General features: G+C 68.7%; 53 protein-coding genes, 3 tRNA genes and 2 pseudogenes (1 of these 58 only partly in view). 35 read left to right on the forward strand and 23 right to left on the reverse strand.

Features of this window, described 5'->3' with window-relative positions; genetic code table 11:
- From gyrB to ACNPQM_RS05025, 4 genes are all read left to right on the forward strand, one after another.
- Window positions 1-865 carry the 3' portion of a DNA topoisomerase (ATP-hydrolyzing) subunit B gene (gene gyrB, locus ACNPQM_RS05010; protein WP_418082977.1) on the forward strand. The gene continues 1,205 nt to the left of window position 1, outside the view, so 865 of the gene's 2,070 nt are visible here — the last part of the coding sequence; the start codon falls outside the window, past its left edge; it ends in the stop codon at window positions 863-865.
- Between the two features lie 47 nt (window positions 866-912).
- Window positions 913-3,525 (forward strand): DNA gyrase subunit A, encoded by a 2,613-nt coding sequence (gene gyrA / locus ACNPQM_RS05015; protein WP_358856657.1) that lies wholly within the window; start codon window positions 913-915, stop codon window positions 3,523-3,525.
- Window positions 3,526-3,618: 93 nt separating this feature from the next.
- The gene (locus ACNPQM_RS05020) at window positions 3,619-4,203 is read left to right on the forward strand and encodes a DUF3566 domain-containing protein (RefSeq protein ID WP_418082978.1); all 585 of its coding nucleotides are present in this window, start codon (window positions 3,619-3,621) and stop codon (window positions 4,201-4,203) included.
- Between the two features lie 70 nt (window positions 4,204-4,273).
- Window positions 4,274-4,350 (forward strand) — tRNA-Ile (locus ACNPQM_RS05025).
- Window positions 4,351-4,850: 500 nt separating this feature from the next.
- Here ACNPQM_RS05025 and ACNPQM_RS05030 read toward each other — a convergent pair.
- A complete protein-coding gene (locus tag ACNPQM_RS05030) occupies window positions 4,851-5,216 on the reverse strand; it encodes a DUF6344 domain-containing protein (protein WP_418082979.1) in 366 nt (121 codons plus the stop codon).
- A 275-nt stretch (window positions 5,217-5,491) separates the two neighbouring features.
- Between ACNPQM_RS05030 and ACNPQM_RS05035 the strand changes: the two genes are divergently transcribed.
- A complete protein-coding gene (locus ACNPQM_RS05035; protein WP_003958712.1) occupies window positions 5,492-5,626 on the forward strand; it encodes a DLW-39 family protein in 135 nt (44 codons plus the stop codon).
- Window positions 5,627-5,922: 296 nt separating this feature from the next.
- Window positions 5,923-7,275: a hypothetical protein gene (locus tag ACNPQM_RS05040; RefSeq protein ID WP_418082980.1), complete on the forward strand. Its 1,353-nt coding sequence runs from the start codon at window positions 5,923-5,925 to the stop codon at window positions 7,273-7,275.
- A gap of 22 nt (window positions 7,276-7,297) precedes the next feature.
- On the opposite strand, the gene ACNPQM_RS05045 is transcribed toward ACNPQM_RS05040, so the two are convergent.
- Together ACNPQM_RS05045 and ACNPQM_RS05050 are read right to left on the reverse strand one after the other, a co-directional pair.
- A complete protein-coding gene (locus ACNPQM_RS05045) occupies window positions 7,298-8,683 on the reverse strand; it encodes a serine/threonine protein kinase (protein ID WP_418082981.1) in 1,386 nt (461 codons plus the stop codon).
- A gap of 273 nt (window positions 8,684-8,956) precedes the next feature.
- Window positions 8,957-9,505, reverse strand: coding sequence for a helix-turn-helix domain-containing protein (locus ACNPQM_RS05050; protein WP_418082982.1), 549 nt, complete (start codon window positions 9,503-9,505; stop codon window positions 8,957-8,959).
- A 171-nt stretch (window positions 9,506-9,676) separates the two neighbouring features.
- On the opposite strand from ACNPQM_RS05050, the gene ACNPQM_RS05055 reads away from it, so the two are divergent.
- Window positions 9,677-9,749 (forward strand) — tRNA-Ala (locus ACNPQM_RS05055).
- An 83-nt stretch (window positions 9,750-9,832) separates the two neighbouring features.
- Here the strand turns inward: ACNPQM_RS05055 and ACNPQM_RS05060 are convergent.
- The gene (locus ACNPQM_RS05060) at window positions 9,833-10,543 is read right to left on the reverse strand and encodes a DUF5324 family protein (RefSeq protein WP_358856718.1); all 711 of its coding nucleotides are present in this window, start codon (window positions 10,541-10,543) and stop codon (window positions 9,833-9,835) included.
- A 308-nt stretch (window positions 10,544-10,851) separates the two neighbouring features.
- Between ACNPQM_RS05060 and ACNPQM_RS05065 the strand changes: the two genes are divergently transcribed.
- Entirely contained in the window at window positions 10,852-11,379 is a 528-nt protein-coding gene (locus tag ACNPQM_RS05065; protein ID WP_358856663.1) for a peptidylprolyl isomerase, read from the forward strand.
- Window positions 11,380-11,536: 157 nt separating this feature from the next.
- On the forward strand, window positions 11,537-12,436 hold the full coding sequence (locus tag ACNPQM_RS05070; protein WP_366136044.1) for a rhomboid family intramembrane serine protease: 900 nt from the start codon (window positions 11,537-11,539) through the stop codon (window positions 12,434-12,436).
- Window positions 12,437-12,723: 287 nt separating this feature from the next.
- Here ACNPQM_RS05070 and crgA read toward each other — a convergent pair whose 3' ends face one another.
- Window positions 12,724-12,978 carry a cell division protein CrgA gene (gene crgA, locus ACNPQM_RS05075; protein WP_358856664.1) on the reverse strand — a complete coding sequence of 85 codons (255 nt, stop codon included), beginning with the start codon at window positions 12,976-12,978 and terminating at the stop codon, window positions 12,724-12,726.
- A 141-nt stretch (window positions 12,979-13,119) separates the two neighbouring features.
- Between crgA and ACNPQM_RS05080 the strand changes: the two genes are divergently transcribed.
- From ACNPQM_RS05080 to ACNPQM_RS05105, 6 genes are read left to right on the forward strand one after another with little or no spacing between them, the layout of a single operon-like run.
- The gene (locus tag ACNPQM_RS05080) at window positions 13,120-13,887 is read left to right on the forward strand and encodes a DUF881 domain-containing protein (RefSeq protein ID WP_418082983.1); all 768 of its coding nucleotides are present in this window, start codon (window positions 13,120-13,122) and stop codon (window positions 13,885-13,887) included.
- A 25-nt stretch (window positions 13,888-13,912) separates the two neighbouring features.
- A complete protein-coding gene (locus ACNPQM_RS05085; RefSeq protein WP_418082984.1) occupies window positions 13,913-14,623 on the forward strand; it encodes a class E sortase in 711 nt (236 codons plus the stop codon).
- Between the two features lie 56 nt (window positions 14,624-14,679).
- Entirely contained in the window at window positions 14,680-14,862 is a 183-nt protein-coding gene (locus ACNPQM_RS05090) for a hypothetical protein (protein WP_358856667.1), read from the forward strand.
- Window positions 14,859-15,497, forward strand: coding sequence for an aminodeoxychorismate/anthranilate synthase component II (locus ACNPQM_RS05095; protein ID WP_418082985.1), 639 nt, complete (start codon window positions 14,859-14,861; stop codon window positions 15,495-15,497). Before ACNPQM_RS05090 ends, ACNPQM_RS05095 begins: the two co-directional genes overlap by 4 nt.
- Complete coding sequence (locus tag ACNPQM_RS05100) at window positions 15,494-16,828, forward strand: class E sortase (protein WP_418082986.1); 1,335 nt, start codon at window positions 15,494-15,496, stop codon at window positions 16,826-16,828. Before ACNPQM_RS05095 ends, ACNPQM_RS05100 begins: the two co-directional genes overlap by 4 nt.
- A 26-nt stretch (window positions 16,829-16,854) precedes the next feature.
- Window positions 16,855-17,586 (forward strand): class E sortase, encoded by a 732-nt coding sequence (locus ACNPQM_RS05105; RefSeq protein WP_418082987.1) that lies wholly within the window; start codon window positions 16,855-16,857, stop codon window positions 17,584-17,586.
- 102 nt (window positions 17,587-17,688) lie between these two features.
- Here ACNPQM_RS05105 and ACNPQM_RS05110 read toward each other — a convergent pair whose 3' ends face one another.
- The 8 genes from ACNPQM_RS05110 to ACNPQM_RS05145 form a co-directional block, all read right to left on the reverse strand.
- The gene (locus tag ACNPQM_RS05110; protein ID WP_418082988.1) at window positions 17,689-18,069 is read right to left on the reverse strand and encodes a restriction endonuclease; all 381 of its coding nucleotides are present in this window, start codon (window positions 18,067-18,069) and stop codon (window positions 17,689-17,691) included.
- Window positions 18,048-18,755, reverse strand: coding sequence for a hypothetical protein (locus ACNPQM_RS05115; RefSeq protein WP_418082989.1), 708 nt, complete (start codon window positions 18,753-18,755; stop codon window positions 18,048-18,050). The genes ACNPQM_RS05110 and ACNPQM_RS05115 overlap by 22 nt, the downstream gene beginning before the upstream one ends.
- Before the next feature lie 201 nt (window positions 18,756-18,956).
- On the reverse strand, window positions 18,957-20,963 hold the full coding sequence (gene pknB, locus ACNPQM_RS05120; protein WP_418082990.1) for a Stk1 family PASTA domain-containing Ser/Thr kinase: 2,007 nt from the start codon (window positions 20,961-20,963) through the stop codon (window positions 18,957-18,959).
- Window positions 20,964-21,130: 167 nt separating this feature from the next.
- Window positions 21,131-22,585, reverse strand: a complete 1,455-nt coding sequence (locus ACNPQM_RS05125; protein WP_418082991.1) for a peptidoglycan D,D-transpeptidase FtsI family protein — start codon at window positions 22,583-22,585, stop codon at window positions 21,131-21,133.
- Window positions 22,582-24,000 carry an FtsW/RodA/SpoVE family cell cycle protein gene (locus ACNPQM_RS05130; protein ID WP_358856677.1) on the reverse strand — a complete coding sequence of 473 codons (1,419 nt, stop codon included), beginning with the start codon at window positions 23,998-24,000 and terminating at the stop codon, window positions 22,582-22,584. Before ACNPQM_RS05130 ends, ACNPQM_RS05125 begins: the two co-directional genes overlap by 4 nt.
- A 23-nt stretch (window positions 24,001-24,023) precedes the next feature.
- Window positions 24,024-25,541: a PP2C family protein-serine/threonine phosphatase gene (locus ACNPQM_RS05135; protein ID WP_418083021.1), complete on the reverse strand. Its 1,518-nt coding sequence runs from the start codon at window positions 25,539-25,541 to the stop codon at window positions 24,024-24,026.
- A gap of 129 nt (window positions 25,542-25,670) precedes the next feature.
- Window positions 25,671-26,186 (reverse strand): FHA domain-containing protein FhaB/FipA, encoded by a 516-nt coding sequence (locus tag ACNPQM_RS05140; protein ID WP_358856679.1) that lies wholly within the window; start codon window positions 26,184-26,186, stop codon window positions 25,671-25,673.
- A 10-nt stretch (window positions 26,187-26,196) separates the two neighbouring features.
- Window positions 26,197-27,054 (reverse strand): FhaA domain-containing protein, encoded by an 858-nt coding sequence (locus ACNPQM_RS05145; RefSeq protein WP_418082992.1) that lies wholly within the window; start codon window positions 27,052-27,054, stop codon window positions 26,197-26,199.
- 317 nt (window positions 27,055-27,371) lie between these two features.
- Between ACNPQM_RS05145 and ACNPQM_RS05150 the strand changes: the two genes are divergently transcribed.
- The 3 genes and pseudogenes from ACNPQM_RS05150 to ACNPQM_RS05160 all read left to right on the forward strand — a co-directional run.
- Window positions 27,372-27,454 (forward strand) — tRNA-Leu (locus tag ACNPQM_RS05150).
- Window positions 27,455-28,165: 711 nt separating this feature from the next.
- Window positions 28,166-28,351 (forward strand): annotated as a pseudogene (locus tag ACNPQM_RS05155) (histidine kinase dimerization/phosphoacceptor domain-containing protein); the annotation flags it as partial.
- A gap of 247 nt (window positions 28,352-28,598) precedes the next feature.
- Window positions 28,599-28,673: pseudogene (locus tag ACNPQM_RS05160) on the forward strand (DNA-binding response regulator); the annotation flags it as partial.
- Window positions 28,674-28,861: 188 nt separating this feature from the next.
- Here the strand turns inward: ACNPQM_RS05160 and ACNPQM_RS05165 are convergent.
- Window positions 28,862-29,473, reverse strand: a complete 612-nt coding sequence (locus tag ACNPQM_RS05165; protein WP_418082993.1) for an FMN-dependent NADH-azoreductase — start codon at window positions 29,471-29,473, stop codon at window positions 28,862-28,864.
- Between the two features lie 132 nt (window positions 29,474-29,605).
- Between ACNPQM_RS05165 and ACNPQM_RS05170 the strand changes: the two genes are divergently transcribed.
- Complete coding sequence (locus ACNPQM_RS05170) at window positions 29,606-29,953, forward strand: winged helix-turn-helix transcriptional regulator (RefSeq protein ID WP_358856682.1); 348 nt, start codon at window positions 29,606-29,608, stop codon at window positions 29,951-29,953.
- Between the two features lie 13 nt (window positions 29,954-29,966).
- On the opposite strand, the gene ACNPQM_RS05175 is transcribed toward ACNPQM_RS05170, so the two are convergent.
- Window positions 29,967-30,434, reverse strand: coding sequence for a MarR family winged helix-turn-helix transcriptional regulator (locus ACNPQM_RS05175; protein WP_358856683.1), 468 nt, complete (start codon window positions 30,432-30,434; stop codon window positions 29,967-29,969).
- 75 nt (window positions 30,435-30,509) lie between these two features.
- On the opposite strand from ACNPQM_RS05175, the gene ACNPQM_RS05180 reads away from it, so the two are divergent.
- The 4 genes from ACNPQM_RS05180 (at window position 30,510) to ACNPQM_RS05195 (ending at window position 34,591) form a co-directional block, all read left to right on the forward strand.
- The gene (locus tag ACNPQM_RS05180; RefSeq protein WP_418082994.1) at window positions 30,510-31,652 is read left to right on the forward strand and encodes a hypothetical protein; all 1,143 of its coding nucleotides are present in this window, start codon (window positions 30,510-30,512) and stop codon (window positions 31,650-31,652) included.
- Window positions 31,653-31,787: 135 nt separating this feature from the next.
- A complete protein-coding gene (locus ACNPQM_RS05185; protein ID WP_418082995.1) occupies window positions 31,788-33,239 on the forward strand; it encodes a DUF2252 domain-containing protein in 1,452 nt (483 codons plus the stop codon).
- A 58-nt stretch (window positions 33,240-33,297) separates the two neighbouring features.
- A complete protein-coding gene (locus ACNPQM_RS05190) occupies window positions 33,298-34,200 on the forward strand; it encodes a hypothetical protein (protein WP_358856686.1) in 903 nt (300 codons plus the stop codon).
- A gap of 46 nt (window positions 34,201-34,246) precedes the next feature.
- A complete protein-coding gene (locus ACNPQM_RS05195; RefSeq protein ID WP_358856687.1) occupies window positions 34,247-34,591 on the forward strand; it encodes a rhodanese-like domain-containing protein in 345 nt (114 codons plus the stop codon).
- A 52-nt stretch (window positions 34,592-34,643) separates the two neighbouring features.
- On the opposite strand, the gene ACNPQM_RS05200 is transcribed toward ACNPQM_RS05195, so the two are convergent.
- The 6 genes from ACNPQM_RS05200 to paaA all read right to left on the reverse strand — a co-directional run bounded on the left by ACNPQM_RS05200 (window position 34,644) and on the right by paaA (window position 39,678).
- Window positions 34,644-35,831, reverse strand: coding sequence for an acyl-CoA dehydrogenase family protein (locus ACNPQM_RS05200; protein WP_358856688.1), 1,188 nt, complete (start codon window positions 35,829-35,831; stop codon window positions 34,644-34,646).
- Between the two features lie 187 nt (window positions 35,832-36,018).
- The gene (locus ACNPQM_RS05205) at window positions 36,019-37,077 is read right to left on the reverse strand and encodes a 2Fe-2S iron-sulfur cluster-binding protein (RefSeq protein WP_418082996.1); all 1,059 of its coding nucleotides are present in this window, start codon (window positions 37,075-37,077) and stop codon (window positions 36,019-36,021) included.
- A complete protein-coding gene (gene paaD / locus ACNPQM_RS05210; protein WP_418082997.1) occupies window positions 37,078-37,584 on the reverse strand; it encodes a 1,2-phenylacetyl-CoA epoxidase subunit PaaD in 507 nt (168 codons plus the stop codon).
- Entirely contained in the window at window positions 37,578-38,279 is a 702-nt protein-coding gene (gene paaC, locus ACNPQM_RS05215; protein ID WP_418082998.1) for a 1,2-phenylacetyl-CoA epoxidase subunit PaaC, read from the reverse strand. Before paaC ends, paaD begins: the two co-directional genes overlap by 7 nt.
- A complete protein-coding gene (paaB, locus tag ACNPQM_RS05220; protein WP_358856692.1) occupies window positions 38,276-38,566 on the reverse strand; it encodes a 1,2-phenylacetyl-CoA epoxidase subunit PaaB in 291 nt (96 codons plus the stop codon). Before paaB ends, paaC begins: the two co-directional genes overlap by 4 nt.
- Window positions 38,563-39,678, reverse strand: a complete 1,116-nt coding sequence (gene paaA, locus ACNPQM_RS05225; RefSeq protein WP_418082999.1) for a 1,2-phenylacetyl-CoA epoxidase subunit PaaA — start codon at window positions 39,676-39,678, stop codon at window positions 38,563-38,565. Before paaA ends, paaB begins: the two co-directional genes overlap by 4 nt.
- A gap of 115 nt (window positions 39,679-39,793) precedes the next feature.
- On the opposite strand from paaA, the gene ACNPQM_RS05230 reads away from it, so the two are divergent.
- From ACNPQM_RS05230 to ACNPQM_RS05240, 3 genes are read left to right on the forward strand one after another with little or no spacing between them, the layout of a single operon-like run.
- Window positions 39,794-40,570, forward strand: coding sequence for a DUF5819 family protein (locus tag ACNPQM_RS05230; protein WP_418083000.1), 777 nt, complete (start codon window positions 39,794-39,796; stop codon window positions 40,568-40,570).
- Window positions 40,567-41,835 carry an HTTM domain-containing protein gene (locus ACNPQM_RS05235; protein ID WP_418083001.1) on the forward strand — a complete coding sequence of 423 codons (1,269 nt, stop codon included), beginning with the start codon at window positions 40,567-40,569 and terminating at the stop codon, window positions 41,833-41,835. Before ACNPQM_RS05230 ends, ACNPQM_RS05235 begins: the two co-directional genes overlap by 4 nt.
- Window positions 41,832-42,566, forward strand: coding sequence for a TrmH family RNA methyltransferase (locus ACNPQM_RS05240; protein WP_418083002.1), 735 nt, complete (start codon window positions 41,832-41,834; stop codon window positions 42,564-42,566). Before ACNPQM_RS05235 ends, ACNPQM_RS05240 begins: the two co-directional genes overlap by 4 nt.
- 186 nt (window positions 42,567-42,752) lie before the next feature.
- On the opposite strand, the gene paaN is transcribed toward ACNPQM_RS05240, so the two are convergent.
- Window positions 42,753-44,453 carry a phenylacetic acid degradation protein PaaN gene (gene paaN / locus ACNPQM_RS05245; RefSeq protein WP_418083003.1) on the reverse strand — a complete coding sequence of 567 codons (1,701 nt, stop codon included), beginning with the start codon at window positions 44,451-44,453 and terminating at the stop codon, window positions 42,753-42,755.
- 123 nt (window positions 44,454-44,576) lie between these two features.
- Between paaN and ACNPQM_RS05250 the strand changes: the two genes are divergently transcribed.
- Entirely contained in the window at window positions 44,577-45,170 is a 594-nt protein-coding gene (locus tag ACNPQM_RS05250) for a TetR/AcrR family transcriptional regulator (RefSeq protein ID WP_358856697.1), read from the forward strand.
- Between the two features lie 42 nt (window positions 45,171-45,212).
- Window positions 45,213-45,995, forward strand: a complete 783-nt coding sequence (locus tag ACNPQM_RS05255; RefSeq protein WP_418083004.1) for an alpha/beta hydrolase family protein — start codon at window positions 45,213-45,215, stop codon at window positions 45,993-45,995.
- Between the two features lie 239 nt (window positions 45,996-46,234).
- Here the strand turns inward: ACNPQM_RS05255 and ACNPQM_RS05260 are convergent, their stop codons facing one another.
- Window positions 46,235-46,741 (reverse strand): Lrp/AsnC family transcriptional regulator, encoded by a 507-nt coding sequence (locus tag ACNPQM_RS05260; protein WP_418083022.1) that lies wholly within the window; start codon window positions 46,739-46,741, stop codon window positions 46,235-46,237.
- A gap of 263 nt (window positions 46,742-47,004) precedes the next feature.
- Here ACNPQM_RS05260 and pdhA point away from each other — a divergent pair, with 263 nt between their 5' ends.
- The 7 genes from pdhA to ACNPQM_RS05295 all read left to right on the forward strand — a co-directional run bounded on the left by pdhA (window position 47,005) and on the right by ACNPQM_RS05295 (window position 55,679).
- Window positions 47,005-48,177 (forward strand): pyruvate dehydrogenase (acetyl-transferring) E1 component subunit alpha, encoded by a 1,173-nt coding sequence (pdhA, locus tag ACNPQM_RS05265; protein WP_418083005.1) that lies wholly within the window; start codon window positions 47,005-47,007, stop codon window positions 48,175-48,177.
- Window positions 48,174-49,205, forward strand: coding sequence for an alpha-ketoacid dehydrogenase subunit beta (locus tag ACNPQM_RS05270; protein WP_358856701.1), 1,032 nt, complete (start codon window positions 48,174-48,176; stop codon window positions 49,203-49,205). The genes pdhA and ACNPQM_RS05270 overlap by 4 nt, the downstream gene beginning before the upstream one ends.
- Window positions 49,205-50,599, forward strand: coding sequence for a dihydrolipoamide acetyltransferase family protein (locus ACNPQM_RS05275; protein ID WP_418083006.1), 1,395 nt, complete (start codon window positions 49,205-49,207; stop codon window positions 50,597-50,599). Before ACNPQM_RS05270 ends, ACNPQM_RS05275 begins: the two co-directional genes overlap by 1 nt.
- Window positions 50,600-50,683: 84 nt before the next feature.
- Window positions 50,684-51,529 (forward strand): NTP transferase domain-containing protein, encoded by an 846-nt coding sequence (locus tag ACNPQM_RS05280; protein ID WP_418083007.1) that lies wholly within the window; start codon window positions 50,684-50,686, stop codon window positions 51,527-51,529.
- Window positions 51,526-53,547: a molybdopterin molybdotransferase MoeA gene (locus tag ACNPQM_RS05285; RefSeq protein ID WP_418083008.1), complete on the forward strand. Its 2,022-nt coding sequence runs from the start codon at window positions 51,526-51,528 to the stop codon at window positions 53,545-53,547. Before ACNPQM_RS05280 ends, ACNPQM_RS05285 begins: the two co-directional genes overlap by 4 nt.
- A complete protein-coding gene (locus tag ACNPQM_RS05290; protein WP_358856705.1) occupies window positions 53,505-54,635 on the forward strand; it encodes a potassium channel family protein in 1,131 nt (376 codons plus the stop codon). Before ACNPQM_RS05285 ends, ACNPQM_RS05290 begins: the two co-directional genes overlap by 43 nt.
- Window positions 54,636-54,692: 57 nt before the next feature.
- Window positions 54,693-55,679 carry an NAD(P)H-quinone oxidoreductase gene (locus ACNPQM_RS05295; protein WP_418083009.1) on the forward strand — a complete coding sequence of 329 codons (987 nt, stop codon included), beginning with the start codon at window positions 54,693-54,695 and terminating at the stop codon, window positions 55,677-55,679.
- The last annotated feature ends 37 nt before the right edge of the window (window positions 55,680-55,716 follow it).

Consider the following 55,716-nt stretch of genomic DNA (forward strand, 5'->3'; position numbering starts at 1 on the left):
GGTCCACGAGCACCTCACGGACTGGTTCGACCGGAACCCGAACGAGGCCGCGGACATCATCCGCAAGGGCATTGCGGCGGCCACGGCCCGTGTCGCCGCCCGGAAGGCGCGCGACCTGACCCGTCGCAAGGGGCTCCTGGAGAGCGCCTCGCTGCCGGGCAAGCTGAGCGACTGCCAGTCGAACGACCCGACGAAGTGCGAGATCTTCATCGTCGAGGGTGACTCCGCCGGTGGTTCGGCGAAGTCCGGCCGTAACCCGATGTACCAGGCCATCCTGCCGATCCGAGGCAAGATCCTGAACGTCGAGAAGGCCCGGGTCGACAAGATTCTGCAGAACACCGAGGTCCAGGCACTGATCTCGGCCTTCGGTACCGGAGTCCACGAGGACTTCGACATCGAGAAGCTCCGCTATCACAAGATCATTCTGATGGCGGACGCCGACGTAGACGGTCAGCACATCAACACGCTGCTGCTGACGTTCCTCTTCCGATTCATGCGGCCGTTGGTCGAGGCCGGCCACGTCTACCTCTCCCGCCCGCCGCTCTACAAGATCAAGTGGGGCCGCGACGACTTCGAGTACGCGTACTCGGACCGCGAGCGCGACGCCCTGGTCGAGCTCGGCAAGCAGAACGGCAAGCGGATCAAGGAAGACTCGATCCAGCGCTTCAAGGGTCTCGGCGAGATGAACGCCGAGGAGCTGCGCATCACGACGATGGACGTCGACCACCGCGTGCTCGGCCAGGTCACGCTGGACGACGCGGCGCAGGCCGACGACCTCTTCTCGGTGCTGATGGGTGAGGACGTCGAGGCACGGCGCTCGTTCATCCAGCGCAACGCCAAGGACGTCCGCTTCCTCGACATCTGAGTCGGCCGTACCAAGCAAGCCGCAGCTCGAAAGGACTTTGACCAGCAATGGCCGACGAGAACACCCCTGTGACCCCTGAAGAGGAACCCGCAGGCGCGGGTGTGGGCATGCGTGTCGAGCCCGTGGGGCTCGAGACGGAGATGCAGCGCTCCTACCTCGACTACGCGATGTCCGTCATCGTGTCGCGTGCGCTGCCGGACGTACGGGACGGCCTCAAGCCCGTCCACCGCCGTGTGCTGTACGCCATGTACGACGGCGGGTACCGGCCCGAGAAGGGCTTCTACAAGTGCGCCCGTGTCGTCGGTGACGTCATGGGTACGTACCACCCGCACGGCGACTCCTCGATCTACGACGCGCTCGTGCGACTGGCGCAGCCCTGGTCGATGCGCATGCCGCTGGTCGACTCCAACGGCAACTTCGGTTCTCCGGGCAACGACCCGGCCGCAGCCATGCGGTACACCGAGTGCAAGATGATGCCGCAGTCCATGGAGATGGTCCGGGACATCGACGAGGAGACCGTCGACTTCCAGGACAACTACGACGGCCGCAACCAGGAACCGACGGTTCTGCCGGCGCGCTTCCCGAACCTGCTGGTCAACGGCTCCGCGGGCATCGCGGTCGGCATGGCGACCAACATCCCGCCGCACAACCTGCGCGAGGTCGCGGCCGGTGCCCAGTGGTACCTGGAGCACCCGGAGGCCTCGCACGAGGAGCTGCTGGACGCCCTGATCGAGCGGATCAAGGGCCCGGACTTCCCGACCGGAGCGCTCGTCGTCGGCCGCAAGGGCATCGAGGAGGCGTACCGCACGGGCCGTGGCTCCATCACGATGCGCGCGGTCGTAGCGGTCGAGGAGATCCAGAACCGGCAGTGCCTGGTCGTCACGGAGCTTCCGTACCAGACCAACCCCGACAACCTCGCGCAGAAGATCGCCGACCTGGTCAAGGACGGCAAGGTCGGCGGCATCGCGGACGTCCGCGACGAGACGTCCTCGCGCACCGGCCAGCGCCTCGTGGTCGTGCTGAAGCGGGACGCGGTCGCCAAGGTCGTACTCAACAACCTGTACAAGCACACCGATCTCCAGACGAACTTCGGCGCGAACATGCTGGCGCTCGTCGACGGGGTGCCGCGCACGCTGTCGATCGACGCGTTCATCCGCCACTGGGTGACGCACCAGATCGAGGTCATCGTCCGGCGTACGAGGTTCCGTCTGCGCAAGGCGGAGGAGCGGGCGCACATCCTGCGCGGTCTGCTCAAGGCACTCGACGCGATCGACGAGGTCATCGCCCTCATCCGGCGCAGCCAGACGGTCGAGATCGCGCGTGAGGGCCTGATGGGCCTGCTGGAGATCGACGAGATCCAGGCGAACGCGATTCTGGAGATGCAGCTGCGCCGGCTGGCCGCGCTGGAGCACCAGAAGATCACGGCCGAGCACGATGAGCTCCAGGCCAAGATCAACGAGTACAACGAGATTCTGGCGTCGCCGGTACGGCAGCGGCAGATCGTCAGCGAGGAGCTGGCGGCGATCGTCGAGAAGTTCGGCGACGACCGGCGTTCCAAGCTGGTGCCCTTCGACGGTGACATGTCCATCGAGGACCTGATCGCCGAGGAGGACATTGTCGTCACCATCACGCGCGGCGGCTATGTGAAGCGTACGAAGACCGACGACTACCGCTCGCAGAAGCGCGGCGGCAAGGGCGTCCGCGGCACGAAGCTCAAGGAAGACGACATCGTCGACCACTTCTTCGTGTCGACGACCCACCACTGGCTGCTGTTCTTCACCAACAAGGGCCGCGTCTACCGGGCCAAGGCATACGAGCTCCCGGACGCCGGCCGGGACGCACGCGGCCAGCACGTCGCCAACCTGCTGGCCTTCCAGCCGGACGAGCAGATCGCCGAGATCCTGGCGATCCGGGACTACGAGGCCGCGCCCTATCTGATCCTCGCCACCAAGGGCGGCCTGGTGAAGAAGACCGCGCTGAAGGACTACGACTCCCCGCGTTCCGGTGGTGTCATCGCGATCAACCTCCGCGAGACGGAGGACGGCAGCGACGACGAGCTGATCGGTGCGGAGCTGGTCTCGGCCGAGGATGATCTGCTGCTCATCAGCAAGAAGGCCCAGTCCATCAGGTTCACCGCGACGGACGAAGCGCTGCGCCCGATGGGCCGCGCCACCTCGGGCGTCAAGGGCATGAGTTTCCGCGAAGGCGACGAACTACTCTCGATGAATGTCGTCAGGCCCGGTACGTTCGTGTTCACTGCCACCGATGGTGGGTACGCGAAGCGGACCCCCGTCGACGAGTACCGCGTTCAGGGTCGTGGCGGCCTGGGTATCAAGGCCGCCAAGATCGTGGAGGACCGGGGCTCGCTGGTCGGCGCGCTGGTGGTCGAGGAGACGGACGAAATCCTCGCCATCACGCTCGGCGGCGGTGTGATTCGTACGCGAGTCAATGAAGTCAGGGAGACGGGCCGTGACACCATGGGCGTCCAACTGATCAATCTGGGCAAGCGTGACGCGGTCGTCGGCATCGCACGAAACGCCGAGGCCGGCCGCGAAGCCGAAGAGGTCGACGGAGATGCGGATGCCGAGGCGACTGCCGAGGCGACCGCCGAGGGCACTGTCGAAGGCACGTCGCCTTCGGCCGGGGAGCACGAGGAGTAGAGCGTGAGTGGAGCCACGGGCGCCGGTTCGGCCGCTTCCGGAGCTGGAGCGAACGGTGCCCGTGGCCCTGCCACGGACTCCCAAGGGGGCACTGTGACGGACACCCGGGGGCCTCAGCCCCAGTACGAGGGATACGCGACCGGGCCGCTGCCCGGTGAGCGTGAGCCCGCGGCGGGGCAGGCAGGCGGGCCTTACCACCCGCCGCAGGCGTACCTCTCGCCCGCGGGCGGGACGCAGGGCGCGCAGCAGGGCGCCGGTGCCGCTCAGGCGGCCCGTCGCCCACGGACGGGGGCGCGGACCACTCCGCGTACCCGCAAGGCGCGACTGCGGGTGGCGAAGGCCGATCCGTGGTCGGTGATGAAGGTCAGCTTCCTGCTCTCCATCGCGCTCGGCATCTGCACGGTCGTGGCGGCCGCGGTCCTGTGGATGGTGATGAACGCCATGGGCGTCTTCTCCACTGTGGGCGGCACCATCAGCGAGGCGACCGGCTCCAACGACAGCACCGGCTTCGATCTGCAGTCGTTCCTGTCGCTTCCGCACGTCCTCATCTTCACGTCGGTCATCGCGGTGATCGACGTCGTGCTGGCGACCGCGCTGGCGACGCTGGGCGCCTTCATCTACAACTTGTCGGCCGGTTTCGTGGGCGGTGTCGAGCTCACGCTGGCCGAGGACGAGTAGGGCTGCGGGTATCGATTTTGGGACTGGCCCCGACGTGCGCTAATCTTCAGAAGTCAGCGCGCAGCGCGGCGGGGCTATAGCTCAGTTGGTTAGAGCGCATCCCTGATAAGGATGAGGCCACAGGTTCAAATCCTGTTAGCCCCACCAGTACGAAGACCCCCGGTCCACTTGGGCCGGGGGTCTTCGTCATCTACTGCCGACATCAACGGCTGCGGTCAGCCGATGAGCGGGTCTTCCACCGCGTCGGCCACAATTCCTGGGAGCTACCGGGACGTCAGGCGACGGTGCCCGCCGACGGGCGCACCTGGGAGTACCGGGCCCGTACCCATGACGCGGCCGGGAACTGCTCGCCGTACAGCGAGATCCGCGCCGTGACCGTGCAGGGCGGCTGACGGTCACGGGGGACACACGACAGGGCGGTTGCATCGTGGTGGGCGGTCTCGGGGCATCGGAGTGCGGGGCACGGGAACTGCCCTGCCGGCGTAGGGGGTCGCACGATCGGGAACCGCGAGGCAAGGCTTCGCGGACTGCGGTCTGTCCGCCACGCCATGGTGGGCGCGAGGCCGCCCCCGGCTGCCCGGCGCACGGAAAGGCCCCCGGTCCGGTGCGAACCGGACCGGGGGCCCTGTGCGTCAGTGGCGCCGCTCTCACGGTGGCAGGAGGGATGCGTCCCCCGCCGGGGCCTCGTGGGCGGTGCGGGGGGCGCCGGTGGTGCCTGTGGTGCCCATGGCGTCCCACAGGTCTGTCAGCAGGTGTCTGGTGGCCGGTGCGGAGCCGTGTGCCTCGGCGTGGATGCGCTGCTTCATCGTGGGTGGCAGCGACCTGTCACGCGGAAGGGTCCATCGCACCGAAGGGGTCGTCGCGGTTGCCGCGGTCGCACCTGTGTGCTCCTGAGCCGTGGCCTTCGGCTGCGCGGCCGCGGCGGGGGTGCTGATGAGCCCCATCGACGCGAGAAGCGCGAAGAAGGCGGTGATGAAGGCGGTCCAGATGCTCTTGACCTTGAAGGTGCTCATGGCCCCTCGCTTTCAGGTGGTCCGGTTTGCTTACCTTTCTGATGATGTGGATGTGGCTCGCGATTTCGGGGACCGACGCCGTGGATCCGCCGATCTTCAGATGAACACCACTCGTCTGGTGTAACCGGGCTGGACGGATCGATGTGAGGCTGGGCGGCATGGCCGCTTTTGCCCGGGAACCAGCCGGGCCGCAGGTAGGTCACTGATCGGTATCGGTCGGTGTGTATAGTCGGGCGGCAGAAGTCCCCTACGTCAAGGAAAGACGAGGTCGCGCGGTGAAGAAGCTTCTCCTGGTCGCACTGGCCGCCATCGGCGGGCTCCTCGTGTACCGCCAGATCCAGGCGGATCGCGCCGAGCAGGATCTGTGGACGGAGGCGACTGACTCCGTGCCCGCAGGTTCGGGTGTCTGAGACAGAACAGCCTTGTGCGGGCCCCGGTCGCTGAGCGACCGGGGCTTCGTGCTGTTGCGGGACCGTGACACCTGTGCTCTCGAGTTCACCTGCGCGAATAAATAGGTTGCGATAGCAAAGGAGCCGAGGGGGCAGGGCGCTTCGGCTGCGGCCGGAGACAGCGGAGGTACGGGCGGGGCAGGATGGACCGGCGTTGCGGCCGCTGCCGGGGCGGGCGCCATGGTGGTGATCGCCGGGCTCGTGTTCGTACGCAGCCACCGCAGGTCGGCCACACAGACGACGAGGGGAAGCGCGTGATGAGGCAGCGCAACAGGGGCCGGGCGGCGCTGGCCGCGGCAGCGGCGATGTGCGCGGTGGCGGCGCTGCCGGGGCAGGTGTACGCGGCCGGTGAGCCTGCCACGTACACCTTCGCCCCCGGGGCGAAGGCGGTCCCGGGCGCGGAGGTCAGCACCGACGCGTCGCCCCTGAAGCCCGGATCCGTCTACAGGAGCTCGATCAAGCCGGGCGAGAAGCTCTACTACCGCCTCGTCCTCGACGCCGCCACGAACGCGTACGTCTCGGCGGTGGTCGTACCCAAGGCCGGTGGCAAGGTCGCGTACGGGGACGGCATCACGGTCAGCATCAGGGACAGCAGGGACCTGCAGTGCAGTTCCGAGAACGCCCGCTTCGCGGCGGCGGAGTTCCCGCATCCGATCGCCGCGTACGCCTACCGGGTCACGGACAAGGACAGCAGCCCCTGCCAGGACGCCGGTACGTACAACGTCCTGATCGAGCGTGAGAGCAAGGCCACCTCGACGCCCGACACCTGGGACCTGGAAATCCGTTACGAGTCGGAGCCGAAGCTGAAGAAGGGTGGTACGGCGCCGACCGAGGCGCCCGAGGACTGGCCCTCGGTATCGCCGACACCGCCCACGCAGGCCAAGCAGGAGGAACGGCCTGGCGGCACAAGCTATTACGACGCCACCAGCCTGGAGACCGGCACCTGGAGGGACGGCATCAAGCCGGGGCAGACCCTCTTCTACCGGGTGCCGGTGGACTGGGGACAGCAGATCTTCGCCACCGTCGACCTCGGTAACAGTGTCGGCGGCTCGGACGAGTACGTCGGCAACGCGCTCGCACTCTCCCTGGACAATCCGGCGCACGGCCATGTCGACGACGCCTCGCCGCTGTCGTACTCCGGCAAGCCCGCATCGGTGTCGCTCGATCCGCTGCCCCCGGTGCGGTACGAGAACCGGTTCACGTTCAGTGCCGGCGAGAGCGCCATGCGGTTCGCGGGCTGGTACTACCTGTCGGTGTCGCTCAGCCCGAAGGTCGCTCATGCCTACGGGGACAAGGCGATCCCGATGACTCTCAAGGTGCAGGTCGAGAACGCGGCGACAACGTCGCCGTACGGGGGTTCCGCCGGAATCTTCGGTGTGACGCAGGACGACAAGGACATGGCCAGGAGTGGTCAGAGTGCCCCTCAGGCCGACAAGAGCAACACGATGAAGACGGTGGGCGCGGCCGGGATCGGCGCAGGCGCCGTGCTGGTGCTCGGCCTCGGCGCGTGGACGCTGCTTGCGCGTCGCCGCGCGGCGGCCGCCGTGGGCGGTCCTGCTGGTGGCGCGGCCGGGCGGCAGCCCTACGGAGGACCGCCGCAGGCCTGGTGACAGCGGCTGGAGCCATTGGGCCTCAGGCCTGGGTCAGTGCCCAGATTCCGACAGCGAAGCAGACCAGCGCCACCAGGAGGACCGGGATCGCCACCCTCGGGGGCGGTCCCGGACGCTTCTGCGACGCCTGTGCGGGAGCGGCGGCCATGGGGTGGGCCGGAGGCGATGCCGCAGCGAAGTGCGGGGACATTCCCGCCCCGGGGTGCGGAACCTGCTGCTGCTCGGCGGTGTATGCGCGAGTAGGAACCGGTTCGTGCCGCACTGCTGATGTCGGGGCCTGGGAGAGATCCGGTGGGGCGGCAGGGAAGGGGGAACCCGTATGCGCCGGGAGCGGAGTGGGGGCAGGGGCAGGCTGGGCCTGCCGGGGCAGCGGCGTGGGGGGCGGCTGCTGCGGAGGCGGGGCGAGATGGAAGCTGCCTGTCTCCGACATCGAGGAGGGCGGTGGGGTGTGCGGCTGCTGCATGGCCTGCTGTGCGGCGTGGCCCGTGTGTGCGGTGTGGTCGGTAGGGGACGGCTGCCTGGGGGTGGCGATCGGGCCTTCGGGGCCGAAACCGGCGGGCAGCGGGCCGAGTTGGTCGAAGACCTCTACCAGTTCGTCGTCGACGCCTGGCTCCGGCAGCATCTCGACCGCGGCCGTCAGCGCCTTCCGCGCGCCGGTGGCCGTGCGGAACCGGGCCTGCGGATCCGGCTGCAGAAGACCTGCGAGGACCTGCCACAGCGGTTCCGGGATGCCTTGCGGGGCGCTGGGGGTGCCGTGCGAGGCGAAGTATTCGACGAGGGCCCGGGCATCCGGCTTCTTCCCCTGCAGCAGATAGAGCGCGACAAGCCCTACGGCGAAGAGGTCTGCGGGGAAGTCGGGCTCTGCACCCATCATCTGTTCGGGCGCGAAGTAACCCGGCGTTCCCACCACATAGTTGGTCTCGGTCAGGCGGGGCTCGCCCTTGCGCATGGAGATACCGAAGTCGGAGAGCCGCAGGTGCGGCCGGCCGGTACCGGTGGCCTCCATCAGGATGTTGGCAGGCTTGATGTCGCGGTGCACGACGCCTTCCGCATGCACGGTCGACAGTCCGGACAGCAGCTGGTCGAGCAGCGTGCAGACGAAGCGCAGGGGCAGTGGGCCGTAGTCGCCGATGACATGCGCAAGCGAGCCGCCGCTCACCAGATCCATGGTGAACAGGACCTTGTCGTCGTCCGCGGCCCAACTGGCCGGGGCGAGCACATGGGGATGCTCGATCCGCAGGGCCTGCTCGCGGACGAAGCGCAGCAGCGTGTGTGCGTCGCTCTGCTGAAGCACCTTGGCCGCCACGTACCGGCGGCGCCGGTGGTCCCAGGCTCGCCAGACGGCGCCGACGCCACCACGTCCGATCGGATCGATCAGCTCGTACCGACCAGCGAAGACCTCACCCATTGCGCTGTGCCCGCTCCCAGTTCCTGTTTCGGCTCGTGCCCGGCTCTCGGGGGTAGTGCACCAGAATCTTTCGTTCGGCTGAGCCTGTGGGGCCTGGTACGCACATCCGCCGTGTTGTCGTCGGTCCGCAACGCCCCGCGCTGTTTCCCTCCTCCGCCTGGCAGCCGCACATACCAGGTTCCGCCCCCTGAATCCGGCCCGAACCGAAAGAAAGCTCCTGCTGCCGTGACCGGCAAGCTGTGCCTCGTGGGGCAGACATTGCCGGTCATGGCACTAGCTCTGGTGTCCTTCGTAGTGCGCGACCGCGTCCGCGGTGCGGCCGGCGCCGTACACCTTGAGGAACTCTGCCAGTTCCGGGTGGGTCGGGGCGAGGGAGTCGGCGGCATCGATGATGTCACCGGCGGCAGCGACCGACCGCAGCAGCGACTGGATCTCACGGACCACGCGGCGGACGGTGGGTGCCCCGCCGCTGGTCGTGGTCTGACCGGTGCCGGTGAGGACGGAACCGCCCTGGGACTTCTTGATCTCTGCCATGCGGTCGGTGGCCTCGCCCGCGCTGACGCTGCCGTCGGCGACCTGGCCGGCCAGCTCCTGCAGAGCCTGGACACGCTGGACGACCGCGGGGTTGCCGATCTTCGCCCGCTGACCGCTCATCAGCTGGGAGAGCATGGGTGCGGACAGTCCGAGTACGGCGGCGAGCCGGGCCTGGTTCAGGCCGAGATCGTCGATGAGCCGGCGGAACAATGCGCCCAGTGGTTCCCCGTACCAGCTGCGCTGAAGTTCCCTGGCTCTTGCCGTTGCTTCCTGCTGAACTGCATCCATGGCGTCTCCCCTTCGCTGAGGCTTCGCTGCTGCGAACCTCGTCCAGCATCTTACGGAGAGTGGTTGCCGACCGGGAGTCCCCATCTTTTTGGAAGATTCGGGGGGTCACCCGGTAGTCTGGTCTGCGGCGGTGACCAAGACGCTGATGTGTCTGGGGCTGTCCTCTTTTTCGGGGCCTTAGCTCAGTTGGTAGAGCGCTGCCTTTGCAAGGCAGATGTCAGGAGTTCGAATCTCCTAGGCTCCACGTCAAGAGCCCCTCCGATCCGCGGAAACGCAGATCGGAGGGGCTCTCTTGGGTGTCTGCAGTGGCCGGGCGGCTGTGGCGGCTCAGCGGTCGTCGTCGAGGTCGGTGCCGTCCACCTCGTCCGACTCGGCCTCCTTGGCGCGGACCTCGGGGTCCACAGCCGTCGGCCCGCTGCCGTCGACCGAGGTCAGCGGCGTCCGGTCGGCAACCTCCGTGGGGGCGGGGGGCTCGACCAGCCAGTCCGGATTGGCCTGCTTGTCCCACCACCGCCACGCCGCGTAGGCGCCGACTGCCAGCACGGAGACCACGGCGGCCACCTTGAGCACGCGCCCGGCCTTGGCACGCCGCTCGTGCTTTCTGGCCAGCTTCCTGATCTCCTTCGCCGTGACCTGCCCGCGCAGTGCGGCCAGTGCCGCGGCGCTGCGGGCCGCGGCTTCCTCGGCGACGGGCTGGGCGGCGGCCATCGCCTGCTCTACGCGGGGCACGGTGTACTCCGCGGCGTTCCTGGCTGCCTGTCGGGTGCGTAGCGCGGCGCGCTGGGCGGCCTCGTCGACCTTGGGGGGCACATGCGCGCGAGCCAGTTCGATACGTGGTGCGAGATGCGCGTCGTACTGGACGCGGGCCTGCTGGGCTGCCTTCGACACCCTCGGTGCGAGCCGCGCACGGGCCTCGTGCGCATAGTGTGCCGCCTGGTCCTTGGCCGAGTCGGCGTAGGGCGCCACCACTTCCGCGGCGTGCTGCACGCTTTCCTTCGCCGAGTCGGTTGCGGCGCGCACGCTGTCGATGCGGGTCACGGGATCCTCCTCCTTGGTGGCGGGTAGGTACTCCGCCTTTCCACCCATTTCGAAATCATGCCCCGCGATGGCGTGTGCGGCATGTGGGGCGGGCATCCGGGGCATGAGAGACGGTCATAAGTGATCTTTTGAGGGCAATGCGGTTCAAAGGGAACGTTCCGATGACAATGCCACGGTTCGGTTCAGTAGGCGCCGGTTCGTCACGCACTTGGCCTCTTTTGTTCCGCGGGGGGCCGCAGGAAGGCTGTGTGACGGACCGGCCGTGCGAGGATCGGTGGACGTCAGCGAAGACTTACGGAAGGCAGATCGTGGCCGAGCAGCTTTACGCCACCTTGAAGACCAGCCAGGGCGACATCGAGATCCGGCTTCTGCCGAACCACGCGCCCAAGACGGTCAAGAACTTCGTCGAGCTCGCCACGGGCGAGCGGGAGTGGACCCACCCCGCGACCGGCAAGAAGTCCAAGGACAGGCTGTATGACGGGACCGTCTTCCACCGGGTCATCAGCGGCTTCATGATCCAGGGCGGGGACCCGCTGGGCAACGGGACCGGCGGCCCGGGCTACGAGTTCGGTGACGAGTTCCACCCGGACCTCAGCTTCAACAAGCCGTACCTCCTGGCCATGGCCAACGCCGGCCCGGGCACCAACGGGTCGCAGTTCTTCGTGACCGTCTCGCCCACCGCGTGGCTGACCGGCAAGCACACCATCTTCGGTGAGGTGACGGACGAGGCCAGCAAGAAGGTCGTGGACGCCATCGCGAACACCCAGACCAACGCGCGCACCGACCGTCCGGTGCAGGATGTGGTGATCGAGTCGGTCGTCGTCGAGACCCGGTGATTGCCTGTGGTCACGATGTGATCACTCTCTGATCGGCCGTCTCGGGAACCAACCGCCCTGCTTGTCCGTACTTGGTTACATAGCGGACGAGCAGGGCGGCAACATGCGCGCTGTCGCCCACGACGTAACCCGAGGGGGCCAGCAAGTGATGGGACCGATGGACGAGCAGCCGCCCGGCGCCCGGGACCAGTCCGCCGACGCCCGCGGCTCCTTCAGCTGCTACCGCCACCCGGGCCGTGAGACGGGGATCCGCTGCACGCGCTGCGACCGTCCGATCTGCACCGAGTGCATGGTCAGCGCCTCGGTCGGCTTCCAGTGCCCGGACTGCGTCCGCCAGGGTTCGGGTACGGGTCACGGCCCGGCTGCCAATCAGCCGCGCACCCTGGCCGGTGGCACCGTCACCGCCGACCCGCGGCTGGTCACCAAGATCCTGCTCGCCATCAATGTCGTCCTGTTCATCGCGGTACATGTGAAGGTGTCACTGCTCGACGACCTGACGCTGCTGGGACGGGCCACCTACTACGTGGGCGGTCCAGTCGAAGGGGTCGCGGAGGGTCAGTGGTACCGGCTGGTGACGTCGATGTTCCTGCACCAGGAGGTGTGGCACATCGCGTTCAACATGCTGGGACTGTGGTGGCTCGGCGGTCCTCTGGAGGCTGCGCTCGGCCGCGCCCGCTACCTTGCGCTCTACCTGCTCTCCGGTCTGGCGGGCAGCGCGCTCACCTACTGGCTCGCCGCACCGAACCAGGGCTCGCTCGGTGCCTCCGGCGCCATCTTCGGTCTGCTGGGCGCCACCGCCGTGCTCATGCGTCGGCTGAACTACGACATGCGGCCGGTCCTGGTGCTCCTCGCGCTGAACCTGCTCTTCACGTTCAATCCCTGGGGCGGAATCGCCTGGCAGGCACATGTCGGCGGTCTGATCGCGGGCACGCTGATCGCCATCGCCATGGTGCACGCACCGCGTGAACGGCGTTCGCTGGTGCAGTACGGCACCTGTGCGCTGGTCCTGGTGGCGGTGGTCCTCATCGTGGTTGCCAGAACTGCCGCACTGACCTGATCGCAGGCGCGAGGGGGCTTTCTCAGGCAGTTGTCCACAGCGGGTGCGCGATCTTGTGCATTCTGTGGGTACAACTGTGCCCCTTGTCGCTGAGCTGGGTTTTTCCAGCAGGGACAAGGGGCGTGCCACCCCTCAACGAGGGAGACTGCAGTCACACCGGCGTCAACATCCGGGGAGTTATCCACAGATCGTCTGACCTTTTCCCCCGCCTGTGGATAACGCTGTGGGTAACTCAGGGCAAGGGTTGCGGTACCGGGGCCGGCTGTGGTTCTACGGGTGCAGTCCGGCTACTTCCACTGCGTGGAGACGCCGAAGCCACCGGCGATGAAGCCGAAGCCCACGACGATGTTCCAGTTGCCCAGCGTCTTGATGGGCAGGTCGCCGTCGGTCACATAGAACACGACGATCCAGGCCAGACCGATCAGGAAGAACGCCAGCATCACCGGCGCCACCCAGCTGCGGCTGGTCAGTTTTATGTTGGCTGCCTGCTTCGCCGGAGGCGGCGTGAAGTCGGCCTTCTTGCGGATACGTGACTTCGGCACGAGGAACTCTCCTGTCGATGCGCTGCGTGACCGCGCAGGGAACTGTGGCTGGCGCCGGGGCGGGGCGCGAGGGAGAATGATGCCTCCCCCGGACGTCCGTTAGCGTAGTGCTTCCGTGGCGCCGAAGGAGATAAGGGTACGTTGAGCAATTCTGCCGACTTTCCCCAAGGACCGGTCCGGCGCACCTTCCGGCACCCGGTCCGAGTGCTCACCGCGTCCGTTTTCGCCCTTGCCGGGCTGATCTTCGTCACCAGCGCCAACACGGCCAAGGGCACCAACATCCGCACCGACTCGTCGCTGCTGAGGCTCTCCGACCTCATTCAACAGCGCAGCGAGAAGAACGCGGGGCTCGACGGCTCCAACGCGTCCGTACGCGAGGACATCGATGCCCTTGCCCAGCGTGACGACGGCAGCACCAGGGCGGAGGACGTCAAGCTCAAGGCGCTGGAGCGGACCGCGGGCACCAAGAAGCTCTCCGGCCGGGCCGTCGCCGTCACGCTCGACGACGCCCCGCCGAACGCCACCGCGAACCCCGGCTACCCCGACCCGCAACCCAACGACCTGGTCATCCACCAGCAGGATCTGCAGGCGGTCGTCAACGCTCTCTGGCAGGGCGGTGCCCGCGGCATCCAGGTCATGGACCAGCGGCTGATCTCCACCAGTGCGGTGCGCTGCGTCGGCAACACGCTGATTCTCCAGGGCCGGGTCTACTCGCCGCCGTACAAGATCACCGCGGTCGGCGACCCCGATCGGCTCAAGAAGGCCCTCGACGACTCGTCCTCGATCCGGAACTACCTGCTGTACGTGAAGGCGTACGGGCTCGGCTGGAAAGTCGACGAGCACGAGGCGGTGACTCTTCCCGGCTACTCGGGCACAGTGGATCTCCACTATGCGAAGCCGGTGAAGTAGCGAGCAGTTCCGGGGAGGCCGACCGGTGTCGATGCGACTGATCGTCAGGACCTTCAGCGAACTGTGCATCACCGCGGGCGCCTTGATCATCCTTTTTGTGGTGTACGTGCTGTTCTGGACCGGCGTGAAGGCCGCCGGTGCCACCGAGGGGCAGATCGACACCCTGCAGAACCAGTGGGCGCGGGGGGCCGTGTCCGTACCCGGGCCGAACGCGACAGACACGCCGTCGTCCGCACCCACGCCATCGCCGGCCCCCGCCGCCTACCGGGACGGGAAGCCGTTCGCGATGCTGTACATCCCCCGCTTCGGCAAGGGCTGGGAGTGGCCCGTCCTGGAGAATACCGAGGTCAAAACCTTGCAGAAGGGGCTCGGCCACTACCGCGGAACCGCCCCCCTCGGCGGCGTCGGCAATTTCGCGGTGGCCGGACACCGTCGCACCTACGGGGATCCCTTCAAGGACTTCCCGACGCTGCGCCGCGGCGACGCGGTGGTGCTGACGGACGGGACGACGTGGTTCACGTACCGGATCGAGAAGAAGCCGTACCGCACCGTGCCGAGCGACACCGGTGTCATCGACGCCGTCCCCCGTAAGTCCGGCTTCGACGGGCCCGGCCGCTATCTGACGCTGACCACCTGCGATCCCGAGTGGGGCAGCAGCCACCGGCTCATCGTCTGGGCGCATCTCGATGCGACGCAGCCTGTGACGGACGGTAGGCCTGCAGCTTTCCACAGCTGACCCACGCCTCTGCCCCGGCCCTTTAGTCTGGTCCCGTACCGAATGAAGGGGACAGCATGTACGGCTGGATCTGGCGGCATCTGCCGGGCAATGCGTGGGTGCGCGGGCTCATCTCGCTCGTACTGGCACTCGCCGTCGTCTATGTGCTTTTCCAGTACGTCTTCCCGTGGGCCGAGCCGCTGCTTCCGTTCGGCGACGTGACGGTCGACGGCACGAGCGGAACGGGGACCGGCCGGTGAGCGCCCGCGTCCTTGTCGTCGACAACTACGACAGCTTTGTCTTCAACCTCGTCCAGTACCTCTACCAGCTCGGCGCCGAGTGCGAGGTCCTGCGCAACGACGAGGTGACCACGGCACACGCCCAGGACGGCTTCGACGGCGTTCTGCTCTCGCCCGGCCCCGGGACCCCGGAGCAGGCGGGCGTCTGCGTCGAGATGGTGCGCCACTGCGCGGCGACCGGCGTCCCGGTCTTCGGCGTCTGCCTCGGCATGCAGTCGATGGCCGTGGCGTACGGCGGTGTGGTGGACCGTGCTCCCGAGCTGCTGCATGGCAAGACGTCGCCGGTGACGCACGAGGGCCAGGGTGTTTTCGCCGGGCTGCCGTCCCCGTTCACCGCTACCCGCTACCACTCGCTCGCCGCTGAACCGGAGACGATCCCGCAGGAGTTGGAGGTCACGGCGCGCACGGCCGACGGCATCATCATGGGGCTGCGCCATCGCGAACTGCCGGTGGAGGGTGTGCAGTTCCATCCGGAGTCGGTCCTGACCGAGCACGGCCATCTGATGCTGGCCAACTGGCTGGTGCGGTGCGGGGATACGGGAGCTGTCGCGAGGTCGGAGGGGCTCGCGCCGGTGGTGGGCAAGGCTGTCGCGTGACCGCACCCCGCCCCGAGCACGACACCGGTGAGGAAGGCCCGTACGAGCAACGAGCGTACGAGGCCACGGGTGCGTTCGAGGCGGCAGTCGACCAGCTGGCAGACCCGCTGAACGATCCGTTGCCGGGGCAGCACGCACCGTGGTTCCGGGCGGAGAGCATTCCGGCGGAGACGGCGGGCACCGGGGCGGCGCAGGGCCGGCAGTGGGAAGGCCACGTGCAGGCGCCACAAGGGGCGCAGGGGCCTCAGGGGACGCCGCGTGAGTGGTACGACCCCGAGGGTTACGAGCGGGACTGGTACGGGCAGCAGGAGCCTGTCGCGGCGCCTCAGCCCGCGCCGCCGCTCCCCCGTGACGACGAGGCGATCGGTCTGCGGGCGGCGGACCCCCGGCGCCTGGCCGACCGGGCGGTGCCGGCTCCGGCACGGCAAGCAGAGCCGGGGTACGACACGGAGCCTGCCGCCGCTCAAGACCCCGGTCCGGAGACCACAGAACTCGAATCGCGTACGGCACCGCCCACCGGAGGCCGGGCCGAGCGACGGCGCGCCGCCAAGGGGCGCGGCCGCCGTCGCGCCGAGCCGCAGCCGGGGACCCGGTCGGCGGTGACACCGGAGGGGCGTCCGCTGTCCCGCGTCGAGGCGCGGCGGGCCGCCCGCGCGGCCAAGGACAGCCCGGCCGTGGTCGCCAGCCGGGTCGTCGGCGAGCTGTTCATCTCGCTCGGCGTGCTGATGCTGCTGTTCGTCACGTACCAGCTGTGGTGGACGAATGTGCGTGCCGACCAGATCGCCGGTAAAGAGACGCACAAGATCCAGGATGGTTGGGCGCAGGGCCGCAAGCCCGGGGCGTTCGAGCCGGGGCAGGGCTTCGCCATCATCCACATCCCGAAGCTGGACGTGGTCGCCCCGATCGCCGAGGGCATCAGCAAGGAGCAGGTCCTGGACCGCGGCATGGTCGGTCACTACGGCGAGGGCGCACTCAAGACGGCGATGCCGTCGGCCGCGCAGGGCAACTTCGCGCTGGCCGGTCACCGGAACACCCACGGAGAACCGTTCCGCTACATCAACCGGCTGCGCAAGGGGGACCCGATCGTGGTCGAGACGCAGGATGCGTACTACACGTACGAGATGACCAGCGTCCTTCCTCAGACGTCTCCGTCCAATGTCTCGGTGATCACCCCGGTGCCGCCCGGTTCGGGCTTCACCAAACCCGGCCGCTACATCACGCTGACGACTTGTACGCCTGAATTCACAAGTACGTACCGGCTGATCGTCTGGGGCAAGATGGTCGACGAACGGCCGCGCAGCAAGGGGAAGCCCGACGCGCTCGTCGGCTGAACTTCATCACGACAGGGACGGGTGCGGTGGCAGCGAGGACCCAGCAGCAGGACGAGCAGACCGACGAGTCCGCGCCTCCGGTGCGGCGCAGGGACCGCCATCTCGTTGCGACCGCGGTGAGTGTCTTCGGTGAGCTGCTGATCACCGCGGGCCTGGTGCTGGGCCTCTTCGTCGTCTACTCCCTGTGGTGGACGAATGTGCTCGCCGACCGCGAGGCCGAGAAGCAGGGCCACACCGTGCGCGACCGCTGGGCCGGGGGACCCGGGGCCCTCGACACCAAGGACGGCATCGGCTTCCTGCACGTACCCGCGATGAAGAACGGCGAGGTGCTCGTCAAGAAGGGCACCGACACCAAGAACCTCAACGACGGCATCGCCGGCTACTACACGGACCCGGTGAAGTCGGCTCTCCCCTGGGACAAGCAGGGCAACTTCACGCTGGCGGCGCACCGCGACGGGCACGGGGCGAAGTTCCACAACATCGACAAGGTGAAGACGGGCGACGCCGTCGTCTTCGAGACCAAGGACACCTGGTACGTCTACAAGGTCTTCAAGGAGCTTCCCGAGACGTCGAAGTACAACGTCGACGTGCTGCAGGCGGTGCCGAAGGGATCGGGAGCGAAGAAGCCCGGCCGCTACATCACGTTGACGACCTGCACGCCGGTCTATACGTCGAAGTACCGCTACATCGTGTGGGGTGAACTGGTGCGTACGGAGAAGGTGGACAAGGACCGTACGAAGCCGGCGGAGCTGCGTTGACGTGACTGTCCTCAAGGAGGGCAGTCACGAGGTGTCAGTATGAGCTGGGCCCGAAGCCGCAACTTTCCCTTGCGACTTCGGGCCCTTCGGCATCCCGTGTGACTAGCGCAGAACCTGCAGCGTTGCGCCCGCGCTCCAGGCTTCCAGCAGTCCGCGGTGGACTGCTGTGACACCAACCTGGACAGCGATGTCGAGCGCCTCGCGGGAGAACGGGCAGGTCGCCACGTACACCGCTACGTCCGCCTGGTGCAGCGTCTTGATGCCGACGAATTTCTGCATCTCGCCGCTCCACACCGAGCGGTACGGCGCGAAGTTCTTGCACTGGACGACGAGTCGCCGACCGTCAGCGGTGTACGCGGTGATGTCGGCGCCGCGGTCGCCGCTTCCGCCGTGAACCTGGACGTCGGTGCAGTCATCCCGACGCAGCAGTCCGGCGATGTGTTGCTCGAACTCCCGCCAGTTCATCGCGTCGATGGAGGCCATGACTCCGGCGAGGGCCCGCTGCTCCTGCGCGTGCTGAAGACGGCCCAGCTGGATGCCGTGCCGGAGGAGCCTCTCCTCGATCTGCTGGACGTTCTCGCGGAGGCTGATGAGTTCTCGCTGCTGCTCGCCGGAGGTCTCGATGAGGGCGTTGAGTATGGGGACGACGGTGGTGCCGAGGAGACGGGTGAAGCTCTCCTCGCTGAGTCGCGTGATGCGCGGGCGTCGAGTGATTCGACGTCGCTGTCACGTCGCGGGGCATTCACGACCGGGTGCGTCCGGGAGGTGTGCTCGACGTCGAGCAGATACGTACGGACGCGCTGTGCCACCTCACTGTCCCGGAGCAGCATGGCGACGTTCAGGACGGTCCGCCGGGGCCAAAGAGCCATGCTCGAACGGGGCTGTGGATAACTCCGCGGACAGGAACTCAGGGTGAGTTCCTTAAATTTCTGCAGCTCAGCGCCCCGGATCACCCTCAGGCCATTCGATTCGAGCTCTTCTCGATGACGGCTGAGGAGGTTGTTGATGACGGTTTCCGCCACCTCGAAGTAGACAGCGACCATGGCAGTGGTCACGTGCATGCCGTCCGGCAGCAGGGACAGCGCTTTGACTCGGTCGAGTGCCTCCGTCCGCTCGGTGAAGCTCTGACGCAGCGCCTGTGATTCCACCAGGGCGACCTCGTTGATCATTCCCTTTCCCCTTCGCGTAACCGTCTGCGCGGCCGGAGTCCGATGCCCCGCCCTATCCCGTCAACGAGTCAGGACATATGAAGACACGATCGGTTTGCAGCCACATGCGCGGTATGCGGGAGATGCGTTGCGGCAGGCACAGCGAAGGGCCCCGGTCACCGTTTCGGTGGCCGGGGCCCTTCACGTTCGTTCGGTGCGGTGTCAGTTATGTGAACCCGACGGACCGCCGAAAATATTGCCGTTGCCGTTGCCGTTGCCGTTTCCGTTGCCACCCATCGTGGTGAGGGTGATGACGGTGGATGCGGGGTCGGCCGGGGTGCCCGGCTGTGGATCGATGTTGACGACCCTGGCGTTGTCGTCAGGAGAGCTGTCTTGCGCGAACTGGATTTGAGTGAAGCCCTTCTCGGCCAGAGCCTGCTTGGCCTGGGCGACCGTGCTGCCCCTGACTTCGGGAATCGGGACCGTGGCCGGCTGCGTCGGGCCCTTGGAGACCGTCAGCACAATTTGGGTGTCCAGCGGCTGCTTGCCGCCGGTCGGGGTCTGATCGATGACCTCACCCGCAGGCTTCTCCGAGTCCTTATCCGTTCGTGAGACCTTCTGGAAGCCGTTGCCGTTGAGCTGCGCTACTGCGGCCTCGTACGACCTGCCGATCACGTTGGGAAGGTCCTGGGTGGCCTGCCTGGCGACCGTGATCGTGACCTCGGACTCCCGCTCGGCCTTCGCGCCGGCCTTGGGCATCTGGTCGAGTACGGTGTTGGGTTCCGCGGTGGAGGACTCGGTCGTGACGACCTTCACCGAGAAGCCCTTTTCTTCCAGAGTCTTGCGGGCGTTCTCCTCGGACTGCTTCGTGACGTCCGGGACCTCGACCTTCGCCGCACCGGTGGAGACGACGACCCTGACGGTGTCGTTCTCCGCCATCGTGCCGTCCTTGGGCGTCTGGCTGCAGATCTTGCCCTTGGGCTGGGTCTCGCAGGGTTTGCGCGCCTCGACCTTGACGTGGACAACGGCGTTCTTCGCGAGTTCCTCCGCCTCTGCCACGGTCGAACCGACCATGTTCGGCACGTCGACCTTGCCGTCGTTGCTGTTGTCGCCGCCGAAGACGGACTTGCCGATCAGGATCGCGCCGATCAGCACCAGGATGCCCGCGACGATCAGCAGGATCGTCGAGGTGTTGTTCTTCTTCTGGCGGCGGCGGTCCGGGCGCTCGTCGTATCCGTAGCCGCCGTCGTCCGGATTGACCGGGGGCAGCATGGAGGTCTGGGCGCCGTTCGGGTCGGCTGCGCGCAGCGCGGTGGTGGGCTGGTCGTTGCCGTACCCGTCGTAGCCGCCGTAACCGGCCGCTCCCATGGCCGCGGTCGCGGCGACCGGCTGGCCGTCGAGGCAGGCCTCGATGTCGGCTCGCATCTCGTCGGCCGACTGGTAGCGGTAGTCCGGGTCCTTGACCAGGGCCTTCAACACGATCGCGTCCATTTCGGGCGTGATCTCGGGGTCGAAGGTGCTGGGGGGCTGCGGCTCTTCCCGCACGTGCTGGTAGGCGACCGCGACGGGCGAGTCACCGACGAACGGCGGTCGGACGGTCAGCAGCTCATAGAGCAGACAGCCGGTCGAGTACAGGTCGGAGCGCGCATCGACCTGCTCGCCCTTGGCCTGCTCCGGGGAGAGGTACTGGGCGGTGCCGATGACGGCCGAGGTCTGGGTCATCGTCATGCCGGAGTCGCCCATGGCACGGGCGATACCGAAGTCCATGACCTTGACCTGGCCGGTGCGCGTCAGCATGACGTTCGCCGGCTTGATGTCGCGGTGGACGATGCCCGCGCGGTGCGAGTACTCCAGCGCCTGGAGGATCCCGACCGTCATCTCGAGGGTGCGCTCGGGCAGCAGTTTGCGGCCGGAGTGCAGAAGTTCTCTGAGCGTCGAGCCGTCGACGTACTCCATCACGATGTACGGGATGGAGACACCGTCGACGTAGTCCTCGCCGGTGTCGTAGACGGCGACGATCGCCGGGTGATTGAGCGAGGCGGCGGACTGGGCCTCACGGCGGAACCGGGCCTGGAAGGACGGGTCGCGGGCGAGATCGGTCCGCAGCGTCTTCACAGCGACGGTGCGGCCGAGCCGGGTGTCGTGCGCGAGGTAGACCTCGGCCATGCCACCACGGCCGAGCACCGAGCCCAGCTCGTACCGGCCGCCGAGGCGACGCGGCTCTTCCATAACTGTTCCAGCCCTCTCCGTCAGTCCCGACCGCACCGGTGTGTGGTCCGGCGGTGTGCTGCTCGCGCATACGGTACCGGCCACGCGCTACCTGATCGGCCCACAGCCGTGAGCTGATATCTGACCGGTATCCCAGTGTGCAGGCATGGCCACCCATGTGATGGGCGTCACCTCTTGTTGATGACCGCCTCCATCACAGCCTTGGCGATCGGAGCGGCGAGGCCGCCGCCGGAGACGTCGTCCCGGTTGGCATTGCTGTCCTCGACCACCACGGCCACGGCGACGGGCGAGCCGCTGCTGGTCTTCGCGTACGAGATGAACCAGGCGTACGGCTTCTCGCTGTTGTTCAGACCGTGCTGGGCGGTACCGGTCTTGCCGCCGACAGTGACGCCGTCGATGAGGGCCCTGGTTCCCGTGCCGCTCTTGACGACGGTCTCCATCATCTGCTGGAGCTTCTGCGCGTTCTCGCCCGAGAGAGGCCGGCCGAGCTCTTCTTTCTCGTGGGTGTAGATCGGGTCGAGGTTGGGCGTCTGCCGCTCGGCGACCATGTACGGCTGCATGAGCTTGCCGTCGTTGGCGACTGCGGCGGCGACCATGGCCATCTGGAGCGGGGTGGCGCGGTTGGATGCCTGGCCGATGCCCGCCATGGCGTTCTGCGGCCGGTTGTCCTTGGGGTAGATGCTCGCGTCGGCGCGGACCGGGGTGAAGATCTCCTTGTTGAAGCCGAACTTGGCGGCCTCGTCCATCATCTTCTGGTTGCCCAGGTCGTCGCTGATTTTGCCGAAGACGGTGTTGCAGGACATCCGCAGCGCTTCCCGGAGCGAGGCGTTCTCGCACGGGATGTTGCCCTCGTTCTGCAGGACGGTGGTCGACTGCGGAAGCTTGTAGGGCAGCGGGGAGTCCGTCTTGGCGTCGATGTCGGTGTAGAGGCCGTTCTCCAGGGCGGCGGCGGCGGTGACGACCTTGAACGTCGAGCCGGGCGGGTAGGTCTCGCGCAATGCCCGGTTGAGCATCGGCTTGTCCTTGTCCTTCAGGAGCTTCTGCCACGCCTCGGTGTCCGCGTTGGAGTTGCCCGCGAAGGTCGAGGGGTCGTACGAGGGGGTGCTGGCGAGGGCCAGGATCGCGCCGGTCTGCGGGTCGAGCGCGGCGACAGCACCCTTCTTGTTGCCCAGCCCCTGGAAGGCGGCCTTCTGGGCGGCGGCGTTGAGGGTGGTGACGACGTTGCCGCCCTGCTTTTTCTCGCCCGTGAACATCGACAGGGTGCGGTCGAAGAAGAGCTGGTCGTCGTTGCCGGTGAGGATGCCGTCCTCAATGCTCTCGAGCTGTGAGGCGTCGAAGGCCTGCGACGAATAGCCGGTGACGGGCGCCCACATGGGGCCGTTCTTCCAGGCCCGCTTGTACTTGAAGTCGCTGTCCTTGGTCTCGACCGAGCTGGTCACGGGGCTGCCGTCGACGATGATGTTGCCGCGTTCGTGAGCGTACCGCTCGATGCGGACGCGGCGGTTCTCGTCGCGGGTGTTCAGCTCGTCGGCGCGGACGTACTGGAGATAGTTGGTCCGCACGAGCAGGGCGAGGATGAGGACACCGCAGAAGATCGCGATCCGGCGCAGGGGCTTGTTCACGGTCGGACCACCTGGGTCATCTCGGCGTCGGAGGACGGGGCGGGGGCCGGTGCGGGGCGGCGTGCGGTGTCGCTGATCCGGATCAGGATGCCGATCAGGGCCCAGTTGGCGATCACGGACGAACCACCGGCCGCGAGGAACGGCATCGTCATACCAGTCAGCGGGATGAGACCCATGACACCGCCGGCGACGACGAACACCTGGATGGCGAAGGCGCCGGAGAGACCGATCGCGAGGAGCTTCCCGAACGGGTCGCGGGCGGCGAGAGCGGTGCGGACACCGCGCTCGACGATCAGGCCGTAGATCAGCAGGACGGCCATCATTCCGGCGAGACCGAGCTCTTCACCGACGGTGGAGAGGACGAAGTCGGCGTTGGCGGCGAAGCCGATCAGATCGGAGTTGCCCTGGCCCCAGCCGGTGCCGAGGGTGCCGCCGGAACCGAAGGACATGATGGCGTTGGCGATCTGTTCGCAGGCGCCGCTCTTGTCCGTCGTGTAGCACGCGAACGGGTCCAACCAGGCGTTCACACGGGACTGGACGTGCGGCTCGAAGGTGGCAACGCCGACCGCGCCGACTGCGGACATCAGCAGACCGAAAACGATCCAGCTGGTCCGTTCCGTGGCGACGTACAGCATGATCACGAAGAGACCGAAGAACAGCAGAGACGTACCGAGGTCGGTCTCGAAGACCAGGATCAGGATCGACAGTCCCCAGATCACGAGGATCGGTCCGAGGTCGCGGCCGCGGGGCAGGTACAGGCCCATGAAGCGGCGGCTGGCGAGGGCCAGGGCGTCGCGCTTCACCATCAGATAGCCGGAGAAGAACACCGCGATGATGATCTTGGCGAACTCGCCGGGCTGGATGGAGAACGGGCCGAGACTGATCCAGATCTTGGCGCCGTTCACCGCCGGGAAGAACATCGGCAGGATCAGCAGTACCAGCGCCACGGCCATGGAGATGTACGTGTAGCGCTGCAGGATGCGGTGGTCCTTGAGCACCATCAGTACGGTGACGAACAGGGCGACGCCGATCGCGGAGTACATCAGCTGCTTGGGAGCGTCGGGGGTGAAGGCGCCGAATAGCGTCTCGGCCCGATGGATCAGCCTCGGTGACTTGTCCAGCCGCCAGATCAGCACCAGCCCCAGCCCGTTGAGCAGGGTCGCCAGTGGCAGCAGCAGCGGGTCCGCGTACGGAGCGAACTTGCGCACCACGAGGTGGGCGACGCCGCCGAGCAGAAGCAGGCCGAGCCCGTATCCGAGCATGCTGGAAGGCAGTGTGCCGTCCATGGCAAGGCCCACATTGGCGTACGCGAACACCGAGATACCGATGGCGAAGACCATCAGGCCCAGCTCGGTGTTGCGACGGCTCGGTGCGTCGATCGCGCCGATCGTGGTCGTGTTGGTGACAACGCTCATGGTGCTGAAGGCCCCCTACGGCTTTACTGCTTACCGCACTGCGGGACCAGCTTCGTCTCTTCCTCCGAGAGGCTGGGGCCGGGAGTGGGAGTCGCTGTGGTCGGCTTGGTCTTGGTGGCGGTGGACGTGGTGCCGGACCCGGTGGACGTCTTCGAGAGGCCCGAGCCCGTGCCGCCGGCCTCACCCTCGGCGGCGCCGGCCTTGCTCGTGGCCTCGGCCGCGCGGCGCTGTGCGTCCTTCTTGCATGCGGACGCCTGGGTCGAGAGCTCGCTGATCTTCTCGCGGGCGTCGGCCAGATTGCCTTCGGCGATGGTCGCCTTGACCTGCTTGCGCTGGTAGGGCGGGAGGTACTTGAGTTCGATCTCGGGGTGGTCCTTCTCGACCTTCGAGAGCGAGACCCATGCGAGGTCCTGGCTGATGCCGCGGTACAGCGCGACGTGATCGTTCTTCGCGCCTACGAAGAACTGGTTCTGGGTCCAGCGGTAACCGCCGTACACACCACCACCGATGACGGCCAGCGTGAGCACGATGTAGAACGAACGCTTCAGCCACTTGCGGCCGCCGCCGGGCTTGGCGAAGTCGTCGTCGGTGTACGCGTCGAAGGAGCCGTCCGGCATTTCGCCGTAGCCGAGGCCGTCACCGCTTCCGGGCGGGCCGAAGCCGCCCGCGGGCGGCGGGACGGGGCGGCCGAGACCGGCCGCCCGGCCGGCCGGGGTGGTCATGGCGTCGCCGTCGTTCAGCTGGGCGGACTGGTTCTCGGCGACCGCGCCGACGACGACCGGGGTGTCGTTGAGCTGCCCGGCCAGGGTGTCGTTGCTGTCGACGTCGAGGACGTCGGCGACGATGCAGGTGATGTTGTCCGGGCCGCCGCCGCGCAGAGCGAGCTGAATGAGCTCCTGGATCGTCTCGTGCGGGCCCTGGTAGCTGGCGAGGGTCTCCTCCATCGTCTGGTGCGAGACGACGCCGGAGAGCCCGTCGGAGCAGATCAGATAGCGGTCGCCGACCCGTACCTCACGGATGGAGAGGTCGGGTTCGACGTGGTCGCCGCTGCCCAGCGCGCGCATCAGCAGGGAGCGCTGCGGGTGGGTGGTGGCTTCTTCCTCGGTGATGCGGCCCTCGTCGACCAGCCGCTGGACCCAGGTGTGGTCCTGCGTGATCTGGGTCAGCACACCGTCGCGCAGCAGGTACGCACGGGAGTCGCCGACGTGGACCAGGCCGAGGCGCTGACCGGTCCAGAGCAGAGCGGTGAGCGTGGTGCCCATGCCCTCCAGCTGGGGGTCCTCCTCGACCATCATGCGCAGCTGGTCGTTGGCCCGCTGGACCGCCGCACCGAGCGAGGTGAGGATGTCCGAGCCGGGCACGTCGTCGTCGAGCTGGACGAGCGTGGAGATCACCTCGGAACTGGCGACCTCACCGGCCGCCTGGCCGCCCATGCCGTCGGCGATGGCGAGAAGGCGCGGACCGGCGTAGCCGGAGTCCTCGTTGCCCTCCCGGATCATGCCCTTGTGCGATCCGGCGGCGAAGCGCAGGGACAGACTCATGCGCACCTCGCCCGTCGGCTCGGGGTACAGCCGGTCTCGCGCCACACTGCCCACCCTCCGGTCGGGAGCAGGGCCGGGTCCGTTGCCCGGACCGCTCCGGCCCGCTCGCTCCGCTCGCTCATTGTCGTACTACTTCCGCAGCTCGATGACGGTCTTGCCGATCCGGATCGGCGCGCCCAGCGGAACAGGCGTCGGGGTGGTGAGGCGGGTCCGGTCGAGATACGTGCCATTGGTGGACCCGAGATCCTCGACGATCCACTGGCCGTCACGGTCGGGGTAGATCCTGGCATGCCTGCTGGACGCGTAGTCGTCGTCCAGCACGATCGTTGAATCGTGCGCCCGGCCCAGGGTGATGGTCTGTCCCTGGAGCGCCACCGTGGTGCCGGTGAGGGTGCCCTCGGAGACGACCAGTTTTGTGGGTGCCCCACGGCGCTGGCGGCCGGGCTGCTGGCGTTGCTGCGGCGGTGCCGCGGCGGTTTGGCGTGCCTGTTGCGGTCGCGTGTCGCCTGCGCTGCGGCGTGAGCCGCGCTGCGTGACGCGCGTACCGAACAGGTCGCTGCGGATGACCTGAACGGCCACGATGACGAACAGCCACAGAACAGCCAGGAAACCTAGCCGCATGACCGTCAGGGTCAGCTCTGACATTGCCCCCGCTTCACCCTTCGGCTTGCCGGTAAACGATGGTGGTGCTGCCCACGACGATCCGCGAGCCGTCGCGGAGCGTAGCGCGGGTGGTGTGCTGCCCGTCTACCACGATGCCGTTGGTAGACCCGAGATCCTGGATCGTCGAGGGCGTTCCGGTCCGGATCTCACAGTGCCGGCGCGATACGCCGGGGTCGTCGATCCGCACGTCGGCGTCGGTGCTGCGTCCCAGCACCAGCGTCGGGCGGGAGATCTGATGGCGGGTGCCGTTGATCTCGATCCAACGTCGTACCTGCGCGCCCGGCATGGGGCTGGGCGTCGCCGGCGGGCGCCGGTCGGTGGTGGGTGCTCCGGGACGGCCGCTGCCCGGCGGCGGGGCCGCGGGCATGGGCGGGACGGAGCTGGGGGGATAGCCGTAGCCGCCGGTGGGCTGCGGGGCGGCGGGGCGCCCGTGGCCGGGCTGGCCCGGTGGAGCCTGCTGGCCCTGCTGCGAGGAGCTCGAAGCAAGGGTGCGGCTGCGCACGCGGTAGAGCCCGGTGTCGAGGTCCTCCGCCTTCTCCAGATGAACCTTGATCGGTCCCATGAAGGTGTAGCGCTGCTGCTTGGCGTAGTCCCGGACCAGACCGGAGAGCTCGTCGCCGAGCTGGCCGGAGTACGGGCTCAGGCGCTCGTAGTCCGGGGCGCTGAGCTCGACGATGAAGTCGTTGGGGACGACGGTCCGCTCGCGGTTCCAGATTGTTGCGTTGTTGTCGCACTCGCGCTGGAGGGCACCCGCGATCTCGACCGGCTGGACCTCGGACTTGAACACCTTGGCGAAGGTGCCGTTGACCAGACCTTCGAGACGCTGCTCGAAACGCTTCATGACTCCCATGGGGCACCTCCTCCGGTGTTCTCGTCCCTGTACTGCTTACTGATCGTATCCACGCGTCGGGAAATCGGCTGGTTCCCCTTGTCTGCCCAGTGGATGAGTGTCACCCCTCACACGGATCGTAGAGGTGACCGCTCCTCACAGTGTCCCGCACCTGCGGTGTGCATAGGAGGAGTGGGGGTGACCGCATCGCGTTCCCGCTTCCCGTCATACGGCCGGCAAAACAACGGATGTGAATCCACCCTGTCCAGCGTGCTAATCTTCCGGATGTCGCCAGGCGCTCGCACCAACAGGTGAGAGAGTCTGGAAACACCACTCATGCGCGAGTGGCGGAACGGCAGACGCGCTGGCTTCAGGTGCCAGTGTCCTTAGGGACGTGGGGGTTCAAATCCCCCCTCGCGCACAAGAGAGAAGCCCCACAGGCCAACGGCCTGTGGGGCTTCTTCGTTCCCGGACGAGGGTGTCGGCGGCGGGGCGGCTTTCGTCGTGCGCGGGCGCAACGAAAGAAAGGCGTCGCGTGTGCGAAGGGCTGCCTAGGGTGCGGGGCGTGTACGCGATCTCGAAACTCCGGGCCGGCTGGCAGTGGTGTGCGGCGCCGGAGCTGTGGTCCCGCCGCAGGACGGCCGGGGAGGCCGTGCTGGCCGTGGTGCTCGGGCTGCTGGCCGCGGGGACGGAAGAGCTGCTGCGCGGCGGGGAAGTGCGGCTGTGCGTGGTGCGGTCCATGGTCGTGGTGCTGTCGCTGCTCAGGCGTCGGCTGCCCGTGAGCGTGCTGGTGGTGACGTCGGCCCTGGCCGGGCTCTCCGGCGGATTCGCGTTGCTGCTGATGGTGGTGGCGTGGAGTTCCGGGCGCCGGATCGCCGGGGCAGGGCGGGCGTTGGGGGCGTTCACCGCCTCATGCGTCCTCTACGTGGGTGTGACCGTTGCGATGACCTGGCCGGGGCTGCGGCCGCTGACCCAGGTGTTGTTCACCACCCTCTACTTCTTGGCGACGACGCTCGTGCCCGGTCTCGCCAGCCGGTACCGGACGCAGCGCCGGACCCTGCTGCACGCCCTTCAGGAGCGCAATGCACAGCTGATCCGAGAGCGGGCCATGATCGTTGGGCAGGCGCGGCTCATGGAGCGCCAGCGGATCGTTCAGGACATGCACGACAGCCTGGGTCACCAACTGGCGCTGATCTCTGTCCATACGGGGGCACTGGAGGTCGACCCGGAGCTGACGGTGCGGCAGCGTGAGGCGGTCGGTGTGCTGCGTGGTGCGTCGGTCTGTGCCATGCACGAGCTGCGGGAAGTCGTCGGGATTCTGCGGGACGACGTGCCGGGACCCGGGCGCGGCGAGGACGGGCAGCGGGCGGCACGGGGGATCGCGGGCATCGAGGAGCTGACGGAGGCGGCGCGGGCCGCCGGAAGCGCTGTGGAGCTCCGTCGTACAGGGGAGAGCCGGGCGCTCGCGGCTGCCTCGGACCATGCGGCGTACCGCATCGTCCAGGAGGCACTGACCAGTGCGTACAAGCACGCACCGGGCGCGGCCATCACGGTCGAGCTGCGCTATGAGCCGGATCCCGGCGAGGCTGAGGTGCGAGAACCGGGTGCAGGCTGCGCTGTTGGCGAGGGATGCGGGGCTGCAGGCGCGCCCTGGAGGCTTTGGAACGCTGGGCTTTGTTTCACGTGAAACGTCCGGTTCAGGGCGTTCCGGGAAGTCGGGCGTTTCTGTGTGGCGGGGTGCTTGTGTGTCCCCGTGCGACGACGAGCCGGGGCTCGCGGGAGTGTCCGATCCCCGCGGGCCCCGGCCGGATTTCCGTCGTGCCGCGGCTCAGGCGGCGAGACGCGCGGCGAGAGCCTTGGCCTTCTCCGTGGCCTCGGTGAACGCCCTGGCGCGGGAGGCCTCGGCGAGCGGGATGAGTTCGGCCATCGCGGGCTGGGAGTGGGCCAGCGTCAGCTCCGGGACGATGAAGTCGACCTCGGCGCCGAACATGCTCGTCAGCAGCTTCTCCAGGTAGTTCTGGACGAACTCGGAGTCCTCGCGCGGGGTGCCGGGGGCGTACGAGCCGCCGCGGCTGGCGACGACGGTGATCGGGGTGCCCGCCACCGGGCTGTCGGGGCCCACGTTGCGTCCGACGATGATCACCTGGTCGAGCCAGGCCTTCAGGGTCGACGGGATGCTGAAGTTGTACATAGGGGCGCCGATCAGGACGGCATCCGCGGCTTCCAGCTCGGCGGCGAGCTCGCTGCGCAGTGGGTCCTCGGCGCCGGCGGCTGCCGCTGCGGCGTCCAGGTGGGGCAGCGGGTTCGCAGCGAGGTCGCGGTAGACAACCTGTCCGTCCGGGTGCTGCTCGAGCCAGGTCTTGACGAAGGCGGCGGTGACCTCGCGCGATGCGGAGCCCTGCGGGAATACGGCGGAGTCGAGGTGCAGAAGCGTGGTCATGGGGGATCTCCACGGATATTGAGAGAGCGGTGCCCGGCTGGGGATGCAGGGCATCTTTTTCGTACGCACCTAGTAATAACATAGGGGCTTACTAATCATAAGCACCTCACGGTGACGCAGTACCCTGGGTGTATGGCGGAGCACAGTGAGCAGGCGTGTCGACGGGTCGACGTGAGCATCACGCGCGTCTTCGAGTTGTTCGGGAAGCGCTGGACGGGCCCGATCGTCTCCGTGCTTCTGCAGCAGCCGGTGCACTTCGCGGATCTGCGGCGGGCGATTCCGGGCATCAGCGAGCGCATGCTCTCGGACCGGCTGACCGAACTCGGTGCGGCCGGGCTGGTGGTGCGTGATGTCGACGAGGGTCCGCCGCTGCGGGTCTCGTACCGGCTGACGCGAGCCGGTGCCGCGATGGAGCCTGCCCTCAAGGAGCTGGCGCTCTGGGCGCAGACGTACCTCGTGGCCGGCGAGGGCGGCTGCTGACGGCTCCCGGCGGTTACCGGGGCGTGCCCGCGCCCGGGGTGTTCGTCCCGCCCGACGCGTTGTAGCGCAGCAGATATTCGGCGAACCGCGCGAGATCGTCCGCGGTCCACTGTGAGAGGCGCTGCTGGTAGGCCGCGTGACGGCTGGCCTGTGTCGAGGCGAGGGCCTGGGTTCCGGCCTCCGTGGGGTGCAGCACCTGGATCCGGTGGTCCGTGGGGTCCGGGTGGCGCTCTACCAGGCCGAGCTTCTCCAGGGTGGCGATCTGCCGGCTGACCGTCGATTTGTCGAGCATGTAGTGCGCGGCCAGATCCGTTGCGCGGCAGCCCTGCTGGTCGTCGATGTGCGACAGCAGTGTGTATGAGACCAGTGACAGCTCCGGATGGAGGCGGGCCGCGGTGGCGCGCGCCCGGCGAGCGAACGCCGTCAGCTCGCGCTCGATGACGTTCAGCGACTCTTCACGTTCCCCGGCGGTGTCTGGCACGGTCTCACCTTTCCGAATGTTCAGTTGTATAGTACAACGGATAGAAGAGTTGTAAAAGCCAACCATTGGAGTCCGATGTCCACGGGTCCACGTGCCGCCGGCGGCACGACCGCCGCTGCCCTGCGCCATGTGCTGAGCCATCTCGTCACGCCCCTGCTGATGTGTATCGGGATGGGGCTCGCCTACCTGGGCGCGTTCCACGCTCCGGAACCGCACGACCTGCGGGTGGACGTGGTCGGATCGGGGCCGAGCGCGCAGGTGCTGGCGCAGACGCTGCAGGACAAGGGTGACGGCGCGCTCAGCGTGCGTACCGTCCCCGACCGGGACGCTGCGGTGAACCACCTGAAGACACAGGCGAGTTACGGTGCCTACCTGCCGGGGAAGCACCCCGAGCTTCTCGTGGCCAGCGCCTCCTCCGACACCAGCGCCACGGTGGTGGAGAAAGTCTTCACGAAGGTGGCGGCCGCGCAGGGAGCCCCGCTGAAAGTGACGGACACGGCACCGACCGCGGACGGTGACCCGACCGGTCAGGGGATCTTCTTCCTACTGGTCGCGGTGAGCATCGGATCGTACGCGTCGGTCGCGGTGATCGGTGGTGCGGGTGCGGTGCTGGCGTTGCGGATCAGGGCGGCGCTGGCCCTCGGTGCCTCACTCGTGGTGAGCGTGATCGGGGCCGTGTTCGCGGGGCCCATGTTCGGGCTGGTGGACCACGGGCTGGGCGGACTCTGGGCGATGGCCTGGCTCTACTCGGCGGGCATTCTCCTGATCGGTGTGGGGCTGCACACATTCCTCAAGCGGTGGACGACGCTCGGCGTGATGGTGCTGTTCGTGATGCTGAACTTCACCAGCTCCGGCGGCATCTTCCGGCCCGAACTGCAGCCCGGCTTCTTCGGTTCGCTGCACGCGTTCTGGAACGGCGCGGGCTTCGTCGAGGGTGCGAGGAGCCATGTGTACTTCGATGGGTACGGACTCGGCGGACATGTGCTGGTGCTCACGCTCTGGTTCGTGGTGGGGCTGGCCGCGATGGGAGCGGCCGGGTTGGCCGAGGGGAGGCGGCGGAAGGTTGCTGCGCAGGCTCAGGGTGTGGGTTCGTCCCGGCACCGGGTCGGGTCGGATAACCGGTCGGGCACGGAGAACAGGGCGACGGCGGAGTACCGGACCGAGGCCGAGGCGAGGGAAGAGCTGGAGGAGGAGCTGGAGGAGTCTGTGGGTGTCTGACCAGGACAAGACGCTGTTCACAGGCGTTCGGTCAGGTTTTCCACAGGGGCAGACGGCTGTTGGTGGACGGCGGTACCGTCGTCGGCAGTTGATGTTGGACAGGACGTCGGGCGAGGGCGGGGAAGGCTGCGCGCCATGGGTGAGTTCGAAGCGGCAGTGCCGAGGCAGCGGGTTGTGACGGATGAGCCGCGCATACCGGTCGTGCCCGGGTTCGCCGAGCGCGCGGCCGTTGCGGCGGACAGCGCGGCGCAGTCGCCGAGGCGGACGGGCAAGGCGCTGCGCGACCGAGTGCCCAGGACCTCGCACGATGCGCTGATCCTTCCCTCAGGCCGGCCCGACGCTGTGCAGGCGGTCGAGGAGTCGAACCGGGGCCGAGTGCCCGGCCTCGCGCCCATCCGGGTGGGGCGGATGGCCGCCACACCGTTCGCGTTCCTGCGCGGTTCGGCCGGGCTGATGGCCCATGACCTGATGGGCACACCGGTGACCGGGGTGGGCGCCCAGCTCTGCGGCGATGCGCACGCGGCCAACTTCGGGTTGTACGGCGATGCGCGAGGCAGCCTGGTCATCGATCTGAACGATTTCGACGAGACCGTGTTCGGCCCGTGGGAGTGGGACCTCAAGCGGCTTGCCACCTCGCTGGTGCTCGCGGGGCGTGAGGCCGGGGCGGACGAGGACACCTGTCGGCGGGGTGCGTACGACGCGGTGGGTGCGTACCGGAGGACGATGCGATTGCTGGCCAGACTGCCCGCGCTCGACGCCTGGAACGCCATCGCCGACGAGGAACTCGTCTCGCACACCGACGCGCGGGATCTGGTCGGCATGCTGGAGCGGGTCTCGCAGAAGGCCCGTAAGAACACCAGCGCCCGCTTCGCCGCCAAGTCCACGGAGGAGGCCGAGGGCAGCGGACGCCGCTTTGTCGACGCACCGCCGGTGCTGCGGCGAGTGCCGGATGCGGAGGCCGCGGCGGTCGCGGCGGCGCTCGGCGACTACGTGGGCACGATCTCGGAGGACCGGGTGCCGCTGCTCGCGCGTTACGCGATCCATGACGTGGCGTTCCGGGTGGTCGGCACGGGGAGCGTAGGAACCCGGTCTTATGTGGTGCTGTTGCTCGATCACCGCGGCGAGCCGTTGGTCCTGCAGGTCAAGGAGGCGCGGCCCTCCGCGCTGGCGCCGTATCTGCCCGCCGTCGGTTTCGAGGTGCCCGAGACGGCGCACGAGGGTCACCGAGTGGTGCTCGGGCAGAAGCGGATGCAGGTGGTCAGCGACATTCTGCTGGGCTGGGCGACCGTGCAGGGGCGGCCGTTCCAGGTGCGGCAATTCAGGAACCGCAAGGGCAGTGTTGACCCGGCAGCCCTGGCGCCCGACCAGGTCGACGACTACGGGCGGATGACGGGCGCACTGCTGGCGAGGGCGCACGCCCACAGCGCCGATCCGCGGTTGATCGCAGGCTACTGCGGCAAGAACGACGAGCTGGACGAGGCGGTGGCGAGCTTCGCTGTGACGTACGCGGACCGTACGGAGGCGGATCACGCGGAGCTGGTGCGGGCCGTCGGTTCGGGGCGAATAGCGGCCGAGCTCGGGGTGTGAGGGGCGTTCCGCCGACCGTGCGTCCTCGGGGCACGGTCCGGGGTCATACGCTGGACGGGTGACCCACGAAGCCGCCGGGGTGCCGACCACCCGGAACGACGATGACCGGCAGGACAACGACCGGCAGCAGGAGCAGCACGAGCAGCATGGCCCTCGGGGTGACGCCGACGCGGGCGCTGCCGCTGACGCGCGCCCCGAGGCGCGGCTGGCGAAGGCAGTGCGGGTGGCGGAGCAGGCGCTGATCGAGTTCGAGATCGCGGTGGAGACCTTCCGGGTCGAGGTGGAGAACTTCTCCCGGCTGCACCACCAGAAGCTCGGCCCGATGTACGCCCGCCTCGACGAGCTCGACGCGCAGATCGCGGAGGCCCGAGCCGCTCGGACCGGTGACCCCGAGGATCTGCGCAGGGCTCAGGAGGCTCGGGCGCTCGTGATGCCGATGCCGGGCATCGACGAGCTTTTCCACGACTGGCTCGACTCCGACGGGCTGTCCCCCGAGGCGGCGGCGATGCTGACCGAGCAGCCGGTGCAGCCGCCCAAGCGGGTCCGGCCGACCGAGGAGGCGCGCCGGCTCTACCGCGAGCTGGCACGCAGCGCCCACCCGGATCTCGCCCAGGACGAGACGGAGCGGGCGCGCCGGGACGAGTTCATCACCCGCGTCAACGCCGCCTACGGGCGTGGCGACGAGGCCCTGCTGAAGGAACTGGCGCAGGAGTGGGCGGCGGGGCCGGTTCCACCGCAGGCGGAGCTCAGCGAGAGCGAGGAGCTCTACGCTCGGCTGAACTGGCTGACCCAGCGCAAGGAACTTTTGACGGTGCTTGCCCAGGAGCTGGAGGAGGGCGCGATCGGGGCCATGCTGCGGATGGCGCCCGACGACCCGGACCGGCTGCTCGACGAGATCGCCGAACAGCTGCTGGGTGAGGTCTCGCAGCGAGAGGCGGAGCTGGCAGGTCTGGTGCAGTAGCGTTTCCGGTAAGTCCGGAGCGTACGTACGAGAGAAGGCATGACCCATGAATTTCGCCCCGCTGCCCTCGGTGGACGTCGCGGCGGTGCCGTCGGACGGTCTTGTGCTGGACGTCCGGGAGAACGACGAATGGGCGGCGGGGCACGTCGATGGTGCCCTGCACATTCCGATGAGTGACTTCGTCGGCCGCTTCGGTGAGGTGACCGAGGCGGCGGAGGACGGCCGGCGCGTGCATGTGATGTGCCGGGTCGGCGGCCGGTCCGCCCAGGTCACTCAGTACCTGGTGCAGCAGGGCATCGACGCCGTGAACGTCGACGGCGGGATGCTTGCCTGGGACGGTGCCGGGCGCCCGATGGTCACGGACAACGACAACCCGGCCTTCGTTCTCTGATCTGGCAGGGATCCTCCCGCGCTCCGGTGGGAGCCGGAGCGGGCCGGGGGTCTCAGCCGAGGGGGTGGGTGGCCAGCAGGTCGCCCAGTGCCTCTTCGTGCATCGCCGCGGGGCCGAGCGACAGCTCGATCTGCTTCGCCCAGGCGTGGAACCGGTGCAGCGGGTAGTCGGTGTCCGCGCCGAAGCCGCCATGCAGATGCTGGGCGGTCTGCACGAGCCGACGGACCCCGTCCGACGCCCAGATCTTCGCCACCGCGACATCGCCGGCGACGGGCAGTGTTCCGGGCGCACCGGTGGAGATCCGCCAGGCAGCTTGCCAGAGGGTCACTTCCATGGCCCGCAGATCGATGTACCGGTCCGCTGCCTGGACAGCGACGGACTGAAACGTTGCGACGGGATACCCGAACTGCTCGCGCTTTCCGGTGTATTCGCTTGTCATGGCGAGCACGGCCTCGCCGAGACCCAGCGCGAACGCGCAGGTTCCAGTGGTGAGCAGGGTGCGCAGCCACTCCCAGGCACCCGGCGTACTGATCAGCGCGCTGTTCTCGATCTGAACCGTGTCCAGCTGGACCTCGGCGAACAACTCACCGCTCGTGGAGACCTGTTCGGCGAGTGCGACGCCCTCGGCCGTGCGGCGGACCAGTGCCAGTACGGCCAGGCCCTCGTCCGTGTGGGCCGGCACCGCGATCCAGTCCGCGGACTGGGCCCACGGCACCCCCGACTGCACTCCGTTGAGCACCCAGCCCGCGCTTTCGCCGTCCTCGTCGCTGAACCGGTCATGGTCCTGGCCGGCCCTTCCCGCAAGGTCCCGGCGGGCGGTGACGGCGAGCTCGGCCGGATCGTGGCCGGTGCGGCCGTTGGCCCCGACGGTGAGGACCACCTCGCCCCGGCCGACGCGGGGCAGCAGCTCGGCTGCCAGGCCAGGGTCGCCGTGCTGCTGGATCGTCATCGCGACCGCGCAGGTCTCCAGCAGCGGCACCCGGGCGAGCACCTTCGCCGATTCGCGCAGGACCAGGCAGAGCGCGACCGCGTCGAGCCCGGCCCCGCCGTATTCCGGTGCCAGCGTCAAGCTCAGCAGGTCACCTGCGGCCAGCCCCGCCCACACGGACCGGTCGATGTCCTCGGCCACCGCTCCCGGAGTGAGCGCGGGGCTGGGCACTCCGTCGGGCTCGACGCCCGAGAAGACCGCCCTTGCCGCCTCGACGGCTGCCTGCTGCTCCTCGGTGAAGGTGAAGTCCACTGCACTGACCTCCCGCGAACCGCTGTGCCCGTAAACGAACCTGACGGGACGTCAAGATAGAACAGGTTCTATGAGAAGGGAACAGGGAAAGGAGGCGGCGATCCAGGAGACCCGGAGATCCGAGGAGATTCGGGGAGGTTCCGAGGAAACCCAATCGAACCCGGTGGGATCCGAGTGATCCGAGGAGTCAGCGGTCGAAGTCGAGTTCCACCTCCGGTGTCAGCGGATGCGACTGGCAGGCGAGCACATAGCCCGCCCCTGTCTCTTCCGGCTCCAGCGCGAAGTTGCGGTTCATCCGGACCTTGCCCGAGACGAGGAACGCCCTGCACGTCCCGCACACCCCGCCCTTACAGGCGTACGGAGCGTCGGAACGGCTGCGCAGAACCGTTTCCAGCAGCGATTCGCCGTCCTGGACCGGCCAGTTGCCCGAGCGTCCGTCCAGTGTCGCGGTGAGCGTGCTGTGTGCGGGCGCCTCGACGCGCGTGCGGGTGGGAGCGGCTGGGCCGTCGTCGACGTGGAAGATCTCCTGATGGATACGGGCCCGGTCGACGCCGAGGCCGTGCAGCGCACCCTCTGCCGCGCGGACCAGGCCGAACGGCCCACAGAGATACCAGCCGTCCACCTCTCCCACCGACAGGAGCGCCGGCAGCAGCCCGGTCAGCCGCTCCCGGTCGAGCCGACCGGACGGGAGGCCTGCCTGCTGCTCCTCGCGGGAGAGCACTGTCACGAGATGGAAGCGGTCCGGGTAGCGGTCCTTGAGGTCGGCGACCGCGTCCAGGAACATCGTTGAGGCGGCCGTCCGGTCGCTCCGGATCAGACAGAACCGGGCCTCGGGCTCACGGGCCAGCAGAGTCGACGCGATCGACAGCACCGGGGTGATACCGCTGCCGCCGACGATCGCCGCGTAGTGACCGGCGCGGGGCGTGAGCACGAAGCGTCCCATCGGGGGCATCGCTTCGACCTGGTCGCCGACGGCGAGTTCCTTGAGGGCGTACGTGGAGAACGCGCCGCCGTCGACCAGGCGGATGCCCACCTTCAGCTCGGGATCGGCTGGGGCCTCGGCGGCCGGGGTGCAGATCGAGTACGAACGCCGGATCTCTTCGCCCCGGACCGCGTAGCGCACATTGAGATGCTGCCCTGGCTTGTGGCGGAAGGTCTCGCGCAGCTCAGGGGGCACCGCGAAGGTCACGGCCACCGAGTCGTCGGTCAGCCGCTCGATCGCTCGGACCCGGAGCGGATGGAACATCTACAACTCCTTGAAGTGGTCGAACGGTTCACGGCAGCTCGCGCAGCGGCGCAGCGCCTTGCAGGCGGTGGAGGAGAACCGGCTCAGCAGCTCCGTGTCCGTGGAGCCGCAGTGCGGGCAGCGCACCGAGAGGGTGAGCGGCACCGGTCCGCCGGACCCGGTGCCGGCATCATGTGGGCGCGGGGGTGCTATGCCGAACTCGGCGAGCTTGCGCCGCCCCTCCGCGCTGATGTCGTCGGTCGACCAGGCCGGTGCGAGCACAGTGACCACGGAGACCTCCGGTATGCCGTGGTCATGCAGCACCTGCTCGATATCGGCCGACATCGCTTCGATCGCCGGGCAGCCGGTGTATGTCGGGGTGAGGCGGACGGTGACTTTGCCCGGGGCGAGCACCTCCACTCCGCGGAGCACGCCCAGCTCTTCCAGGGTGAGCACAGGCAGCTCGGGGTCGGGCACGGACCCGGCGAGCCTGCGCACCTCCTCTTCCAGCAGCGCGCCGGTCACCATGACGCCCCCGGGTGGCTGCGGTGCAGATGCTGCATCTCGGCGAGCATCCGCCCGAAAGGTTCCGTATGGATGCCCTGCCGGCCTGCCCCGGCCGCCCAGGCCCCGGACTGCGGACCGGTCGGCACCGTCAGCGTCGCCTGCTGCAGGACGCCGGTGACGGTGGCCAGCCAGTCGGAGTGCAGCGACGGCCAGTCGGTCTCCACTCCCTCGACCGGCTGGAACAGTTCACCGGTGAACCGCCACAGCGCATCCACCCCGCGCTGCATCCGCTGGTGACTTTCTTCCGTGCCGTCGCCCAACCGGAGCGTCCAGTGCGTGGCGTGGTCCTGGTGGTACGCGACCTCCTTGACGGCCTTCGCGGCCAGCCCGGCGAACTCGTCCCCGCCGGAAGCCAGTTGCTCGTACAGCCCCCGCTGGTAGACGGAGAAGTACAACTGGCGGGCGATGGTGTGGGCGAAGTCGCCGTTGGGCTGTTCGACCAGCTGGACGTTGCGAAAAGCGCGCTCCTCGCGCAGGAACGCCAGATCGTCCTCGTCCCCGGCGAGCGAGAGCAGCACCCGGGCCTGTCCCAGGAGGTCCAGGGCGATGTTGGCGAGGGCCACCTCCTCCTCCAGCACGGGCGCGTGGCCTGCCCACTCCCCCAGCCGGTGGGAGAGCACCAGCGCGTCGTCGCCCAGGGCGAGGGCCGCGGTCACAGGTTCTTCACCCCTTCCGGGATCTCGTAGAACGTGGGGTGCCGGTAGGGCTTGTCGCCCGCCGGCTCGAAGAACGAGTCCTTCTCGTCCGGTGAGGAGGCCGTGATCTCCGTGGATCGCACCACCCAGATGGAGACGCCCTCGGAACGGCGTGTGTACAGGTCGCGGGCGTTGCGCAGGGCCATCTCGGCGTCCGGGGCGTGCAGGCTGCCCGCGTGGGTGTGGGAGAGGCCGCGCCGCGAGCGCACGAACACCTCCCAGAGCGGCCAGTCGGTCGAGCTGCTCATGCCGTCGCCTCCGCGTTCGGTGAGGTGTGCATGTCTGTCTCGGGCATGTCCGCGTGCGGGGCCTCTGCGATGTGGGTCGGTGTGTGCGCGTGGCGCGTCGGTGCGGGGTGCTTGAGCGCGTACGAAGCCGCCGCGTCCCGAACCCAGGCGCCCTCTTCGTGTGCCCGGCGCCGCTGTGTGAGGCGCTGTTCGTTGCACGGGCCGTTGCCCTTCAGGACCTCCTGGAACTCCGTCCAGTCGATCGCCCCGAAGTCGTGCTGTCCGCGCTCCTCGTTCCACCGGAGGTCCGGGTCCGGGAGGGTGAGCCCCAGCACCTCGGCCTGCGGGACACAGATGTCGACGAACCGCTGCCGCAGCTCGTCGTTGGAATGCCGCTTGATCTTCCAGGTCATCGACTGCGCCGAGTGCGCCGATGCGTCGTCCGGCGGGCCGAACATCATCAGGGACGGCCACCACCAGCGGTTCACCGCATCCTGCGCCATCTCGCGCTGCTCCGGGGTCCCGCGGCCGAGGGTGAGCAACAGCTCGTACCCCTGGCGCTGGTGGAAGGACTCCTCCTTGCAGATACGGACCATGGCCCGTGCGTAGGGGCCGTACGAGCAGCGGCAGAGCGGCACCTGGTTGGTGATCGCGGCGCCGTCCACCAGCCAGCCGATCGCGCCGACATCCGCCCAGGTCAGCGTGGGGTAATTGAAGATTGACGAATACCTCTGGCGGCCCGCGTGGAGCTTGTCCAGCATTTCCTCGCGGCTCGTCCCCAGCGTTTCCGCCGCGCTGTAGAGATACAGCCCGTGTCCCGCCTCGTCCTGCACCTTCGCCATCAGGATCGCTTTGCGGCGCAGCGAGGGCGCGCGGCTGATCCAGTTGGCCTCGGGCTGCATGCCGATGATTTCGGAGTGGGCGTGCTGGGCCATTTGCCTGACCAGCGAGGCCCGGTACGCGTCCGGCATCCAGTCGCGCGGCTCGATGCGCTCGTCGGCCGCCACCGCGGCGTCGAAGGCTGCTTGCTGAGCCGCGTCCGCCCCCGCAGGCCCATCGGGCGCACCTGCTGTCGCCTGCGGGGTCCCTCGCGCCTGGCCCTGCGCTGTCTGGTCCGTAGTCACTGCCGCCATCCCGGACTCCCTACCGACCGATCGTTCGGTTAGTTGACTTCAATGGTGAGTCGGTGGCCCGTAGGGTGTCAACCCTGTGGATAACTGACCGGGGATCGACGGGGATCGGGGCGGGATGGATTCGTACGACGACAGGGGCGTCGGAGACGGGAACGGGAGCGGTGGTCCGGGGGTGGACCCGGGTTCGGACCTGCGTCTGCTTACGGCACCGCCCGCTGAATCCGCCGGAGCTCCCGCGCCGGTGCGCTCCGGTATCGCCGGACTGTCCCTTCCGTACCAGATCGTGGCCGCCATCGCGCTGTCGGTCATCGGGATGATTGCCTGCACCCATCTGGCCATGGTGTTTCTGCACGTCGCCCCGTCCAACACGCTGACCAAGCAGCACGGCAAAGCGGTCGACGACTGGGTCTATCCCGAGTTCGAGCAGAACTGGAAGCTTTTCGCTCCCAATCCGCTCCAGCAGAACGTCGCTGTGCACGTACGGGCCGAGATAGCCGGTCCGGACGGTCGTCGCACCACTCAGTGGATGAGTCTCTCGGTCGAGGACGGCAGAGGGATACGAGGCAATCTCCTCCCCAGTCACATCCACCAGAACCAGCTCCGCCGTGCCTGGGACTTTTATCTCAACTCCCACGACATCCAGAACCGCCCGAACGGACTGCGCGGTGCTCTCTCCGAGCGCTACATCCGCCGCATCGTGATGCTGCGCCTCGGCGAGCACGACTACGGCGGCACCGTCGAGCGCATCCAGGTCCGCTCCGAGGTGCGTTCCGTCTCCGCGCCGCCGTGGAGCACGGAGAAGATCAGCACCAAGCCGAACTACCGGGTGCTGCCGTGGTGGACCGTCACCCCCGCCGACCTCCCCGGGAACGCCAAGGAGGCGGTCAAGTGAGTACGGCTACCCCAGGCCACAAGCTCGCCGGCGGCGTGCAGCGCATCACCTCCTCGGCCCTCGGCCGGTATCAGAGCGCCATTGTCCGGATCGGTTTCTCCGCCACGTACCTGCTGTTCCTGCTGCGTGAGCTGCCGCACCGCCATGAGATGTACGGCCCCGACGCCCCATGGCGTTGGGACATGGCGAAGCAGCTCATATCGGGCAATGAGTCCCTCTCGGTGCTCATGTGGTCGGACAGCACGGCCTGGTTCGAGATCGTCTATGCGGTCGTCCTGCTGTCCGCCGCACTGCTGATGGTCGGCTGGCACACCCGCGCGATGTCCGTCCTTTTCATGGTCGGTGTGCTCTCGCTGCAGAACCGCAGCGTTTTCCTGGGTGACGGCGGGGACAACGTCGTCCATCTGATGGCGATCTACCTCGTGCTGACGCGCTGCGGGCAGGTCTGGTCGCTGGATGCGCGACGCGCGGCGCGGGCACGCCGCACGGAGTCAGAGGTTGACGGCGAGTCGGAGCAGGAGCCGGGGGCGGGAGGCGCCCGGCCGGCCGTGAATGTCGCCGGCACGATTCTGTGGCTTGTACTCGGCCTGGCCCTTGTTGTGGCCACGGCGACAGACGGCCTCGGTGGCACCTGGTGGCTGCCGACTCTCTTCTGGGTGCTGTGGATCGGGCACGGTGCCTGGTGGGCCGTGAACCGTTACGCGCCGCAGAGCGAACTACGCACGCTGCTCGATGTCCTCGCCAACCTCGCGCACAACGCCACTCTCGTCGTGATCATGGCCGAGGTCTGTCTGATCTACGCGACCGCGGGCTGGTACAAGGTCCAGGGATCGCGTTGGCAGGATGGCACGGCGCTGTACTACCCGCTCAATCTCGACTACTTCACCCCGTGGCCCGCCCTGTCGGACCTCCTCGCGTCCAATGGCGTGATGGTCATGGTGCTGACGTACGGCACGGTCATCGTGCAGGTCGCCTTCCCCTTCACCCTCTTCAACCGGCGCGTCAAGAACGTCCTGCTCGTCGCCATGATGTGTGAGCACGCGGGCATCGCTCTGCTGCTCGGGCTGCCCTTCTTCTCGATGGCGATGATCGCCGCCGACTCCGTCTTCCTGCCGACGGTCTTCCTGGTCTGGCTGGGCGGACGGGTGACGCTCGGGCGGCAGCTGCTGTTCTCGCGCACGGGCCGGGTGCCCGAGCAGCGGCGGGGCGGCGAGGAGGAGGCACCGCAGCACAGCGGAAGCAGTGGCCATACGCTCGTCGGGTGAGCAGTGATACCGGCAGTGGTAGGAGCAGTAGCAGTGAGAGTCCGTCGGCCGATGGCCTCGGGGTCGGTGAGCAGTCCGCGGAGGCGTTGCAGTACGACGACGGATTCGGGGCGGAGATCGGCGTCGGGCCGCATCCGCTGCCCTGGCCCGAGGGTGAGCGGTACGACCCCGAGCTGCTCGCCCAGGGCGACCGGCGCAATGTCGGTGACGAGTACCGCTACTGGACGAGGGAGGCGATCGTCGCCGATCTGGATCTTCGGCGGCACGACTTCCACGTAGCGGTGGAGAACTGGGGCCACGACTTCAATATCGGGTCGGTGGTGCGGACCGCGAATGCCTTCCTCGCCAAGGAGATCCACATCGTGGGGCGGCGGCGGTGGAACAGGCGCGGTGCGATGGTCACCGACCGGTACCAGCACGTGCGGCATCACCCCGACACTGCGGATCTGACCGTCTGGGCGGCGGCCGAAGGGCTGCCGATCATCGGGATCGACAATCTGCCGGGGGCGGTGCCGCTGGAGCGGACCGAGCTGCCACGGCGCTGTGTGCTGCTCTTCGGGCAGGAGGGGCCGGGGCTGACCGAGGAGGCGCGTAAGCACGCGACGATGGTGTGCTCGATTGCGCAGTTCGGATCCACGCGGTCGATCAACGCGGGGGCCGCGGCGGCCATTGCCATGCATGCGTGGGTGCAGCGGTATGCGGATATTTCGAGAGGCGTGGGAGCGGGCTGAGGCCGGGAGCCGACTGGGCGGGCGGGGCGGCGGAGTGGCGCCCTCGGCGGGGTCTCTCGCGCCCCTGCCCGTAGCGGGCGCCCTTCCCGAAACGGGGGCTCCGCCCCCCGGGCCCCGCTCCTCAAACGCCGGAGGAGTTCAAGCGACGCCGAGGGGCTGGAGCCGGGAGGAGTGGAGCAGGCCGTGTCAGGCCTGGCGGCGGACTTCCACCATGCGGAAGCGATTTGATACGAACGCTCCGTCGCACAGGGCTGCGTTGGCCGCAGGGTTGCCGCCCGAGCCGTGGAAGTCGGAGAACGCCGCGGTCTGGTTGACGTAGACCCCGCCCGTCAGATTCAGCGAGAGCTGGGCCGACTCGTCCAGGCAGACGTCCTCCACGGCGCGCTCCACCTCCGGTGACGTCGTGTACGCTCCGACCGTCATCGCGCCCTTGTCACGGATCGTGCGGCGGAGCAGCTCCACAGCGTCCGCCGTCGAGTCGACCGCGACCGCGAATGCCACCGGTCCGAAGCACTCCGACAGATACGCCGCTTCGTCGTCCGGCTTCGTGCCGTCGAGCTTCACGATGACCGGGGTACGGACCACGGCGTCGGGGAACTCGGGGTTGGCCACCTCCCTCGAGGCCAAGGCGACTTCGCCCAGTCCTGCCGCGGCCTCCAGGCGGGCCTTCACATCCGGGTTGACCAGCGCGCCGAGCAGGGCGTTCGCCCGGGCGTCGTCGCCGAGCAGACCGGTGACCGCGGCTGCGATGTCGCCCACCACGTCGTCGTACGTCTTGTTGCCCGCGTCCGTCGCGATGCCGTCCCGGGGGATCAGCAGGTTCTGCGGGGTGGTGCACATCTGGCCGCTGTACAGGGAGAGGGAGAACGCCAGGTTGGACAGCATGCCGCGGTAGTCGTCGGTGGAGTCGACGACGATCGTGTTGACCCCCGCCTTCTCTGTGTAGACCTGTGCCTGCCGGGCGTTGGTCTCCAGCCAGTCGCCGAAGGCGGTGGACCCGGTGTAGTCGATGATCTTGATCTCGGGGCGGACCGCCAGGGTCTTCGCGATGCCCTCGCCCGGACGCTCGGCGGCCAGACAGACGAGATTGGGGTCGAAGCCGGCCTCGCTCAGTACCTCGCGGGCCACCTGCACCGTGAGCGCCAGAGGGAGCACGGCCCGCGGGTGCGGCTTCACCAGGACGGGATTGCCGGTGGCGAGAGAAGCGAACAGTCCCGGATAGCCGTTCCACGTGGGGAAGGTGTTGCAGCCGATCAGCAGCGCGATGCCGCGGCCCGCCGCGATGTACGTCTTGTGCAGCTGCAGCGGATCGCGCTTGCCCTGCGGCTTGGACCAGTCCGCCGTCCGCGGGGTGCGGATCTGCTCCTCGTACGCATACGCCACCGCCTCCAGGCCGCGGTCCTGGGCATGCGGGCCGCCCGCCTGGAACGCCATCATGAACGCCTGACCGCTGGTGTGCATCACGGCGTGGCCGAACTCATGGGTGCGGGCGCTGATGCGCGCCAGGATCTCCAGACAGACAAGCGCCCTCGTCTCGGGCCCTGCCTCGCGCCACGCTGCCATTCCCGCGCGCATCGCCGGAAGCAGCACATCCAGGTCGGCGTGCGGATACTCGACGCCGATCTCCGGTCCGTAGGGCGAGGTCTCGCCGCCCGTCCAGCCGTCGGTGCCCGGCTGACCGAGGTCGAGCCGGGTGTGCAGTACGGCGTCGAAGGCGGCCTTGCCCTCGGCGGCGCTCAGGCTGCCCGGTGCACCGCCCTCGCCGTACGCCTTCGGGTGCTCAGGGTGCGGAGACCAGTACGCGCGGGTGCGGATCGCGTCGAGGGCCTGGTCGAGCGTGGGGCGGTGCTTCTCGGACAGCAGGTGCGGGGAGAGCTCGGCGGCCATGGCGGACCAACTCCTCATCGAGCTGGGCAGGGACGGGCGGACAGAGTTAGAGTAACCGAACGATCGGTCGGGACAAGGGGCCCCACGAAACCTGTGGACAACTCGTAGGGGAGGATCGCGGACATGACCACGGCCAAGCGGGACACGTACACCCCGGAGACTCTCCTCACCGTCGCCGTCCGTGTCTTCAACGAGCGCGGTTACGACGGCACGTCCATGGAGCACCTGTCCAAAGCGGCGGGCATCTCCAAATCGTCCATCTATCACCACGTCACGGGCAAGGAGGAGCTGCTGCGGCGCGCGGTCAGCCGGGCGCTGGACGGGCTCTTCGGGATTCTCGACGAGCCGGGTGCGACGCGCGGGCGCGCGATCGTGCGGGTCGAGTACGTCACGCGACGTACCGTCGAGGTGCTGATAGCCGAACTGCCCTACGTCACGCTGCTGCTGCGCGTACGGGGCAATACAAAGGCGGAGCGCTGGGCCATGGAGCGCCGGCGTGAGTTCGACCATCGGGTGGCCGAACTGCTGCAGGCGGCCGTCGCGGACGGCGATCTCCGCTCCGACATGGACATACGGCTGGCGACGAGGCTGCTCTTCGGGATGGTCAACTCTCTGGTGGAGTGGTACCGGCCGCAGCCGGGGGGCGACGCCGAGGGGGAGCAGCTGGCGGACACGGTCGTCCAGCTGGCCTTCGAGGGGATGCGTTCCGACCGCTGAACCGTTGACGGCGGAACAGGTCCAGACCACCATGCCTTCGGCATGGCTGCCTTCCTTCGTGTTCCCGGGTTCCTGTCTGCTGTCACGTTGCTTGCCGCCGTGCCGCTGACCGGCTGCGGAGGGGGTGGCAGTGGCGACACCGGTGGCAGCGGTGCCGAGAAGGGGGCGGACGCGAGTGAGGAGGCCCGGCCGCCTGATGACTTCGGCTGTCTGACATCGGCCGAGGCGGCGTCCATCACCTTCACGTCCGCCGGCTCCACCGAGACCGGCGGCTATATGCCGGGCGGTGCGAGCGGCGCCGGGACAGGCGCGGGGATCGTGCTGGCCCACCAGTCCGACGGCACCGCCTGCCAGTGGAAGGACAAGGCCGACGAGCTGCACCGGGCCGGCTATCGGGTGCTTGCGGTCAATTCGGCGGGCCAGGAGGTCTCCGAGATCGTCGGGGCGGCCGGGTATCTGCGCGGCAAGGGCGCGAAGAAGCTGCTGCTCATGGGGGCCTCCAAGGGGGGTACCGCCGTGCTCACCGCGGCGCCGGAGCTGCAGCCGCAGCCGGACGCAGTGGTCTCGCTCTCCGCGCCGACGCTGTACTCCGGAATGAATGCGCTGGGCGCCGTGCCCAAGCTGACCGTGCCGGTGCTCTACATGGCCGCCGAGTACGACGAGTACTTCGGGGACGATGCGAAGGCGCTGAACCGGGCGAGCACGAAGTCGGCGGAGCACAAGCTGATCTACGTCAAGGGCGCCGGTGAGCACGGAGTGGCGTTGCTCAACAGCCAGGAGAACTGGGCCGCGGTACGGGCGTTCCTCAAGAAATACGGTTCGTGAGAGGCCCTGGTGTCCCTCCTGGCAAGCGCTGCCCCGTCGCGCCAACCGGCACGCCCGCTCGCTGCGTTGGCCGAGAGCCCTGGTAGCTCCTTCCCCAGGCTCTGAGCTTCGTTCGAGCAGGGGAGACCCCACCCCAGGACGTCCGGCTGCCTTGCGGTCGCACGCACCAGACGCCGCCTGGCACGCCCTGCGGGCGGACGACGCTCCTTTCGAAACACGGCCTCCTCTCGAAACACGTCCTAGGTCAGCTCGGTGGGGCGCTCGGGTCCCGGGTCCAGGTCCGTCTCCTCGAACACCAGCAGCGTGCGGGTGGAGAGCACCTCGGGGATGGCCTGGATCCTGGTCAGGACGAGCTCGCGCAGCGACCGGTTGTCCGGTGTGTGCACGAGCAGCAGTACGTCGAAATCGCCGCTGACCAGTGCGATGTGGGTAGCCCCTGGCAGTGCCTGGAGCTGCTCGCGCACCGTTCGCCAGGTGTTCTGGACGATCTTGAGCGTGATGTACGCGGAGGCGCCCTGTCCCGCCCGCTCATGATCCACCCGCGCGCTGAAGCCGCGGATCACCCCGTCGTCGATGAGCCGGTTGATCCGGGCGTAGGCATTGGCGCGCGACACATGGACGCGGTCGGCCACTGACCGTATCGAGGCGCGGCCGTCCGTCTGAAGCAGCCGGAGGATGTCGCGGTCGATGGCGTCGAGGGGCCGCGCGGGCGGAACCCGGCCAGGGTCCTCGGCTCCGTCGGCCATTTGTTCAGCTGCCATGTCCCCGTGCCTCCCTGCCCTGGACGACCTGCCCCTATCCCAGGCTGTGGAGAACCGTTTGTCCACAGGCTGACGGTGCCTGTAGCCAAAATGCGTTCGCGACCGAACAATCGGTAGGTGAGGCACACCACATCCGAGCCTCGGTAGGTGCTCGACATTTCGACATATTCAGCCACGCCTCGATATCGGGTGACCCTCGATATCGCCAGATGCTGCTCGATACCCCTCGATGCCAGGAGGTGCTTGTCATGACGGTCCAAGAGCTGCCCGGCGCGGCCGCTTACCGGCCCACGCCGCCCCCGGCCTGGAAGCCGCTCACCGACCCCGCGCCGCTGCTCCCGGACCCCGAGCCGTACCGCGTGCTCGGTACGGATGCCGCGGCCGACGCAGACCCGGAGCTGCTCCTGCGGCTCTACGCCGAGCTGGTGCGCGGCCGGAGATACAACGCACAGGCGACTGCCCTCACCAAGCAGGGCCGACTTGCCGTTTACCCTTCCAGCACCGGGCAGGAGGCCTGCGAGATAGCGGCGGCGCTGGTGCTGGAAGAGCGTGACTGGCTCTTTCCCAGCTACCGCGACACCCTCGCGGCGGTCGCGCGCGGTCTCGATCCGGTCGAGGCACTGACCCTGCTGCGAGGGGATCGGCACACCGGTTACGACCCGCGCGAGCACCGCATCGCCCCGCTCTGCACCCCGCTCGCCACCCAGCTCCCGCACGCCGTGGGCCTGGCGCACGCGGCGCGGCTGGCCGGCGACGACGTGGTCGCGCTCGCCATGGTCGGCGACGGCGGGACGAGCGAGGGAGACTTCCACGAGGGTCTGAATTTCGCGGCCGTCTGGCGGGCCCCCGTGGTCTTCCTGGTCCAGAACAACGGCTTTGCCATCTCCGTGCCCCTGTCCAAGCAGACGGCGGCGCCGTCCCTGGCGCACAAGGCGGTGGGGTACGGGATGCCGGGCCGGCTGGTCGACGGCAATGACGCGGCCGCGGTGCATCAGGTGCTCGGCGAGGCGGTGGCGCGGGCCAGGGCCGGAGGCGGTCCGACGCTCGTCGAGGCTGTGACATACCGGATGGACGCCCATACGAACGCCGACGACGCCACGCGCTATCGCGTCGACAGCGAGGTGGAGGCGTGGCGGGCGCACGACCCGATTCAGCTTCTGGAGCGGGAGCTGACCGGGCGCGGGCTACTCACTGAAGACGGCATCGAGGAGGCCCGCGCGGCCGCGGAGCGGATGGCCGCTGGGCTCCGTGAGCGGATGAACGCCGATCCGGTGCTCGACCCGATGGACATCTTCACCCACGTGTACGCGGAACAGACCACGCAACTGCGCGAGCAGGCGGCCCGGTTGCGGGTCGAGCTCGACGCCGAGCAGGACCACCACGGCCAGAGCGGCCCACGTGGTGCGGAGGGAAGGCGATGACGACGGTGGCGGCTGTGACCGGCGAGCAGACGGAGAAGGCCAAGCCGGCCACCATGGCGCAGGCTCTGGGGCGTGCACTGCGTGACTCGATGGCCGAGGACCCGACGGTGCACGTCCTCGGTGAGGATGTCGGCACGCTCGGCGGGGTCTTCCGGATCACCGACGGGCTGGCGAAGGAGTTCGGCGAGGACCGCTGTACAGACACGCCGCTGGCCGAGGCAGGCATTCTCGGGACGGCTGTCGGTATGGCGATGTACGGACTGCGGCCCGTGGTGGAGATGCAGTTCGACGCGTTCGCCTACCCGGCGTTCGAGCAGCTCATCAGCCACGTCGCCAAGATGCGGAACCGGACCCGTGGTGCCATGCCGCTGCCGATCACGGTGCGGGTGCCGTACGGCGGCGGGATCGGCGGAGTCGAGCACCACAGCGACTCGTCCGAGGCGTACTACATGGCCACGCCCGGCCTGCATGTCGTCACGCCCGCCACGGTCGACGACGCGTACGGGCTGCTGCGGGCCTCGATCGCCTCCGACGACCCGGTGGTCTTCCTGGAGCCGAAGCGGCTGTACTGGTCGAAGGCGGCCTGGTCGCCGGAGGCGCCGGTGGCCGTCGAACCGATCGGGCGGGCCGTCGTCCGCCGCCCGGGGCGCAGCGCGACGCTGATCACGTACGGGCCGTCCCTGCCTGTCTGCCTGGAGGCCGCGGAAGCGGCCGTCGAGGAGGGCTGGGACCTCGAAGTGGTCGATCTGCGTTCGCTGGTCCCGTTCGACGACGAGACGGTCGCCGCTTCGGTGCGGCGCACCGGTCGCGCGGTCGTCGTCCATGAGTCGTCCGGCTTCGGCGGCCCCGGCGGGGAGATAGCCGCCCGGATCACCGAGCGCTGCTTCCACCACCTGGAGGCGCCGGTGCTGCGGGTCGCCGGATTCGACATCCCCTATCCGCCGCCGATGCTGGAGCGGCACCATCTGCCGGGTGTGGACCGGGTGCTCGACGCGGTTGCGCGGCTGCAGTGGGAGGCGGAGAGCTGATGACCCAGGTGCTCGAATTCAAGCTGCCCGACCTCGGCGAAGGACTGACCGAGGCGGAGATCGTGCGCTGGCTGGTGGAGGTCGGCGACGTGGTCGCCATCGACCAGCCGGTCGTCGAGGTCGAGACGGCCAAGGCGATGGTGGAGGTGCCGTGCCCCTACGGAGGTGTGGTGACCGCCAGGTTCGGCGAGGAGGGCACGGAACTTCCGGTCGGGGCACCGTTGTTGACGGTGGCGGTCGGGTCCGCTGCGGGAGAACTCTCCGCTGATGGGGCTGCGGAGGCCGAGGCGTCCGGCAATGTGCTGGTGGGATACGGGACGGGGGCACCGGCGGCGCGTCGTCGGCGGGTTCGGCCCGAGGCGGTCACCGGTGCCGGGTCCGTGACGGTGCCTGCGGCGGAGCCGGCCCGGGGGGCTGTCGCAGCGGCGGTCCCCGCGGCTTTTCCCGGTGAGGAGCCGGGGCCGGTGGCGGTCATCTCGCCTTTGGTCCGGAAGCTGGCGCGGCAGCATGATCTCGACCTGAGGCAGCTGACGGGCTCGGGGCGGGACGGTCTGATCCTCCGGTCCGACGTCGAATCCGCCATCAGGGCGGCGGCGAGCGGAGCAGTGGAGTCGGCTCCTGCGTCCGCAGTCCCGGCGTCGGCTTCGGTGTCGTCCGCAGCATCGGTGGCCCCTTCGGTTGCCCGTGGGCTCGCCGGCGAGCGGATTCCGCTGCGCGGTGTACGGGGCGCGGTCGCCGACAAGTTGGCACGCAGCCGGCGCGAGATACCCGACGCCACGTGCTGGGTCGACGCGGACGCCACCGAACTGATGGCCGCGAGAGCCGCGATGAACGGCGTCGGCGGTCCGGCCGCCGGGCCGAAGGTGTCGGTGCTCGCCCTGCTGGCCCGTATCTGCACGGCTGCGCTGGCCCGGTTCCCCGAGCTCAACTCCACGGTGGACCTGGACGCGCGGGAGATCGTGCGGCTGCCCGACGTCCATTTGGGGTTCGCGGCCCAGACCGACCGAGGGCTCGTCGTCCCGGTCGTGCGGAACGCGCAGGACCGTAACGTGGAGTCGATCGGTGCCGAGATCGGCCGGCTGACCGAGGCTGCCCGGATGGGGAAGCTGACCCCGGCGGAGCTGAGCGGCGGCACGTTCACGCTGAACAACTACGGGGTGTTCGGAGTGGACGGTTCGACGCCGATCATCAACCACCCGGAGGCGGCCATGCTGGGTGTCGGTCGCATCGTGGCCAAACCGTGGGTGCACCAAGGTGAGTTGGCTGTGCGCCAGGTCGTTCAGCTCTCGCTGACCTTCGACCACCGGGTCTGCGACGGCGGCACGGCAGGCGGCTTCCTGCGATACGTGGCCGACTGCGTGGAACAGCCTGCGCTGCTGCTGCGCACGTTGTAGGAGAAGAGGAGAGGAAGCGGAGGAGGACGAGGAGGAAGGGAGCCGGGAGGATCAACGGGAGCGTGTGGCACTCATACTCGGGGCATGACCGTGTATGACGCCATCGTCCTTGCCGGAGGGGCCGCCAAGCGCCTCGGGGGTGCCGACAAGCCGGCCCTGCGGGTGGGCGGCCGGGCGCTGCTCGACCGGGTGCTGGCCGCCTGCCCGGACGCCGCAGCCACCGTCGTGGTGGGCGGGCGACGGCCCACCATACGCCCAGTGACCTGGGCGCGCGAGGAGCCGCAGGGCGGCGGGCCGTTGGCGGCGCTCAGTGCCGGGGTGCGGCTCACGACGGCCGGGCATCTGCTCGTGCTCTCCGCCGATCTGCCGTTCCTGGAGGAGAGCACGGTCGAGGAACTGCTGGCCGCAACTGCGCACGGGGAGCGTGACGGGGCGCTGTGCGTGGATCAGGACGGGCGGGACCAGCCGCTGGTCGCCGTCTACCGTTCCGAGCCGCTCCGTCGCGAGCTGGCCCTGCTGGCCGCCGAGCACGGCAGCCTGGCCGGGCTCCCGCTGCGCCTGCTGACGCACGAACTGGATCTCGCCCGCGTCGAGGCCGATCCGCTCGCCTCCTTCGACTGCGACACCTGGGAAGACCTTGCCGCAGCCCGGGCCCGTATCGGAGACCATGGGACCGTGCTGGACGAATGGATCACCGCAGTCAAGAACGAACTGGGCATCGAACTCGACGTCGACACCGACGTCCTGCTCGACCTCGCCCGTGATGCCGCCCACAGTGTGGCCCGGCCCGCCGCGCCCCTGACGACCTTCCTGGTCGGGTACGCGGCGGCGAAGGCGAGTGGCGACGGCGGAGCCGAGGCCGTGGCCGAAGCCGCCCGGAAGGCGGCCGCGCTCGCCCTTCGCTGGGCGGACGAGGCCGAGACGCCATGACGACGCCCGCAGGCCGCAAGGCCGACGGGGGCGCGGCCGACGACTGGCACCCCGGACCTTCTCCGGATCCGGGGAACAGGCGCTCGGGGGCGGATCAGCCCGCTGCCCCGGCCTCGGGAGAGACCGGTGCCGCCGCGAAGGCTCCGGCGGCCGGCCGGGCCACCGCAGCGGATCAGGACCGGGTTGCCGCGGATGCCGGCCGGGCAGGTGTCGCAGGAGAAGCTCAGGCGGTCTCGGGTGCCGGCGTCGCAGGGGCTGCCTCGGCAGCTGGTCAGGCTCGTGCGGAGGATGAGGTCCCGAACGCCGGAGGCGCCTGTGCCGCCGCGGAGGCCCGCGCCGCCGAGCAGGTCTGTGCCGCCGCGGAGGCCTGTGCCGCTGAGCGGGCCCGCGCCGCGGAGGCCTGTGCCGCTGAGCGGGCCCGCGCCGCCGAGGAGGACCGGGCCGTCGACCAGGCGCTCGCGCTGGTCGGGCGCCGCTCCCCGCGTGAGCCCCGATCCGTGGCTCAGCCGCAGCCCCGGGCCGGGTTCTCGGAACAGAGTCCCCGACAGGGATCAGGTTCGGGCCCGCGCCAGAGTCCTGACCAGAGTCTTGACCACGTCCCTGGTCAAGGACCCGGGCAGGGATCGGACCCGGACCCCGTTCAGAGTCCTGGTCCCGGTCCCGGCCCGAGTGATCACCCGGTCTCTGACCACGGTGCCGGCCACTACCTCACCCCTGAATCCGCCCGCGACCCGCGTGTCCGTGACCGACGCGCCGACGTTCAGCGCAGGCATGCCACCGCCTGGGGCGAGGCCCGCGCTCTCGCCGCGCGGGCCGGGCGGTCCGCCTCGCCCCGCACTGTCCGGCTCACCCTCGACCGGGCCATCGGACGCGTACTGGCCGAGCCGCTCGCCGCACTCGCCGATCTGCCGTCCTTCGACACTTCCGCCATGGACGGCTGGGTCGTTGCCGGACCCGGCCCTTGGACTCTCCGAAGAGGTGAGGACGCCGGGCAAGGGCTGTGCATTCTGGCCGGGCACAGTGCGACCGCTCCGCTTCCCGACGGTGATGCCGTACGGATCGCCACCGGCGCCCGCATCCCGGCCAATGCCACCGCTGTGATCCGGAGCGAACACGCTCACACCGACCAGGCCAAGGGGCTGTTGTACGCGCAGCGCCAGGTGGTTCCCGGGCAGGACATCCGGCCGCGTGGCCAGGAGTGCCGTTCCGGCGATCAGCTCCTGCCCGCCGGAACGGTGGTGACGCCGGCCGTCCTCGGGCTGTCCGCCGCCGCCGGTTACGACGAGCTGCTGACGGTCGCCCGCCCGCGCGTCGACGTCCTCGTCCTCGGAGACGAACTGCTCACCACCGGTCTGCCGCACGACGGGCTGATCCGGGACGCCCTGGGGCCCATGATCGGCCCCTGGCTCCGGGCGATGGGCGTCGAGGTCTCCGCTCCGCGACGCCTCGGCGACGACCGTGAGGCCCTCCGGCATGCCCTCACCACCTCCGACGCCGATCTCGTCATCACCACCGGCGGTACCGCGGCAGGCCCCGTCGACCACGTCCATCCCGTCCTCGCCGAGATCGGCGCGGAGCTGGTGGTCGACGGCGTCGCCGTGCGCCCCGGTCACCCGATGCTGCTGACCCGGCTGACCTCCGGGGGCCCGTATCTCGTCGGGCTGCCCGGCAACCCCCTCGCCGCCATCTCCGGCCTCCTCACGCTCGCAGAGCCCCTGCTGCGCGGGCTGGCCGGCCAGCCGGTGGAGGATCCGTACCGGGTCGTCCTGCGCGACGAGGTGCACGGGCACCCGCACGACACCCGCCTGGTCCCTGTCGTGCACCGGGTCGGTGCGGGCTCGGGCTCCGAACACGTCGTACCGCTGCACTACAACGGTCCGGCCATGCTCCGTGGGATCGCCGCCGCCGACGGGCTGGCGGTCGTACCGCCGGGCGGGGTACGGTCCGGCACCGAGGTGGAGATTCTCGATCTACCGTGGGCCTCGGCGACGCCGTGGACGGAAGGGTGTTTCACGTGAAACTTCCCGGCCACGACGCGATGGCCAGGCGGGTCGACGAGCATGTCGTCCCCACCCGGATCATGCTTCCGCGCCGTGTCGTCGACAGGCCGCTCCGACAAGTCGCCAAACGGCTGTTGATGGCGCTGATAGTCCTGGCCGTCACGGTACTGATCGTCTGGGCCGACCGTTCCGGCTACCACGACAGCGCAGATGAATCGGTGGACCTGCTCGACGCCATCTACTACTCGACGGTCACCCTCTCCACCACTGGCTACGGCGACATCACTCCGTACAGCGACAGTGCACGGCTGACCAACGTGGTGCTCGTGACACCGCTGCGGGTGCTCTTCCTGATCATCCTGGTCGGCACCACCCTTGAGGTCCTGACGGAGCGGACCCGGGAGGACTTCCGGCTGAACCGTTGGAGAACCAACTTGCGTGACCACACCGTTGTCGTCGGTTTCGGTACGAAGGGCCGTTCGGCGATCCAGACGCTCTGCGCCACCGGTCTGAAGAAGGAACAGATCGTGATCGTCGACCCGGCGAGCAAGGTGATCGAGGCAGCGAACGCCGAAGGTTACGTGGGCGTCGTCGGGGATGCGACGCGAAGCGAGGTGCTGCTGCGGGCCGAACTCCAGAAGGCGCGTCAGATCATCATCGCCACCCAGCGCGACGACACGGCGGTGCTGGTCGCGCTGACGGCGCGGCAGCTCAACCGTGGCGCGAAGATCGTCGCGGCGGTGCGTGAGGAGGAGAACGCACCTCTGCTGCGGCAGTCCGGCGCCGACGCCGTGATCACCAGCGCCAGTGCCGCGGGCCGGCTGCTGGGTCTCTCGGTCCTCAGCCCGAGCGCGGGCACGGTGATGGAGGACCTGATCCAGCAGGGCAGCGGCCTCGATCTCGTCGAACGGCCGGTGATAAAGGCCGAGGTCGGCAAGAGCGTCCGGGAGACCGACGACCTGGTCGTCAGCGTGCTGCGTGGCCACCGGCTGCTCGGTTACGACGACCCGGCGGCCAGCCCGTTGCAGCTGACGGACCGGCTGATCACCATCGTGCGCGTCTCGGACACCCCGCCGCTGAACACGCCCCGCCGACAAGGGGAGTGACGGTCCGGGGGTTCCTCTTCGCCCGGCGCGACCACGTCACGGAGTAGCCTCGCCGCCATGCATGCGATCACGATCCCCGAACCCGGTGGCCCCGACGCGCTCGTATGGGCCGAGGTCCCCGATCCCGTACCCGGCGAGGGCGAGGTCCTCGTCGAGGTCGTGGCCGGCGCGGTCAACCGCGCCGATGTGCTCCAACGGCAGGGCTTCTACAACCCGCCGCCCGGCGCGTCCCCCTACCCCGGTCTGGAGTGCTCCGGCCGGATCACGGAGATCGGCCCCGGTGTCATCGGCTGGTCCGTCGGCGACGAGGTGTGTGCGCTGCTGGCGGGCGGCGGATACGCGGAGAAGGTCGCCGTACCCGCCGGGCAGCTGCTCCCCGTACCGGACGGCATCGACCTGACGGTGGCTGCGGCGCTGCCCGAGGTGACGTCGACCGTCTGGTCGAACGTTTTCATGGTGGCCCATCTGCGCCCCGGCGAGACACTGTTGGTCCACGGCGGGTCCAGTGGTATCGGCACGATGGCGATCCAGCTCGCCAAGGCCGTGGGCGCGCGGGTCGCGGTGACGGCGGGCGGGTCGGAGAAGCTTGCCCGCTGCGCGGAGCTGGGGGCCGACATCCTGATCGACTACCGGGAGCAGGACTTCGTCGAGGAGCTGCTGAAGGCGACGGACGGGGCGGGCGCGGACGTCATCCTCGACATCGTCGGCGCGAAGTACCTGGACCGGAATGTGAAGGCGCTTGCCGTCAGCGGTCGGCTCGCCATCATCGGTCTGCAGGGCGGCGTCAAGGGCGAGCTCAATCTGGGCGTCCTGCTGAACAAGCGGGCTGCCGTCACCGCGACGTCGCTGCGCGGACGCCCCCTTGCGGAGAAGGCCGCCATCGTCGCCGCCGTGCGCGAGCACGTGTGGCCACTGATCGGCAGTGGTGTGGTCCGGCCGGTCGTGGATCGTACCCTGCCGATGTCCGACGCGGCGGAGGCCCACCGGGTGCTGGAGTCCAGTGTGCACATCGGCAAGGTGCTTCTGCGGACGCAGGCAGCCTGAGTCATACGGACAGCGGGGCCAGGCACACGAATTCGTG

It is taken from the genome of Streptomyces sp. NPDC056231, assembly GCF_048270745.1.
Taxonomy (GTDB): Bacteria; Actinomycetota; Actinomycetes; order Streptomycetales; family Streptomycetaceae; genus Streptomyces.

What these genes read in the sequence shown, in the direction of transcription:
- gyrA (WP_358856657.1), top strand. Translation starts at nt 913, where the DNA reads ATGGCCGACGAGAACACCCCTGTGACCCCTGAAGAGGAACCCGCAGGC.
- ACNPQM_RS05030 (WP_418082979.1), bottom strand. Translation starts at nt 5,216, where the DNA reads ATGAGCACCTTCAAGGTCAAGAGCATCTGGACCGCCTTCATCACCGCC.
- ACNPQM_RS05040 (WP_418082980.1), top strand. Translation starts at nt 5,923, where the DNA reads ATGAGGCAGCGCAACAGGGGCCGGGCGGCGCTGGCCGCGGCAGCGGCG.
- ACNPQM_RS05045 (WP_418082981.1), bottom strand. Translation starts at nt 8,683, where the DNA reads ATGGGTGAGGTCTTCGCTGGTCGGTACGAGCTGATCGATCCGATCGGA.
- ACNPQM_RS05050 (WP_418082982.1), bottom strand. Translation starts at nt 9,505, where the DNA reads ATGGATGCAGTTCAGCAGGAAGCAACGGCAAGAGCCAGGGAACTTCAG.
- ACNPQM_RS05070 (WP_366136044.1), top strand. Translation starts at nt 11,537, where the DNA reads ATGGACGAGCAGCCGCCCGGCGCCCGGGACCAGTCCGCCGACGCCCGC.
- ACNPQM_RS05090 (WP_358856667.1), top strand. Translation starts at nt 14,680, where the DNA reads ATGTACGGCTGGATCTGGCGGCATCTGCCGGGCAATGCGTGGGTGCGC.
- ACNPQM_RS05110 (WP_418082988.1), bottom strand. Translation starts at nt 18,069, where the DNA reads ATGGCCTCCATCGACGCGATGAACTGGCGGGAGTTCGAGCAACACATC.
- ACNPQM_RS05115 (WP_418082989.1), bottom strand. Translation starts at nt 18,755, where the DNA reads ATGATCAACGAGGTCGCCCTGGTGGAATCACAGGCGCTGCGTCAGAGC.
- pknB (WP_418082990.1), bottom strand. Translation starts at nt 20,963, where the DNA reads ATGGAAGAGCCGCGTCGCCTCGGCGGCCGGTACGAGCTGGGCTCGGTG.
- ACNPQM_RS05130 (WP_358856677.1), bottom strand. Translation starts at nt 24,000, where the DNA reads ATGAGCGTTGTCACCAACACGACCACGATCGGCGCGATCGACGCACCG.
- ACNPQM_RS05135 (WP_418083021.1), bottom strand. Translation starts at nt 25,541, where the DNA reads ATGAGTCTGTCCCTGCGCTTCGCCGCCGGATCGCACAAGGGCATGATC.
- ACNPQM_RS05140 (WP_358856679.1), bottom strand. Translation starts at nt 26,186, where the DNA reads ATGTCAGAGCTGACCCTGACGGTCATGCGGCTAGGTTTCCTGGCTGTT.
- ACNPQM_RS05145 (WP_418082992.1), bottom strand. Translation starts at nt 27,054, where the DNA reads ATGGGAGTCATGAAGCGTTTCGAGCAGCGTCTCGAAGGTCTGGTCAAC.
- ACNPQM_RS05165 (WP_418082993.1), bottom strand. Translation starts at nt 29,473, where the DNA reads ATGACCACGCTTCTGCACCTCGACTCCGCCGTATTCCCGCAGGGCTCC.
- ACNPQM_RS05170 (WP_358856682.1), top strand. Translation starts at nt 29,606, where the DNA reads ATGGCGGAGCACAGTGAGCAGGCGTGTCGACGGGTCGACGTGAGCATC.
- ACNPQM_RS05180 (WP_418082994.1), top strand. Translation starts at nt 30,510, where the DNA reads ATGTCCACGGGTCCACGTGCCGCCGGCGGCACGACCGCCGCTGCCCTG.
- ACNPQM_RS05185 (WP_418082995.1), top strand. Translation starts at nt 31,788, where the DNA reads ATGGGTGAGTTCGAAGCGGCAGTGCCGAGGCAGCGGGTTGTGACGGAT.
- ACNPQM_RS05195 (WP_358856687.1), top strand. Translation starts at nt 34,247, where the DNA reads ATGAATTTCGCCCCGCTGCCCTCGGTGGACGTCGCGGCGGTGCCGTCG.
- ACNPQM_RS05205 (WP_418082996.1), bottom strand. Translation starts at nt 37,077, where the DNA reads ATGTTCCATCCGCTCCGGGTCCGAGCGATCGAGCGGCTGACCGACGAC.
- paaD (WP_418082997.1), bottom strand. Translation starts at nt 37,584, where the DNA reads ATGGTGACCGGCGCGCTGCTGGAAGAGGAGGTGCGCAGGCTCGCCGGG.
- paaB (WP_358856692.1), bottom strand. Translation starts at nt 38,566, where the DNA reads ATGAGCAGCTCGACCGACTGGCCGCTCTGGGAGGTGTTCGTGCGCTCG.
- paaA (WP_418082999.1), bottom strand. Translation starts at nt 39,678, where the DNA reads ATGGCGGCAGTGACTACGGACCAGACAGCGCAGGGCCAGGCGCGAGGG.
- ACNPQM_RS05230 (WP_418083000.1), top strand. Translation starts at nt 39,794, where the DNA reads ATGGATTCGTACGACGACAGGGGCGTCGGAGACGGGAACGGGAGCGGT.
- paaN (WP_418083003.1), bottom strand. Translation starts at nt 44,453, where the DNA reads ATGGCCGCCGAGCTCTCCCCGCACCTGCTGTCCGAGAAGCACCGCCCC.
- ACNPQM_RS05250 (WP_358856697.1), top strand. Translation starts at nt 44,577, where the DNA reads ATGACCACGGCCAAGCGGGACACGTACACCCCGGAGACTCTCCTCACC.
- ACNPQM_RS05255 (WP_418083004.1), top strand. Translation starts at nt 45,213, where the DNA reads ATGGCTGCCTTCCTTCGTGTTCCCGGGTTCCTGTCTGCTGTCACGTTG.
- ACNPQM_RS05260 (WP_418083022.1), bottom strand. Translation starts at nt 46,741, where the DNA reads ATGGCCGACGGAGCCGAGGACCCTGGCCGGGTTCCGCCCGCGCGGCCC.
- pdhA (WP_418083005.1), top strand. Translation starts at nt 47,005, where the DNA reads ATGACGGTCCAAGAGCTGCCCGGCGCGGCCGCTTACCGGCCCACGCCG.
- ACNPQM_RS05270 (WP_358856701.1), top strand. Translation starts at nt 48,174, where the DNA reads ATGACGACGGTGGCGGCTGTGACCGGCGAGCAGACGGAGAAGGCCAAG.
- ACNPQM_RS05275 (WP_418083006.1), top strand. Translation starts at nt 49,205, where the DNA reads ATGACCCAGGTGCTCGAATTCAAGCTGCCCGACCTCGGCGAAGGACTG.
- ACNPQM_RS05280 (WP_418083007.1), top strand. Translation starts at nt 50,684, where the DNA reads ATGACCGTGTATGACGCCATCGTCCTTGCCGGAGGGGCCGCCAAGCGC.
- ACNPQM_RS05285 (WP_418083008.1), top strand. Translation starts at nt 51,526, where the DNA reads ATGACGACGCCCGCAGGCCGCAAGGCCGACGGGGGCGCGGCCGACGAC.
- ACNPQM_RS05295 (WP_418083009.1), top strand. Translation starts at nt 54,693, where the DNA reads ATGCATGCGATCACGATCCCCGAACCCGGTGGCCCCGACGCGCTCGTA.